We start from the raw sequence: 57,671 nt of genomic DNA, 5'->3' as shown, positions 1-57,671 counted from the left end.
CTGCGGCAGGTCGTGGGCCTGACCCATGGCGTAGTCGTTGGGGTCGTGGGCCGGGGTGACCTTGACAAAGCCGGAGCCAAAGTTGGCGTCGACATGCCAATCCTCAAAGATGGGGATCTCGCGGTCGACGATGGGGAGCTTGACGGTCTTACCCACAAAGGCGGCCTTCTCGGGGTCCTTCGGGGAGACGGCCACGCCCGTGTCGCCGAGCATGGTCTCGGGGCGCGTAGTGGCGACGACGATGTAGTCCTGGCCGTTGACCGGCTCGGTCAGCGGGTAGCGCAGATGCCACAGGTGACCCTTCTCGTCCTTATACTCGGCCTCGTCGTCCGAGATGGCGGTGGTGCAGTTGGGGCACCAGTTGACGATGCGCTTGCCGCGGTAGATCAGGCCGTCGTGGTACCAGTCGCAGAACACCTTGCGCACGGCCTGGGCGTAGTCCTCGTCCATGGTAAAGCGCTCGTTATCAAAGTCGACGGAGCAGCCCATACGCTTGATCTGCTCGACGATGATGCCGCCGTACTCGTGGGTCCAATCCCAGCAGGCGTCGACAAACTTATCGCGGCCGATCTCCAGGCGGCTGATGCCCTCGCTCTTGAGCTTCTTGTCGACCTTGGTCTGCGTGGCGATACCGGCGTGGTCGGTACCGAGCACCCAGCGGGTGGACCTGCCGCGCATGCGGGCCATGCGGATGATGGCATCCTGGATGGAATCGTCGGTGGCGTGACCCATGTGGAGCTTGCCGGTCACGTTGGGAGGCGGAATGGTGACAGTGCAGTCGCCCACGCCCTCACGGCGCTTGTAGTAGCCGCCGTCGAGCCACTTCTGCAGGATCGCCGGCTCGTTGGTCGACGGATCGTAGTTTTTGGGCATCTCTTCCATATATCTCTCCCGTCCCACCGGGGAGGAATGTAGGCCCGCCAGGGTCTGCATTCCTCCCCTTAGGTATCAATTACTTCAGTCTGATATGACTTCGCTGAGGCTTAAACAAACACACAGAATAACACAGGTAGTTGGGGTTATTGCGTATATATAAAATAGCCTCCGACCGCGGGTGGTCGGAGGCTATTCAAATTCACATTTGCGAAACCTACCATTTAGGGACAGGTTTATTTTGGTCGGTTTTATATGGGCAAACGTCATTCTCCCTGATAAAACCTGCCAAAATAAACCTGTCCCTTTTTGGCAGGTTTACCCGTAGATGCGCTGGGGCTGTTCGGTGCCCTTTACGGAGGCTTCGGTCACGATGACCTTGGCGACTCCTTCCTCGCTCGGCAGGTCGAACATCGTCTGCTGCAGCACGTCCTCGCAGATGGAGCGCAGGCCGCGGGCGCCGGTCTTGCGGGCAAGCGCCATGCGGGCAATCTCGTGCAGGGCGGCGTCCTCAAACTCAAGTTCAACGTCCTCGAGCTGGAACATCTTGCGGTACTGACGCACAACGGCGTTCTTTGGCTCGGTCAGGATCGATACCAGGTCGTCCTCGTCGAGCGCCTGTGTCTGGGTGACGACGGGCGTACGTCCCACAAACTCGGGGATCATACCAAAGGCGTTGAGGTCCTGCGGAAGCACCTGACGCAGCAGGTCGTTCTCGTCGACCGAGGTGGGGCCGGCGATCTCGGAGTTAAAGCCCACGCCCTTGTTGCCCACGCGATCGGCGATGATCTTGTCCAGACCCACAAAGGCACCACCGCAGATAAACAGGATGTTGGTCGTGTCGATCTGCAGCAGCTCCTGCTGGGGATGCTTGCGGCCGCCGGTGGGCGGAACGCTTGCCACCGTGCCCTCAAGGATCTTAAGCAGCGCCTGCTGAACGCCCTCGCCCGAAACGTCGCGGGTGATGGAGAGGTTCTCGGCCTTGCGGGCGATCTTGTCGATCTCGTCCACGTAGATGATGCCGACCTGCGCACGCTCGATATCGCCATCGGCAGCATTGATGAGCTTGAGCAGGATGTTCTCCACGTCCTCGCCCACGTAACCGGCCTCGGTGAGTGCGGTGGCGTCGGCGATGGCAAACGGCACCTCGAGGATGCGCGCGAGCGTCTGGGCGAGCAAGGTCTTACCGGTACCGGTGGGACCGAGCAGCAAGATGTTAGACTTGGCGAGCTCCACCTCGTCCATATCGTCGTCGAGCCGCGAACCCGCACCCGAGGCCTCGTCAAAGGCCGAAAGCGCGGCGCCGCCCTCGATCACGCGACGGTAGTGGTTGTACACGGCAACCGACATGGCGCGCTTGGCGTCTTCCTGACCCATGACATAGGCCGAAAGCTCGTCATAGATCTCGTGCGGGGTCGGCACGTGCGTGATGACCTGACGTACGTCGTCCTCGAGCTCAAAGCCCTCGGACTCGGGATCCATGGCAGGCTGCCCGGCAGCCTGACCGTGGTCGTTGAGGAAGCCCGGCAGCTTGCCGTTGCAGGCGGCATCCATAAAGTCCGAAGCCAGCGACTCCTCCAAGATCTCGGAGCAGGCGGCAACGCACTCGTCGCAGATAAAGATGTTGGTGGGGCCCTTTACAAGGCGGCGCACCTGACCCTGCTCTTTTCCGCAGAAGGAGCAGCGGATGGGGTTGCCGTTCTCGTCAAAGTTGTCCTGCATGTTACCGGCCATCCTAGGCGTCCTTCGCGGCAAGATCGCGCGAGGTAACGATACGGTCGATCAGGCCATAGTCGAGGGCCTCGGCAGCGGTCAGGTAGTTGTCGCGCTCGGTATCGGCCTGGACCTTCTCGATCGGCTGGCCCGAGGCGTCGGACAAGATCTGGTTGAGCTCGCGACGGGTCTTCTTGATCTCCTCGGCCACGATCTCGATCTCGGTCTGCTGACCCTGGGCACCGCCACTGGGCTGGTGAATCATGACCTTGGAGTGCGGCAGGCAGAAGCGCTTGCCCTTGGCGCCGGCCGAAAGCAGCACGGCGGCCATAGACGCGGCCATACCGACGCAAATGGTGGAGACCTGCGGCTTGATAAAGTTCATAGTGTCCAGAATCGCCAGGCCGGAGTAGACCTCGCCACCGGGCGAATTGATGTAGAGCGAGATATCCTTCTCGGCATCCTGGCTCTCAAGATGCAGCAGCTGGGCAACGACCAGGTTGGCGCTGACGGAGTTGATCTCCTCGCCCAAGAAGATGATGCGGTCGTTGAGCAGGCGCGAATAGATATCGTAGCTGCGCTCGCCGCGCGGCGTCTGCTCGATAACGTATGGCACGAGGGCGGAATCGAACTTAGCGATCATACGCATCTCCATTTCTCTCTTGCGGACCAAATTGGTTCTAGATAAACGTACGGTGCCCGCATGCTATGCATTGGCTGGCACCGTACGAAGCAACCGAATAACCGGTTTATAACTTTACCCCATCACGGGCGCCTGCATGCGCTCGCGGGAAAGGTGGCGAGAATTACTCGGCGTCCTTGGCGGTCTCGTCGACCTCGGTCACCTTGGCGTTCTCGACCAGGTGGTCGACGGCCTTGGAGCGACGGATGGACTCGCGGACGGCAGGCATGCGTCCATCGGCGATGAACTCGGCCTTGGAAGCCTCGACGTCCTTGACGCCGGCCTTCTCGAACTCGGCGTTGACGTCGTCCTCGGTGACCTCGATCTTGAGCTCACGGGCGAGGGCGTCGAGCGCCAGGGACTCGCGGGCAACGTCGTTGGCCTGCTTGTGCAGGTCGCCGATGAACTGCTCCATGGTCAGGCCGGAAGCGGGCAGCCAGGTGTCCAGCGTCATGCCGCGGGCAGCGAGGTTGGACAGGAAGTTCTGGCCAAGCTCCTCAAAGACAGACTGCTCGTAGTCGGCGTCCATCTCCTCGAGCTGCAGGCGCTCGGCGAGAGCGGCGACGCAACGGTTCTCCTTCTCGGCCGGAAGGCGGGAAGCCTTGTCCTGCTCGATCTCGAGCTTGATGGCGTCGCGCATAGCGTCGATGCTGTCGAAGCCAAAGTCGGACTTGACGAGCTCGTCGGTGAGCTCGGGGGTGTTGCGGACCTTGATGCCCTTGACGGTGACCTCGACGGTGTGGGTCTCGGCGTCCTCGCCATCCTCGACCTCGTCGGTCCAGGTGACGGTCTTGACGTCGTCGACGTTAGCACCGATCAGAGCCTCGTTGAACTCCTTGGGGTTGCTGTCGCTACCGGCGATGAGCATGCGGCCCTCGGCAGCGAAGTTGTCGGCGTTCTCGACGGCCTTGAGGTCGACGGTAACGTAGTCCTCGGCCTCGACGGCACGATCCTCGACGTCCTCGAAGGTGGCACGGTAGTTGAGGAGCATCTCGACCTGGTTGTTGATCTCGGACTCGGTGACCTCCGCGGGAGGCATCTCGATCTCGACGGCGTCGTAGGAGGAGAGCTCGGCGGCAGGACGCAGAGAGAACTCGACGGTGTAGGTGTAGTCCTCGTGATCCTTGGCGAGGTCGAGCTCCTTGTAGTCACCGTTCTTGGTGGGGACGATGTCCAGCTCGTTGAGGACGGCGGGCTCGTTGGCGGCGATCAGATCGTTGGTGGCCTGAGCGAGGGTGGCCTCGGCGCCAAGAGCAGCGTCGATGACCGGACGGGGAGCCTTGCCGGCACGGAAGCCCGGGAAGCGGTACTTCTTGGCGGTGTCCTTGTAGGCCTTCTTGATCGCGGCGTCGACGTCGGCGGCCGGAATGGTGACCGTAGCGGTGAGCTTGGCGTCCTTGACGTCAGAAGCGGTGATGTTCAACACGTTCCTCCTCATACTGCCCAGCTTATCTGAGGTGCTGGTACCTTTATGCAACAAAGTGTCGCGACGGCCGAGGCCGACGCAGGTGCGTTGGTGCGGGCGAAAGGACTCGAACCTTCACGGGAATCCCACCAGAACCTAAATCTGGCGCGTCTACCAATTCCGCCACGCCCGCATGAGCGCACAGACTAGGAATGATAGCAGATACGAACGGCAAGCGCACGCACACCTTTTTAGGCCCACGACCTCACCACGAGTTACAGCGGAACAGGGTAGCTAATTTGGGACGGGGCTTTTTTAGCTACCCCCACAAGCGGGGTAGCTAAAAAAGCCCCGTCCCAAATTAGCTACCCCCATCGGCTATCTCCCGCAGCCCACAATTCGGTTGAAAAGTGGGCTGCAGTTTCCTCGGGCTTGCCACAGAGCGGCGGCTGCCGCGCCTCGCCTACTCCCCCAGCAGGGCCTTCTCGGGCGTGATCGGCAGCGAGCGAACCTGGTGGCCGGTGGCGTGCGCCACGGCCGAGGCAACGGCGGCGAGCGGTGTGTTGATGACGACCTCGCCGATCGACTTGGCGCCAAACGGGCCCGTCGGCTCGTAGCTCGGCTCAAAGGCCACGCGAATGCTGCCGATATCCAGGCGCGTGGGCAGCTTGTAGCTCATAAAGTTACCGGTGCGCAGGCGGCCGCGGTCGTCGTGCTCGACAATCTCGTAGAGCGCGTGACCGATGCCCTGGGCAATGCCGCCCTCGGCCTGGACGCGCGCGAGCGCCTCGTTGATCACGGTGCCGCAGTCCACAGCCGCCGCATAGTCCACCACAGTCACCTTGCCGGTGGCCTTGTCGACCTCGACCTCGGCAATGCCGGCCATAAACGGCGGAGGCGAAACGGGCAGGCAGGCAGAAGCATGCGAGGTGAGTGCGTCGCCGCCCGCGATGTTCTTTACGCACAGGTTGGCAAAGTCGCGCAGCGTGAGGTAGCGGCCGCACTCGCGAGCGGCGCGCTCGTCAGACAGACGCACGTACTGGCCGTCGAAGACCACGTCGGCGGCGTCCACGTCCCACATCTGGGCGGCCTTGGCGCAGATCTTCTCGCGCAGCTCGGTCGCGGCATTCTTGGCTGCCAGGCCCGTCACGTACGTGCCCGAGCTCGCGTACGAGCCGGCATCGAACGGCGAGACGTCGGTGTCCACGCCGCGCACCACGATAAGCGAGCTCTCCACGCCCAGCTCCTCGGCGGCAATCTGCGCCAGGATCGTGTCGACACCCATGCCGTTATCGGTGGCGCCGGTGCCGATGGTAATGAAGCCGTCCTCTTCCAGGCGCATGTCGATGCCGCCGATATCCACGTTGGAGATGCCCGAGCCCTGCATGGTGAGCGCGCAGCCCAGAGCACGCACGCGGTCGCCCAGGTCCACGGCCAGCGGCTTGTCGCGCCAGCCGATCATGTCCATCGCACGCAGCAGGCAGCGGTCGAGCGCGCAGGCGTTGAGCTTTTCGTTGTAATACTGCGGCATAATCTCGCCCTCGCGCACGATGTTCTTAAGGCGCAGGTCGGCGGGATCCATGTGCAGCATATCGGCGAGCTCGTTGACGGCGCTCTCCACGGCAAACTGGCCCTGGGTGGCGCCGTAGCCGCGATACGCACCGCCGCGGTTGGTGTTGGTGTAGACGGCGTCCCACCTAAAGCGGCTCGCCTTCACGTGGTTGTAGATGGGCAGGCTCTTGTGACCCGAGAGGCCGATTGTCGTGGTGGCATGCTCGCCATACGCGCCGGCGTTGGACAACGTGTGCAGGTCGATGGCCGTGATGGTGCCGTCTTTCATGGCGCCCAGCTTGACGGTCATCTGCATCTGGTGACGCGAGTTGCCCGCAGTGATGGTCTCCTCGCGGGTGTAGCAGCAATAGCTCGGACGGCCGGTCTGCTGCGTCACGAACGCCACGAAGATCTCGCAGCAGCCCGTCTGCTTGGAGCCAAAGCCGCCGCCGATGCGCGGCTTAATAACCTGCACCTGCGACTGCGGAATGTCGAGCGACTGCGCGACCATGCGGCGCACATGGAAGGGCACCTGCGTGGAGGTGGTCACCGAGATGCGGCCGAACGCGTCGGTCGTCGCGAAGGCACGGAAGGTCTCCATGGGCGCGGTCTGCGTGGCCTGGCTGGTGTAGGTGCGCTCAAAGACGATGTCGCTCTGGGCGAAGGCCTCGTCCAGGTCGCCAAAATCGCTGGTACCGCTGCACACCAGGTTGCGAGCAACGTCGCCGCCCTGCGGGAACATAAAGGTCACGTCGCCCTCGGGGTGGACCACGATGTCGTTATCGAGCGCCTGGGTAAAGTCGAGCAGGGGCTCGAGCACCTCGTAGTCGACCTTGATGAGCTTGAGTGCCTTGTCGGCGGCCTCCTCGGTCTCGGCGGCGACGATCGCCACCTCCTCGTTTTGGTAGCGCACCAGGTTCTCGAGGATCAGGCGGTCGTAGGGGCTCGGCTGCGGATAGCTCTGGCCGGCGATGGTAAAGCGGCGCTTGGGCACGTCCTCGTAGGTGTAGACGCCCACGACGCCGGACACCTTCAGGGCGCGCGACGTATCGATGGAGCGGATCTTGGCACGGGCATACGGGCTGCGCTTGAGCTTGACGATAAGGGCGCCGGCGGGCACCAGGTCTCCTGTGTAGACGGGACGCCCCTCGAGCAGGGCCTTCGAGTCCTTCTTGGGCTGCTTATGGGTGATCTGCTTGTACGAGACGCCATCGCAGCTGGTGTCGTTGACCGGAAGCTCGGGCATCTCAAAGCCCACCTGCACGCCGGACTCGTTAAGGAAGCGGACGATGGCGCGCAGCTGGCTCTCGTAGCCGCTGCAACGGCAGAGGTTGCCGGCCAGCTGGCGCGACAACTCCTCGCGCGTGGCGACGAGGCTCGGGTCCTCCTTGGCGGCGCGGGCAAGCGCCAGCACGTTCATGATAAGACCGGGGGCGCAAAAACCGCACTGCTCGGCACCTTCGGCAGCCATTGCGTGGGCGAGCGCCTCGGACTCGGCCTTGAGGCCCTCGAGCGTGGTGACGGAGCGGCCCTCGACGCGCGCAGCGGGAACCGAGCAGCTCAGCACCGGGTCGCCATCGAGCCACACCGTGCACAGGCCGCAGTTAGTAGTCTCGCAGGCGCAGCGCACCGACGCGCAGCCCTGCTCGCGCAGCAGCGCAAAGAGCATGGTGTCGGGGGCAATCTGAACCTTGACCTTGCGGCCGTTGAGCGTAAAGGAAAGATCGATGAGTTTGGCAGCCATTAGCGCACCTCGCTAGAATCGACGCCGGGCACGCGGCGGCAGGAATACTCGTCCGTGGCAAACTTAGGCACTTGCACGCCCTCGAGCTCGCGGGCAAGCGAGGCCGAAAGCTCGATGCCGGCGGCGCGGCGCACGGCCTGCACGGCAAGCGGCGCCGAGATACGACGACGGTACTCGGCTGAGCCCCACAGGTTGGTGCCGTAGCTCAGTGCGCGTACGGACGTGGCCAGGGCGCGCAGCTCGTCCTCGGAAGGCTGCTCGCTCACCAGGCCGCACGCCTCGCCCTGCAGCAGGGTCGCGCGCAGCGGGCGGGCGCCCACGGTGACATGCCAGCTGTTGTCCCACCAGGCGGCGGTGACGTTTAAGGAGGGGAAGTCGGTCGCGGCCTTGCGCACGGCCTCGTAGCTTGCACGGTAATCGTGCTTAACGACCACCACGTGCTCAATCACGTCGCGCACGTAACCCATATCCACGAACTCGGCGAGCGGCACGCGGCCGGCACCCGTCAGCTCAACGTACGAATCGAGCGCCAAAAAGGCCGAGAGCACGTCCGAGAAACCAAAGCGACCGTAGATGCTGCCGCCCACCGTGGCGGTGTTGCGCAGCTGCACGCCCACGATATCGTGGACGGCGAACTCAAAGACATGGTTGACAAGCGCGTTGAGCTCGGCATGGCGCTCGAGCTGGCGCAGGGTGCACATGGCACCGATGCGAAACTCGGTCTCGGTCTCCTCGATCTGATCGAGTCCGCAGGCCGAAAGGTCAATCGCCGTCGCCACGCGACGTGAACCCAGGCGCATCCAGATGCCGCCGCCCACAATCTTGTTGTTGCGGTTCTTCTGTAAGAGCTCATAGGCTTCGGCCGCGTTTCCAACGCGAACGTAGGTACCGAACTTGAGCACGTTCTCCCCCATCTCTTCACTTGTCCAGTACCTCTAAGTGTACCAAACGAGGGCGCACAGCCCTCGCCACCATAGAAAAAGGCTCCCAGCCGGATGGCTGGGAGCCTCATCACATGCTATGTCAAGCGAAGATTTAGCAGACGCCCTGGGCGAGCATGGCGTCGGCGACCTTCAGGAAGCCGGCGATGTTGGCGCCCATGACAAAGTTGCCCTCCTGGCCGTACTCCTTGGCGGTGTCGTCCACGTTGTGGAACATGCCGCGCATGAGCTGCTCGAGCTTGCCGTCGACCTCCTCGAAGGTCCAGGACAGGTGCTCGGCGTTCTGGCTCATCTCCAGGCCGGACACGAGCACGCCGCCGGCGTTGGCAGCCTTACCGGGCATAAAGGCGACGCCGTTCTCCTGGAAGTAAGTCGTGGCCTCGATGGTCGTGGGCATGTTCGCGCCCTCGCCGACCACCTTGCAGCCGTTGGCGACGAGCGCCTGGGCGTCCTCGAGCAGCAGCGTGTTCTCGCGAGCGCAGGGCAGCGCGATGTCGCAGGGCAGCTGCCACACGCCGCGGCCGTCGCCCTCGTGCCACACGGCGTTGGGCTTCTCGTCAACATACATGGCGAGCGTGACGCCCTTGTCGTGGCCGGAGCGTTTCTTGTTGTAGACGTGCTCGAGCACGGTGTAGTCGATGCCGTCGGGATCCTCGACCCAGCCGTGGGTATCGGAGCAGGCGAGCACCTTGCCGCCGAGCTGAGCGACCTTCTGGACCGCGTAGATAGCGACGTTACCGGAGCCGTGAACGACAACGTTCTTGCCCTCGAAGGAGTCGCCGCGGCTCTTGAGGTACTCGTCCACAAAGTAGACCAGACCGTAACCGGTGGCCTCGGTACGGGCGAGCGAGCCGCCAAAGGAGAGGCCCTTGCCGGTAAGGACGCCGGTCCACTCGTTGGTCAGGCGCTTGTACTGACCGAACATGTAGGCAACCTCGCGGCCGCCAACGCCCAGGTCGCCGGCGGGAACGTCGGTGTTGGGGCCAATGTGGCGATAGAGTTCGGTCATGAAGGACTGGCAGAAGTGCATGATCTCGTTGTTGGACTTGCCCTTGGGGTCAAAGTCGGAGCCGCCCTTGCCGCCGCCCATGGGAAGGGTGGTCAGGCTGTTCTTGAGGATCTGCTCCAGACCCAGGAACTTGAGCATACCCAGGGTGACCGTCGGGTTAAAGCGCAGGCCGCCCTTGTAGGGTCCAATGGCAGAGTTGAACTCGACGCGGTAACCGCGGTTGACCTGAACCTTGCCCTGATCGTCGACCCAGGGAACACGGAACATGACGATACGCTCGGGCTCGACGAGGCGCTCCAGCAGGGCGGCCTCCTCGTACTCGGGATGGGCGTCGAGCGCCGGCTGGATGGTGCCGAGGATCTCGGTCGCGGCCTGGATGAACTCAGGCTGCTCGGGATAGCGGGCCTTGAGCTCTTCGAGAACTTTCTGCGTGTAGCTCATGCTTCCTCCAATGATGGGAAACGAAAATGTCGGTCACGGCACCCTATGCGCCGCGAACTTTATCGTGTATGGATAATATCGCACTGTTGCAGCAAAGTTTCGCATAAGCCGACGAGCAGATGTTTCATTTTGATTACGATGCAGGTAGAAGCGTTTTTGAGCACCCGACGTAGAAATCGCGTGTTTCGAAGCTGTTTCGTCCACATGTTCCAAACCACCACATTGGGGACACATGATGCGCCCGGGCACACCGGCGGCAAGACAGACGACACGGCCGACCCGCACAAAAACAAAACAGCGCCTTTGCGGCAAGCAGCAAGACCGCGAGCGCAAAAGCGCTGGTAGCGTGTGGCGGGAACGTATGTGAATCGAACACATCCAAGACGTTTTGCACGCCTCGCAACGGTTTTGAGGACCGCGGAGCCCACCGGAGCCCATCCGTTCCCAAGTGCGGCGGTATTTTACCAAACCGACCAGCCAGTCTAGCGTAGGGACCTCAGGCCGCCGGCTTCCTTGTCGAGCACCGTAAAGCGCACGGCATCCAGGTGCTCCAAGATGCTGATGGCACGTTTGCGCGACACACCCAGCGCCTCGCGCAGCACGCTCGTGGTGGCAGCGCCGCCGGCTGCCTCAATGGCGGCGGCGACAAGCTCGCGCGCATGGGCTTCCGACATGGCAGACAGGGCAACGTCGCGCTCGACCTTAACGATCGAGCGGTTGAGCGAAAGCTCGCGCAGGGCGCGCGTCATGGTGTCGCGGTCGAGCTGCAGTCGCTCACCCACCTCGGGCAGCGTCGGCGCATCGAGGCCGGCCCCGTCGAGCAGCGCCGCAATGCGCTCACACGCCTCGCGCACCACACGCGCCGCGGCAGCAGCGGAGTGCGGGTCGAACACCTCGGTGCCCTCGGCGGCGCACACGCCACGCGAGCAGCCCTCGGCAATCAGAGCCGCGGCAACGCCTTCATCGGCGGCAGGCCACGCAGCCTGGACAACGGCGCCGGGCGTAAAGCCCGTCTCCTTGGGAGCCGCCGCGTGCATGGCAGACAGGGTCGCCGCCAGCGTACCCATCGCGGCATCGAGCACGGCGCCATTCGCATACAACGTGCCGCCCGAGCCGGCAAGCTCGCAAACAACACCTCGCGCCACCAACTCGCCCAGCGCGGCATCAACCTCACCGGCAACAAGATCGAGCGCCTCGGCAACATCAGCCGCCGCAACCGGCAGTGCTTGCAGCGCCAGCCACGCGTCTACGCCAGCAACGGCATCGCCGGCTTCAAGCGCCGCAAACAGCGCACGCTCGCCGGCCGAAAGCTCGCGCGAGCGACGGCAGCGCGAAAGCAGCACACGCCCGCCGCCGATGAGCATAACGGGCGAATACGACAGCACCACGGCATGGTCTCCGGCGCGCAGCGGCAATGGCTCCTCCAGGCGCACCTGCACGGTACGGGTCTCGCCCACCGCCATGGGGGCCTCGCCCTCCAAAAGCATGACGCGGCCGACGATCTCGGCCGTGCCGGCCATCACGTGCACGCGCGCGCCCGACTCGAGCACGCGCGGCTTGGCGCCCTCGCGGCCCAGGTAGGTAAACGTCATCATAAAGCGCAACGTCTGACCAAAGCGACCCTCCACGCCCAGCATCTCACCACGGTCAAGCGCCGCGACACCGTCACCGACCAGGTTGAGCGCCACGCGTTGCCCAGGCAGCGCGCGCAGCGTATCGCCATGCACCTGAATCCCGCGCACACGACAGACCGTACGCGACGGCAAAGCCATCAGCTCGTCGCCCACCGCAACTGGCGCATCGTGCAGCGTTCCCGTAACGACGGTGCCGACACCCTTGATCGTAAAGCAGCGGTCAATCGGCAGGCGAGACGAGGCATCGCTCCGATCGGAACGGTCGCGGCAAGCATCCCAGCAGGCACTTACCTGCTCGTCGACCACCGCAAGCAGCCCGTCGATCCCCTCGCCCGTCTTGGACGACACGGGCACAATCGGCGCGCCCGCAAACACGGTACCCGACAAAAAGTCATCGACATCGAGCTCGGCAAGCTCGGTCATCTCGGCATCGGCCAGGTCGCACATCGTCAGCGCGACCACCATATGCGTAACGCCCAGCAGCTCCAGCACATGCACGTGCTCGCGGGTCTGCGGCATCACGCCCTCGACGGCCGAAACCACCAGCACGGCCACGTCGATACCCGTGGCGCCCTGCACCATGGCGCGCAAGTAGTGGGCATGTCCAGGCACGTCGACCAGGCCGACAATCTTGCCACTCGGCAGCGCCAGCTCGCCAAAGCCAAGCTCAACGGTCATACCTCGACGACGCTCAACCTCCAGACGGTCGGGATTCTTGCCGGTCAGTGCCTCGATCAATGCCGACTTACCGTGGTCGACGTGGCCCGCCGTGCCAACGATAACGGGACACTCCACCAGCGCCTGGACCTCACTCATCGAGCAATCGCCTTCTCAACGCATGCGGCAAGCGTCGACGCCGCCGTCTCGATATCGCGGTCGCCCACGAGCGTACGAACGTCAAACAAAATGCGATCGTGCGAGGTTCGCGTGACGACCGGCGTGTCGAAGTCCTGGACAAGCGAGCGCTTGAGCGCATCGACCGTCAGGCGCGCGTCAACAAGACGCACGGCAACGCACATCGTGGGCAACTCCATGGTAGGCAGCGAGCCGCCACCGGGGGTCGACGATTCCTCGACGATCTCCACCTGAACGGCGCACGGGCAACCGGCCTTATCGAGCCCGGCGACCATACGATCGCGCAGCTTGCGGGCACGTCGCTCCAAATGGGCCTGCGGCAGCGTAAGCATGCTGAGCACCGGAATATCGCGATGGGCAACATCGGCGCCGTCCATGTAGATACGCAGCGTGGCCTCGAGCGCCGTAAGCGCCAACTTGCCCGGACGCAGAGCGCGCATGAGCGGATGTGCGCCGCAGGCCTGGACCAGATCGCGACGGCCCATGATGATGCCCGCCTGCGCCGCGCCCAGCAGCTTATCGCCCGAGCACGACACGATATCGAGCCCCGCCGCGACCGAAGCCGGTGTGGGTTCCTCGCCACCGCGCACCAGGATGTCATCGGGCAGGAGCGCGCCCGAACCCTGGTCCTCATAGAACAGCAGGCCATGCTTGTGAGCAAGCGCCGCAAGCTCCCGAGAGCTCACCTCCTCGTGAAAGCCCTCGATGCGATAGTTGGAAGGATGGACCTTGAGAATCATGGCCGTATCGGGCGTGATGGCTTGCTCATAATCTGCTAGGTGCGTGCGGTTGGTGGCGCCGACCTCGACGAGCTTGGCGCCCGAAGACGCCATGACATCGGGGATGCGAAAGCTGCCGCCGATCTCGACAAGCTCGCCGCGGCTAACGACGACCTCCTTGCCTGCGGCATGGGTCGCCAGCACCAGCAGCACCGCGGCGGCGTTGTTGTTGACCACAAGCGCGTCCTCGGCACCGGTGAGCGAGCGGATCAGATGCGCGGCGTGTTCCTTGCGCGACCCGCGCGAGCAGGTGTCCACGCTGTACTCGAGCGTACTGTACCCGCGCGCAACCTCGGCCACGGCCTTTGCCGCCGACTCCGCGAGCGGGGCGCGGCCCAAGTTGGTATGGATGACCACGCCCGTGGCGTTGACGGCAGGGCGCAGGCTCGGCAGCGCGGAGCGGTGCGCACGCCACCCGATCGCCGAGGCCAGGTCGCGCTTAGAGCGCGGGGCGGCACCGGCGCGAATGGCGGCGCGTTCCTCGTCGAGCTCGGCCGTGACGGCGGCATGCACCACCGCGTCGCAGGTCTCCCCCGCCGCCTTCACTACCGGCCACTCGGCGAGCAGCTCGTTGACGGAGGGAATGGCGCGCAGGCGGGCGCGAACCTCATCGGACATGTTCTGGCTATCGCTCATGTGCGGCCTTTCAAACCCAAAGGTGAATCAATCGTTCGAACGTCAAACTATCAGCCGATTCGATCGGCTGAGTCAATCAATCGCTATTATCCTCGCACGGCGACGCCCCGCGGGAGGTCCAACGTCAAACAGACGGTACCCTACGCCTCAGACTTCTTGGCGTAGATAAACCAGTAGCCGATCGCGACCAGAACCGCACCGCCCACGATGTTGCCCAGCGTGGCGGCGGACAGGTTAAACGCAATGCCCGCGGCGTTGAGCGCATCGGCGCCGGCGACGTCGGCACCATAGCCGCACGCGTGCATCACGGCACCCATGGGCAAAAAGTACATATTGGCAACGCAGTGCTCAAAACCGCAGGCCACAAAGGCGGCGATGGGCAGCAGAATGCCCACGACCTTATCGACCACGGTCTTGCCGGCGGTACCGATCCACACGGCCAGGCACACAAAGATGTTACACAGGATGCCGCGGAAGAAGATCGTCAGCCAGTCGATCGTCACCTTGCCGGCGGCGACACTCACCATGGAATTGGCGACCGCCTCGCCGTTGAGCTTGTAAATGCCGGCCATGTACACCAAAAAGACGATGAACAAGGCACCGGCAAAGTTGCCAAGCCACACGACGAGCCATGCCTTGAGCATCTGGACCAGGGTGATCTTTTTGCTCTTGAGCGCGCAGACCATAAGCGAATTACCGGTGAACAACTCGGCGCCACACACCAGCACCAGCACCAGGCCCAGGCAAAAGCACAGGCCGCCCACGACGCGCTGGGCACCCCAGCCCAGCGTGCTGTCGCTCAAAAACACCGTAAAGAACAGACCGCCGAAGGCGATAAACGCACCGGCGAACATTGCCAACAGAAAGGCCTTATCGACCGGCAGGTTAGCCTTGGTCACGCCGGCGGCCTCGGTCTTGGCCTCGATCGCGGCGGGCGCCAGGCAATCGGGAGCAGGGTACTCCACCTTGAAATCTGCCATGTCAATCACTTCTTTCCTAATCACCAGGGACAAGCGCTGCTACAGCTCCTGTCCCAAGCGGACAAAGTGGGAAAAGTCGTTGGCGGCCACGGCGTCGTACACGGCGTCAACGGCGTCAAAGACTTCCGGGGACATGGGGTTGTAGAACTCCGTGTCGCCCGGCTGAATCCCTATGAAGAAGATATCATCGCACGATTGCTCGATTTCTTCGATCAGAATCGACAAAGGGAGCGAATGCGCGGTGAACATCGACTTGCGGGCCACGTCGCGTTTGTCGAGCAGGCGGATGGTGCCACCTGCTGAGCATGCAGGCCAAAGTCGTCGTCAAACACCGAGATGCCGGCCTTGGCCGACCCGCGAAAACCGCGTTCGTCGAGCAGCGCATCGCAGGCCTCGAGTAGCGACGGCACGTGCCAACCATAATCTGCCAGATAATAGCCGGCGTTTCCTGGCCGAGCAATCTCAACCTGAAGCGCAGGTGCAAGTTGCGGTGAAATACGGACTACATGGGCCATAAAAGCCGGAAAACAGTCCGTATTTCACCGCAACTTAGGAGGGGATGTGGGGTTCCCAGCATGTATATGGAAATGCTCTGCTTCCAAAAGGAAGCAGAGCCATTCATCAATCTTATGGAGCGGGCGACGGGAAGTCCAAGGGTTTGCTTCGCAAACCCTTGTTTCGCTGCGGGCCATTGGCCCTTGCGTGCTGCGCTGGAAAATGCTCACGCATTTTCTCAGCTTCGCACCCTGCCGGGTTCGATTCCCGTCGCCCGGCACGCTTATGAAAACGGCTCTGGCACCAAATGGAGCCAAAGCCGTTAAAACTATCCTATGGAGCGGGCGACGGGAATCGAACCCGCGTCATCAGCTTGGAAGGCTGGGGTTCTACCATTGAACTACGCCCGCAAGATATGGTCGGGACGACAGGATTTGAACCTGCGACATCCTGCTCCCAAAGCAGGCGCGCTACCAAACTGCGCCACGTCCCGAAGGTGTTGAGCAGCTAAGGTCTAAACCTTGCGTGTCCCAAAGCGAAGGAAATTATAGGAGAGACTTCCCGCCTGTGCAAGCGACGATACCCTAGCTCCTCGAATGTGCGACAAACTGGCTATGAACCAGACCGATCACAAACGCCACCACAGCGACCGGCGCCCACGCAGCGCCGATATCTGCCAGCGGCAGCGCATCAAACGGCAGCCACGCGCCCGCAAAGAACGCGTCGCGGACCGAGGTGATCACGCTCTGCACCGCGACGACGCCGCCGACCCAAACCCACACCCGCGGATGCGCGTCGCAAAAGCCGTGCACCAGGCCCATAAGCACCAGCACGATGGCAACGGGATACAAGGCGTTGAGCATGGGCACCGAGAACATGAGGATCGCGTCGAGGCCCACGTTGGAGAGCACGCAAGAAAACGCCGCGAACACAAAGGCGAGAACCGCGAAGGGACGGCGCATAGCCTCCTCGGAAGCCTCCGCTCCCCCTTCGACCACATACGTCTCGCAGAAGTAGCGCGAGCAGCAGCTGATGAGGCCGATGCACACGTTCATGCAGGCGAGGAAAAAGATCGCAAAGACCACGATCGTGCCGGCAAGACCAAAGTGCATGGAGGCAGAGCGGGCAAGGATGGCGGCACCGTTGGTGGCATCGGGCATAACCGTGCCGAGCTGCATGCCGGCAAGCGCCAGGCCGCAGTAGATGATGGCCATGAGCACGCCGGCGATCACACCAGAACGCGAGATCTCGAAGGCCACGCGCTTGTCATCGGTCACGCCCAGCTCGTGGATGGTCTCGGCGATGATAATGCCAAAGGCGAGCGACGCAAGCAGGTCCATGGTCTGGTAGCCGGTCAAAAAGCCCTGCACGGCAGCGCCTGCATCGTAGGGAGTCTGAGGCGCGGCAGCGGGACCCAACGGCGAGACCACGGCGGCACCCACGACCAGCACGATGAGCGCAATGAGCGCGGGGCCCGTAATGCGGCCGAGCACGCGCGTGATAACGCCCGGACGCAGCGTGAGCACAAACGCGACGACAAAGAAGCCAACGGCAAACACCAGACGTGCCGTGCCGAGCGAGACGCCCTCCGGCAGCAGCGGCACCAGCATCTCGAAGGCCGTGGAGCTCGTGCGCGGAATAGCCAGGCACGGGCCGATGGCTAGATACACCGCCGCAACGAAGAATTCGCCAAACTTAGGATGCACACGCCCGGCCAGCTCGCGCGCCGTTCCGGCAAGCGCCACGGCGATAAAGCCCATGACGGGCAGGCCGATGGCGGCAATCAGAAAGCCGAGCATGGCGAGCGGCGTGGCAGAGCCTGCCTGGAGCGCCAACAGCGGCGGAATAATGAGGTTGCCGGCGCCAAAGAGCATCGAGAACAGGGCGATGCCGACGGTAACGACATGGTCGGAGCGCAGGCCGCGCGGGGCGGATGAGGCCATGGGACCACCTTTCGGGTCGAAACAAAAACGGGACGGGCAAAAGACCCGTCCCGCAAGTATAAACGTTTGAGCAGGTCAGATGATGCAAAGCATCAATCTGGTTGCCTCTTTAGATCCGCTACGCGTCAGAGCGACGGCGACGCAGCAGCTCGAGCCCCAGTGCGACAAGCGCAACAGCACCCGCGGCCACAGCGACAGCCAACGGCGTGCGATCGCCCGTATCGGCGAGCTGCTGAGCACTCGACTTGGAAGACTCCTTCTTACCGGAGTTTTCCGCGCCCGATGCCTTTGCCTTATCGACTGCGGAGTCATCCGGGCTACCGGGTTTTGTCGGATCCTTTGAATCCGGCTGGTCGGAATCGGGCGTTCCGGGCTTTTCCGGCTCCGGCTTACTCGGGTTGTCAGGCTCGGGCTTGTCCGGCTGGTCCGGGTCGGGCTTGCCCGGATCGGGAACCACCGGGTCCGGGTCGACAGGCTCCTGCTTCTTCTTCACCGTCAGCGTACCGGGCTCAACCATGACATCGAAGTTCGGGTCGGTGACCGTCGCCTCGATCTGGTACTCGCCCGCCGGGGAACTCTCATCGGCGACGCAGGAGTACTCGACCTTCACGCCCGAGGTATTGGCCGAACTCTTTAGGCTCGAGGTAAACGCGGGGTTCGCCTCTCCCTCGAAGCGTTCAGCATCGTCGACCTTTACCTTAAGCTTCGCCGGCGCAATCTTGAAGTTGCGCGAGGCGGCGCCGATATACCCGTTGCTTCGCAGCGTGGCAACGGCGCGATACGTGCCCGCATCGGTCGGGGCCTCACTCGACGAATAGTGTGTGCCGCCCGTCCCGTAATACCTGATCCTCAAGTCACCTTCGCAGGCCTTGGGAACCCCCGTGACCTCGGGCGCCTGGGCGTCACCACTATAAACGAAGTCGCCGCCTGCAAATGCGAGCTCGACCCGCTTCGCCTGAACGACCAGAACGAAGTGCGCGGTCGCGGTCTTGCCATGAGCATCCTTGCACGTGACGTCAAAGGTAGACACTCCGGCCTTGGACGAGGTGCCCGAGAGCGTCAGACCGCCCGCCGTGCGGATGAGCTTAAATCCGTCTGGGAGCTTAGCGTCGTCCCACGTGTACTCATACGGAGCTTCGCCACCCGCGGCACCCAAAATCGTCGCGCGATACGTGTTATGCGCACGTGCGACCGGCAGCAGACCGCCGTTGAACACGAGGGCATCCCGGGGCACAACGGAAACGACGGCGCGATCGCTGTCCACCTGTGTCTCGGTACGAAGATATCGCTGAGTGACGCGGCAGGAATACTCGCCGGCGCAATCCTCATCGAGGCCCTCGATGAGGAGCGTCTCCTCCGTCTCGCCCTCAAGCGCCACAGCCTCGCCGCCCACCATGTGGAACCACTGATAGGAAAGCTCAATCTCGGCAGCAGAACCCGTGGACGAGGACGCGTGGTCGAGGACGCCCTTGCCCGCCTCGGCAGCAACCGAGAGCACAACAGCATCGTCTTCGTGGGCACTCGCATCCTGTGGCTGCGCAATCACCTTCGGAGCGTCCGCTTTCGCGAACTCGAACGTAATCTCGTGCGACGCGGTGACGCCACTCAGCGTGACCTCGTACGCTCCGCCCTCATAGTCGGAGATATCAAGATCGATGGCCTTGTCCGAGTCGGCTTCCGTGACCGTCACCCGCTCGAGGTAGTAGCCCTCGTCAGGCGTCGCCGAGAGCGTCACGTCGCCGCCGGCATCAACGGTGACGGAAGCGTTGTTGACCGAACCGTTGACCGCCTTCGCCGTCACCTCAAAGCGCTCGGGCTTGTCCGGGTTATCGGGCTCGGGGTTATCAGGGTCGGGATTATCGGGATCAGGCTTGGGGCCCGGATCAGGCTGATCGGGATCCGGGTTGTCCGGGTCAGGGTTATCTGGATTGTCCGGCTCAGGGTTATCCGGGTCAGGGTTATCCGGGTCAGGGTTATCTGGATTGTCCGGCTCAGGGTTATCCGGGTCCGGATTGTCCGGGTCCGGAATCACCGGGCCGGGATCGACGGGCTCCTGCTTCTTTTTAACCGTCAGCGTTCCGGGCACGACCTCGACATCGAAGTTCGGGTCGGTGACCGTCGCGCCGATCTGGTACTTGCCCGCCGGTGAGTTTTCGTCGGCATCGCAGGAGTACTCGACCTTCACACCCGAAGTGTCAACCGCACTCTCCAGGCTCGAGGAAAACGCTGGGTTCGCCTCTCCCTCGAAGCGCTCGGCGTCGTCAACCCTCACCTTGAGCTTTGCCGGTGCGATCTCGAACTGGCAGGCAGCGGCACCGATGTAGCCGTGGCTGCGCAGCATGGCGACAGCGCGATACGTACCGGCATCGGTCGGGGCCTCACTCGAGGAATATTGCGTACTTCCACATCCGTAGTACCAGACCTTAAGGTCGCCCTTGCAAACCTTAGGAGCACCGAAAACTTCGGGGGTCTGCGGCATGCCGCTATAGGTAAAGTCGCTATCCGCAAACGCGAGCTTTACGCGCTTTGCCTGAACAACGATCGCAAAGTGGGCAGTCACGGCCTCGCCACGTGCATCCGTGCACGTGATGTCGAAGGTGGAAACGCCCGTCTTGGACGGAACGCCAGAGAGCGTCAGGCCGCTCGAAGTACGGGAGAGCTTGAGCCCGTCGGGGAGCTTCGCCTCATCCCATGCGTACTCGTACGGAGCCTTGCCGCCCGCGGCCCCGGCAATCGTTGCGAGGTACGTGCTGTGGGCGCTCGCTGCCGGCAGCAGGTCGCCGTTAAATACAAGGGTGTCCCACGGCACGATGGAGACGGAGGCACAATCACTGTCCGTCTGCTTCTCAGTACCAAGGTAGCGCTGAGTGACGCGGCAGAAATACTCGCCGGCCTGCTCGTCATCGAGGTCCGCGAGTGAGAGCGTCTCCCCCGTCTCGCCCTCGAGCGCCACGGCCTTGCCATTCACCATGCGGAACCACTGGTAGGAAAGCTCGACCTCGGCAGCGCAACCCGTGGACGAGGCAGCGTGGTCAGCGACGTTTTTGCCTGCCTCGGCCGCAACCGAGAGCACAGCCGAATCGCCTTCATGGACGCTCACGTCCTGCGGCTGCGCGACCACACGCGGAGCGTCCGCCTTCGCGAACTCGAACGTGACCTCCTGCGATGCGGTGACATCGCTCAACGTGACCTCGTACGCCCCGCCCTTGTAATCAGAAATGTCGAGGTCAACGGTCGCATCCGAGCCTGCCTGCGCGACCGTCGCGCACTCGAGGTAGCAGCCCTCGTCGGGCGTTGCCGAGAGGATCGCTTCCCCGCCCTCAACAACCGAAACCGAAGCATTGTCGACCGAACCGTTGACCGCCTTCGCCGTCACCTTGTAGTGCTCGGGCTTCTTCTTGACCGTCAGCGTGCCGGGGTCGACCGCGACATCAAAGTTCGGATCGGCGACCGCCGCGTCGATCTGGTATTCACCCGCCGGCGATTTCTCATTCGCCGAGCAGAAGTACGTAACCTTTACGTCCGACGTGTCGCAACGACTCACCAAGCTGGAGGTAAACTCGGGGTTCTTCTGACCCTCAAAGCGCTCAGCATCGTCGACCTTCACCAGCAGCTGAGCCGGCGCAACAGTAACCGTCAGTTCAACGTCTTCGGCGGCAAGATAGTTACGCGAGGCAGCGGCACGGGCGACAACACGCGCCGTACCGGCGGCCTTCACCGTCGCACAACGCCCCTTAATCGAAACCGAGCTCGCATCGTCATCGGAATCAACCAGCTCAAAGCTCACGGGAGTCTGGGCAACGTTGTTAAACACAATGGGGTCTCCACCGTAAACACCCGAATAGATCGTCGTTCCCGTAATGACCTGGCTTGCCTTTGCAATCGAGAACTCGGCGGACTTTTTACCCTGATAGTTGGTGTCAGTCACCGTAACCGTGACGCGGTAGTTGCCACTGTCGCACGGCTCCAGCGCCGTCGGACCATAGGACGTTCCACCTATACCGCGATAGGCAACGGAATAGGCAGACGCATCAAGGCCGGCAACCGCAACCGCCGCACCGTGTCGTGCGCCATCGTATGTCACATCAGACGTCTCGATCGAAATATCGACCGGGGCCTTCTCGATCGTAAAGTCACAGGAGGCATTACCGACATATCCGTTGGCTTCGAGCGTCGCCACCGCACGATACGTGCCGGCATCCACCGGCGCCTGATACGACGAGTAATGTGTGTCGTCCGTGCCAACATACGTTAGTTCGACATCGTCCTCGCAACCCTCGGGCACGCCCGAAAGCTCCGGGGCCTGCGCCGTCGCATTGTAGGTAAAGGTCTGGCCCTCAAATGCAAGTGGGGCTTTCTTCGCCTTCACGAGCAGCACAAAATGCGCTACGCGCTTATTACCCAGGTCATCGGTACACCTAATCTTGAAGCTATGCACACCCGTAGCCGCAGGCACGCCCGAGAGCACCAAGGCGCCCGATCCGTCATCTGCCAGCGTCAGCTGCATGCCCTCAGGAACCGCAACATCACCCAAGTTATACGCATACGGCGCCTTGCCGCCCGTAGCGCCGGTAATCTCTGCACGGTACTCATCGTGAGCGGTCGACACCGGCAGCACACGCCCGTTAAACACAAGTGCTTCTCGGGGCACGATGGATACCTTCGCATGTTCGGTATCCGTCTTTGTCACCGTGCCCAGGTAGCTCTGCGTAATGCGGCAGAAGTACTCGCCCTCGCCGTCGCTGTCGAGCTGGGCGATCGAAAGCGTCTCCCCCGTCTGGCCCTTTAGCGGCTCTACCTTGCCACCATCGTCAGACATGCGATACCACTGGTAGCTCAGCTTGACGTCTGCAGCGGATCCAGATGACACGGCCGCATGGACGCGAACGTTGCGCCCCGCCTCGGCGGCGACCGAAAGCTCAACCGGATCGCCCTCGTAAGCACTCGCATCCTGCGGCTGCGCAAGGACCTGTGGAGCCGCTGCCTTTGCGAATTCAAACGTGACCTTTTGCGGAGCACTCACGCCACTCAGTGTGACCTCGTACGCCCCACCCTTATAGTCAGAAATATCAAGGTCATAGGCATTGCCGGCCGAACCTTCATCACCCGCTTCTTCGGCAACAGTCACGCGCGTCAGATAGCAGCCCTCATCGGGCGTCGCCGAAAGCGTCGCCTTGCCATCCGTAGCGACCAAAGCAGACTCCGGATCAACCGATCCGTTGACCGCTCGGGCCGTCACCTTGTACTTAGGCGCCTCCGCAAAGCGCGCCTCGACGGTCATGTTGTCCTCGGGGACAAACGTCCAGGTAGCATCCGTGCTCAGCGGCTCATCGCCCAACGACCCGTCGTCATTGCGCGCATACCACCCATCAAACACATAGCCCGCATCGGGAACGGCAGTCAGGGTCGTGGACTCACCGTTCTCGACTTCGTTGGTCACGGCATAGCCCAGAGATTCGTCCTCGGAGGAACCCTCGACGTGTCCGCCCTGACGCGAATCCACCGCCGTAACCGTCATCGACGCCCGCTCATAAACGGCCGTAAAAGTACGGTTGCCAAACACTACGCGGTTGATCACCGGTGTGGCGCCCACAGGCATGCCGTTCTCGTCGACCCAGTATTTAAACTTCCAACCCTCGTGCGGCACGGTAAACATAATCGCCGCGGAATGGTAGGAGCCGCCGGTACCAAGCGCAACCATGCTAAAGCCCGCGCCCTTGGGATACGTGGCGACTTGAACATCGCAGCCCGTCTCATAGAACACGGCCGTAAGCTGCCTATTCTCCTTTGCGGTACCGATATAGAACGCGCTGTAGCTCACCGTGACACCCGCATCATCGACCCAATGTGAGAAGTGGTACTTCTTCCACGGGATCGCGAACGCCATAAACATGTCGCCCCTGTCGTACGACCTGCTGCCGGCAGGAATACCGTCGACCAGAAGGGCCGTACCGCGGAAGATGGACGAGCCGGTGACGGTAATAGTCACCTGTCCATCGGATTCGAACTGCGCGTAGTACGTTATGTCTTGTGTGGCGGTCACATCGAGGGTCGTCGCGGTCTCGACAATCGAGGTACCCGCCTTATCGGTGCTCCAGCCCACAAAGCGATAGCCCATACCGGCAACAGCGGTCAGTTCCACCTGATCGCCCGCGGCAAAGCTACCGCTACCCGTAACACGGCAGTCCCTGTTCGAAGCCTTGTCCTTCACCACGACCTCACCCGTAACGGTCACCTCGTACGGATCGGCAAACACGGCCTGAAGCTCCAACGTATCGTCCTCGAGCCCCTCGACCATATCCTTGTCGAGCTTAACCCAACAATGGGCGTCGCAGCTCAGCAGCGACTTGCTGCCCTCGGCATCCAGGACATACCAGCCGACAAAACGTTTGATTCCCATAGGCGTAGCGTTGAGTTCGACCGTATCACCGAATTGATAGGAGCCCTCGCCGCTCAGGGTACCAACGCTATCGTCACTCGCGCTCAAAACGACCTGATAGGACTTAGGAGCAAAGGTCGCCGTGTAGGCGGCGTCGTCCGTGACCTTAACGGTATAGTCGGCGTTCTCGCTGACCGTCTCGCCCCTGTCGTCCGTCCAACCAGCAAACGAATACCCGGTGTTTGCAGTCGCGCGAAGCGTTGCGCGGTCGCCGGACTCATAGCCACCAAAGCCGCTCACGGCTCCGCCCTCGCCAGGCGAAGCAACGGTATGCACGACATACGAACCCGACGCAAAGAGGGCATAGAGCGACGTATCCTCACGCACGGTAAATCGATAAGTTTTCTTGGAGCTCACGCACGTGCCGTTACGGAGCCAGCCCACAAAAGCCGTATCCTCGGCGGCGACCGCACGCACGGTTGCGACCTGTCCGGCGGCATACGTCCCCGCGCCCTCGACCGTGCCCATACTCTCCTCGCACGAGACGTCCACCGTACATTGCTTTGCCGAGAACACGGCCTGGAGCGTCGTGTCAGACGTCGGCACCACGTGATAGGTTCTGTCACGGCTTACCACGGCTCCCGAGGCATCGGCCCAATACTCAAACGCATAGCCCGAAAGCGCATGCGCGGTCAGCGTGGCGGCATGCCCCGCCTCAACGGTACCTGTGCCCTCGACCCAGCCGGCGACGCTCGATTCGACCAGCGAACCGGTGCCGGAATCGACTACCGCCGTGACGTCGACTTCATAGCTTTTTGCCATAAAGCGAGCGATGTGCACATGGCTGCGCTCCTGGTGGCAGGTGAACTCCGCATCGGCAGACTCAAACGTGCCGTCGGCCGTATACCAACCAGTAAAGACGTAACCGGGGTTGGGCGTCGCCTTCAGGGCAACCTCAGCGCCGCGGTCGGCAAGGACGCGGCTCGCCTTGACGGTGCCACCTTCCGCAGGATCGGCGAGGGGTACGCAAACGGTATCGACAGGCACAAAGGCCGCGGTAATAACGCAGTGCCCGGTTTTACCGCGAGCCTTCGCAACCAACGAGGTCTCATGCTTAAGGCTCTTCAGGCGGCCATTGACGTACCAACCCCAGAACAAAAAGCCAGGATGGGCCTTGGCCGTCAGATGAAGGGTCTCACCTAATTTGAACTTATCAGTCGTGGGCTTCACCACAGTCCCGTTGCACGTCACGGTACCGCCGAGCCACGAATCAGCCGTGACCATGACCTCGGGTTTTGAGTCGGTAAAGATCGCGGTATAGGTGTCGCTCTTGGTAACCTTAACGACCAGCTCGGCGGTGTCGTACTCCTTACCGGAGTCATCCTTCCAATGGTCAAAGCGGTAGCCGTCATTGGCCTTTGCCTTGAGCATCACCGTGTCGCCATATCCGCAGGTAACCGAAGATGCCCCCGGGTGCCCCTCAATCTCAACCGCACCGCGCTCCATAAAGGTCTTCTTGGCCTTCGCCGTCACGGTATAGGTATTTTCCTCAAACACCGCGCGCACGGTGCATTCCACGTCCTCGGGATAGAACTCGAGGTAGCTGGGGTCGGTGCCCAAAAGCAGGTCCGTCTTGGCGTCGTACCAGCCCTTAAAGGTAAATTGTTTGCTCGCCTCGGCCGTGAGCTCTATGCTCAGCATGGCAGGCTCGCCCTTCATGCAGTAGCCCTCGCCGTGCACTAAATATTTGCCCGCCATGGCCGCGGCCGGCTCAACGACCACGTCTACCTTGCAGGCACGCGTAAACTTCGCCTGGACCACGCAGTCGGTAATGGGCTCAAAGGTATAGGAACGCTCGCTCGACACCAGCGTCGACGTAGTATCCGAGCCACCATTGCTCAGATACCAACCGTCAAAGATATAACCCTCGGATGGGGTGGCCTCCGCGGTCACGCGCTGCCCTTCGGGAACCTCGAGCACCATGCCGGCAGTCTCGCCGCGCTTCAGTGTAACGGTGCCGCCCTCGAGCGGGTCGGCCTCGGCACGCACGATATGCGCATCCCTGCCGTCCATTACAGCCTCGATCCGGGCATTCCCGTTAACGCGGTATTCGCAAACTTCCTGCTTGTTGGCAATCGTGATGCCCTGCGCATCGGTTTCGCGCCACTCCACAAACCGATACGTTTTTTCCGGATTGTCGGGGCGCACCTTGGGCCGCATCGTAAACGTGAGAATGTCCCCATCCTTCGCGCGAACCTTGCCATCCACGACCGGCACGCCATCGCACAGCACCTCGGCGCTATCGAAGGGGTCGGTATTCACCAGGATTGTCTTATCCGCCTTGCGGAAGCGTGCAACCAGATGGCGGTCGACCTCGGCCTTGAAGATATACGTACGCTCGGGCGAGACCTCGATGCCGTCCTCAAACCATCCCACAAAGGCATAGTCGGGACCCTCGCTCGCGGTGACCATAGCCTGATCGCCACGCGTAATGCTCTGCTTTACGGGGCTTGCGGTGCAGCCTGTCGAAAAATCGGCCTGAATGCCATCGGCTTCGGCAACCGCCGTAATCTCAACTTTTTTCTCGAAAACGGCCGTCATTTTTACGACCTCGGGCGTCAGGTCCGTGATCGTCATCGTCTTGAGAGGTGATGTCGAGACCTCGACACCGTTCTCTTTCCAACACACGAAGCGATAGCCGGGATTGGCGACAGCCTCCAGCGTGGCGACCGTCCCCTCATAGTGGATACCGCCTCCGGTAACGACGCCGCCCACCTCGGGCTGCGCGGTGGCAATTATTTCGATCTTATGGTCGCCATGAGGCTTGGGCTTCTTGTGGTCGTCGATGATGTCCTTAATCTCCTTGAGCACCTTCGTGCCGACGGCGGCAACATCCTCAATGTTGTCGGCCATACCGATCTCGATCACCGCATCGGCCGCGATGGGGTCGACGATCTCGCCCAGCCCATACATGGTAGCGAGGACGGCCGCAGCCGTAATCGCGGCGATGAGCGCAGCCTTAAGCGCTGCGAGTGACTCGTCGGGGTCAGTCGCAGCGCGGAAATGCGCGGTGTACTGCACATCTCCCTCGAGCACAAACGTGTAGGACGGACCATCGTCGCCGGTAAAGACAACGTTGCCGAGGGCATCGGTCGCGTAGTCAAACACATAGCCAGGCATTGGCACCGCCACGACCGTTACGCGCGACCCGATACCGTACAGACCGGTAGAGAGGAACTGTCCGAGCGGCTGCCCGTTCTCATCGACCCCGTCCACACCCAGCACAACGCTCGCCTGCGGAGCGCAGTAGCGCGGAGTGATCTCGATCCTAGCGTCAGTCTTGTCCTCGGACACAATCGCGTCCGCCTTGTCCACCGTATAGGTAAAGTCAAGCTGATCGCTCACGGCGTACGCATCATCGCCCTCGCCCAGATACCAGCCCAGGAACAGCGCGTTATCCGTGACAGCGGAAACCTCAACCGTCTCGCCGGCATTGCGATAGCAGTTTTGAGCGGTAACGCTCAGGTGCGCAAAGTCCTGCGACGAGTCGGTCGCCTGCGCATCGTTGACGTACACCGCATAGTCCTTGAGCTTAAAGCGAGCCTCCAGGGACAGGTCCTTATCTGGCGTAAACGTGTAGACCGGCTCCTTGGAGATGTACTTGCCGGACTCGGTGTCATACCAGCCCTTAAACGTGATGTTGTCGTTGAGCATCCCCAAAGTACCGGCATCGAGCGCGACTTCGGCACCTGCGTCGATCGTCATCGTGCCGGAAACATCGGGAAGCTCAACGCCATCCATCAGCTTGTGTTCGCCCTTATCAATCGTTTGGGCATAGGAGATCTGGAACGATGTCGGCGTGGGTTTCTTAAGCTGTAGCGTGCCCTTGGTTTGGGTTTCGAAATGCGAATAGCCGTCGTCATACACGAGCTTTACGGGCTGTCCGTCCATCGACTCATCGAAGACATCACCATCGCAGGGGGTGGCCGTAAGGTACTCGCCGAGCTCTTTCTGTATGAGGGCCTCGTAGTCCCAAATCGATACCGAATGCGGGTAATCGAGCTCGACGTTCATGCCCTCGAGCGAAATGGTCTCCCCCGTCTCATAGGTCATGTTGTTGGGGTCGCATGAAATCTCAACGTTCTCGAGCACCTTGCCCACCGGGACGGGCAGGCAGCCGTTGCACATCTCCCAAACAGCTTTGGGATGCCCGTTAGCATACTTCGGAATCATCTTGGCGGGGACCATGACGGTCATGTTGTATTTGGGGAACGTGTCGGTGTTAATGAGCACCGCATTGTTGCACCCAAAGAACACGGTCTCGAGATTGGTACTGCCAAACGCCTTTTTCGGCAACTCCTCGATCTTGGAGTTATATGGCAGTGTCAGCCCGCCGCTCAAGTCGGTGCCGTAGAAGCAGGTGTGACCAAGCGTTTCGACCGTTGTGTTGCTCTCGAGCCCCGTGGTAGCAAGGTTCGAGCAGAACCTAAACGCGCAAACGCCAATCGATGTAATGGAGGTATTCTTGTCCAGGCCGGTATCGGTCAGAGCTCTGCAGCCTTCGTAGGCTCTGTCGGGAATCGATGTGAGGCCGACAACCTTGTCGAGCCCCGTGGACACCAGCCCACTCTCGGCAAACGCAGCGTCGCCCATAGAGCCAATGGCGGCAACCTCGTTGATGTTCAAACTCGTAAGCGACTTGCAGCCATAGAATGCCTCTTTCCCGATGGTACCGATGGTCATGCCGGAAAGGCTGATATCGGTGAGATTCGGGCAGTTATAGAAGGCGTGCAGTCCGATTTTGGAAATGGAACTGTTCTTAAAGCGCACTGAACACAGATTGGTAGAGTCGGCGCAGAGCTGTGCGTCGACTTCATCAACCCCGTAATCGACAATCAAATTCGTTACCATTCGACCGTCGACGGAGTTCTCGCGCGGGTTGTTTTCATCGATTTCTACCGTAAGATTTCCGTTTGCGTCGCACGGATACAGGTAGTAGTTCGGCATGAACTTGGCATACTCGTAGGCCGCCTGCTGCAGGTTGCCCTTGCTGTACGCGACAAGGCGCGTGTAGCCATCGTCGTACACGAGCTGTATAGGTTCTCCGTCCATCGACTCGTCGAAGACATCACCATCACAGGGGGTCGCCGTAAGGTATTCGCCGAGTTCGTCCTTTATGAGCGCTTCGTAGTCGCTATCCATCGTCGAATGAGGATATTGAAACGTGACGCTCATGCCCTCGAGCGAAATGGTGTCACCCTGCTGATAGGCCATCTTGTCGGGATCACGCGAGACCTTAATCTTTTGAAGCATCTTGCCCACGGGGACGGGCAGGCAGCCATTGCAACTCTCCCAAACTTCGTTGGGGCGACCGCTTGCGTATTGCGAAACCATCTTGGCAGGGACCATGACGGTCATGTTTTGCTTGGGGAACGTGGTGGAATTAATGAGCACCACATGGTCGCATCCAAAGTACACAGTTTCAAGCTTAGAGCCATAGAACGCACGGCTCGGCAGTTCCTCGATCTTGGAATAAAGGGGCAGCGTCAGCCCGCCGCTCATATTGGTCCCGGAGAAACAGCCTTCGCGAAGCGTCTTGATCGTCGTATTGTTCTCGAGCCCCGTCGTCGCAAGGCGAGAGCAGTTTTTGAACGCATTAACGCCGATTGATGTGATAGATGTGTTCCCTCCCAGACCGGTATCGGTCAGAGCGCTGCAGCCATTATAAGCGTTCTCAGGAATCGAACTGAGACCAACGACCTTGTCGAGCCCCGTAGACCGCAGCCCGCTCCAGGCAAACGCGGCATCGTCCATAGAGCCGATGGTAGCAACGTCATTAATGTTCAGACTCGTAAGCGATCCGCACCCAGAAAACGCTTCTGTTCCGATGCCCCCAATGGTCATACCGGAAAAGCTGATATTGGCGAGATTCGAGCAGCCAGAAAAGGCGTGTAATCCAATTGAAGAAATAGAGCTGTTCTCAAAACGTACCGAGCGCAGATTGGAGGAGTACTCACAAATATATCCGGGGACCCCATCCACTCCGTAATCAACGATCAGGTTGGTCACCAATTGACCATCGACAGAGTTCTCATTCGGGTCGTTTTCATCAATCTCTACCGTAACGCTTCCGCCAGCATCACACGGATACACATAGCCGTTCGGCATAAGCTTGGCATACTCATAGACCGTTGGGTCCTCATACACGAGGGGATCGACTTCGCTGTCATCGGACGAGGGTTCCGCCGTTGCAGGCGAGGTCTTTGCTGCATCGGAGTTGGTCGCGGAGCTCGAAAGATCTTGGGCCAGGCTCGACGTGGAAGTGCTGGTATCCGAGCTGGACGATTCGTCCAGAGCGTTATTCGTTTGGTCGGAAGTTGTGGATGAGCCGCCCTCGCCCAAAGACGACGCGTTATCGACCGCATCGGCATCAGCGTCAGAGCCCGAGTCGGTCTCTTGGGCCTCGTTTTCGACGGCGACCGCCCCAGCATCATCGGCATAGGCTGTGCTGGGCGCAAGGGGTATCGAGGTCACGACCATCGCGACCGAAAGATAGACGACCAAAAACCTATAGAGGGCAGCAGTGATCCTGTTCATAGGAACCTTCCCGCAATTCGCAAAGATACCGAGGACCCAGTGCGGGCCATCATCTCACAATACCCTGTATAAGCGACAATGCGGGAAGGTTGCGCAAACGGTTTATCTAAGGGCACAGAAGGTTGGTCTAATCGCAGCTCAAATCGCGGAGCGCGTCAATCGCGGTGTCGACTTCCCTGTCCGTGTTGAAATACCCAAACGAGAAACGAACGACACCCTGACGCTCAGTCCCGAGCGCGCGGTGCATGAGCGGGGCACAATGGGCGCCGGGGCGCGTCGCAATCCCCCAGCCTTGCATGAGCGCGTCCGAGATCTGGGCAGAGTCGATATCGCCCACGTTAAGCGAAACGATCGCCGAGCGCATCGGCTGGTCAAAGGCGCCGTAGAGCGCAATGCCGGGGATTTCGCGCACGCCGGCAAGGAAGCGCTCTGCAAGCGAGCGCTCATGCGCCGCAATCGCCTCGACCCCACCCTGGGCCTCGATAAAGTCGAGGCCGGCAGAAAGGCCCGCGATACCGTGACCGTTGAGCGTGCCCGCCTCAAGGCGCGTGGGCCACTCAAGCGGCTGCAGCGCATCGAAGCTGTGAACGCCCGTGCCGCCCATGGCCCACGGTGCCACGTCAATGCCTTCCGCCACGGCTAGGCCGCCGGTCCCCTGCGGACCCATAAGCCCCTTGTGACCGGTAAAACACACAACGTCGAGCCCCATGGCGTGCATATCGATATGCGCCGTGCCGGCAGACTGCGAGGCATCGACGATCACCAACGCACCTGCCGCATGGGCCATGGCCGCTACGCGCGCAATGTCGACCGCGTTGCCGGTCACATTGGAGGTGTGCGTCACCACCACAGCACGCGTGTCCGGCGTCACCAACCGCTCGAGCTCGTCGTAGTCGAGCACGCCGTTCGCGTCGCAGCCCGCATGCTCAACCGCCACACCCTGTACCGCCGACAGGCGATTGAGCGGGCGTAACACCGAGTTGTGCTCGAGCACCGTCGTGACCACACGGTCGCCGGGGCGCACCACGCCACAGATGGCGGTGTTGAGCGCAGCCGTGGAGTTGGGCGTAAAGCACACATGGTCCGCTCTCGGGCAACCCAAAAGGCGCGCGAGCTTGGCACGGCAACCGTGAATCGTACGAGCCGCATCGAGAGCACCCGACGTGGCGCCGCGCCCGGCATTGCCGAGCGAGCACATCGCCTGCGTCACGGCATCGATGACCGCCTGCGGCTTATGCATGGTCGTCGCCGCGTTATCCAGATAGATCATCGCACGACCTCCCACATGTCAATCACCGTAAAGCCCTCGGTGGGAACACCGGCTGCGGCAAGCTCGGCGCGCAGCAGCTCCTCATCGGCAGGCAACGCCTTCCACGCCAAGCCGCAGCCGGCAGCGACCTCCCCGGGCACGGGAATCGTGCGCCCGGGAAGGCCGCGCTCGATGCATAGGGTCTCGCACCCCATGGCGGCCGCCGTGGTGGGAAACGTGATGACAAGCGCCGGGCGCTTTTCTCTCATGGCAATCCCGCCCAAACGCTACGGGCGCACGACGCGCACGGCCTGCTCCATCTTCTCCACGATCACGTACATGTTGGTGACCTCGCCCACCGCAAGCTGGTCTTTAATGCCAAAGTGGTCCAGGCAGGTACCGCAAGTGAGAATCTCGACGCCCTGCTCGGCCAGGCCCTTCAGGTCATCGAGCACCGGCGAGCCCTCGACGGTGAGCTTGGCGCCGCCGTTGTAGAACAGCATGGTCGCGGGCAGCTCCTCCTGCTGCGTCACGGCAAAGATAAACGCCTTCATGAGCTTGTGGCCCAGCTCGTCGTCGCCACTGCCCATGCAGTCGGTGTAGACGGAAATGACGAGTTTGCCCTTGCCGGCGCTGGCATCACAGAAGGAAGCGCCATCCTGCTCGGGGTCCGCAACGGCCACGGCACCGGCGGTCGCCACGGTCACGTGCCACTCGGCGTCAGAAACCTTCTCGACCGAGGCCGTGCAGCCCTTCTCCTGCGCCATCTTGGAGATGTTCTTGACGGCGGTCTCGTTATCGACCGAGGTCACGACAACGCCCTCGCCATCGAGTTGCTTGAGCGCCTTAAGCGTCTTGACGACGGGCAGCGGGCAGGCATCGCCCATGGCGTTGACTTCAATCTTGGTAGACATAGCCTTTCCTTTCGAAAGAACCGTTCTAGAGAACGGTAAACAGTTACATAAACGTGCGGGCTAGCGGACAACGAGGACGGCAGAACCACCTGGCACCGGCTCGCACACGCGGCCGACGACGGAGGCAACGCGCCCCTCGGCATGCAGACGGCGCGCAAGCTCATCCACATCGGCAGCAGGTGCCGCGATAAGCAGGCCGCCCGAGGTCTGCGGATCGTACAGCGCGTCGAGCATCCCCGGCTCCAGACCATCGTCGACTGCCACGCGCGGGCCAAAGAAGTCCTGGTTGCGGTAGGCGCCGGCAGGGATAATGCCAAGGCGTGCCATGTCGAGCACCTGGTCAAAGAGCGGCACCGCCCCCGACACAAGCTCAATCTGCACGCCCGAGCCCTCGGCCATCTCGCACGCATGTCCGATCAGGCCAAAGCCCGTGATGTCGGTGCAGCCATGAAGCTCGAGGTCCTCGGCCAGACGAATCGGAGCCTCGTTGAGGGTCCGCATCGAGTCAAACATGGCTGCGGCCTCGTCCTGTTCGATGAGCTCGCCCTTAATGGCCGTAGTGATGATGCCCGAGCCGATCGCCTTGGTCAGCAGCAGAACATCGCCCACGCGTGCGCCGCTGTTGGCGAGCATACGGTCAAGCGCGACAAAGCCACTCACGGACAGGCCGTACTTGGGCTCGTCGTCGTTGATGGTGTGGCCGCCCGCGATGGCACAGCAGGCCTCGACGCACTTGTCGGCGCCACCCGCCAGAATCTGGCCGGCAACCTCAACGCCCAGGCAACTGGGTATGCAAAGCAGGTTCATGGCATGGCTCGGCCGTCCACCCATGGCGTATATGTCCGACAGCGAGTTTGCCGCGGCGATCTGGCCAAACAGGAACGGGTCGTCGACCATCGGTGGGAAGAAGTCGATGGACTGCACGAGGCCCAAGTTATCGCCAACGCGGAAGACGCTCGCATCGTCGGAGGTATCGAACCCCACGAGCAGGTTGTCGTTATGCACATTGGGTAAGTCGCCCAGGACCTGGGCGAGGGCTCCAGGAGCCAACTTAGCGGCTCAACCGCTCGCGGCAGTCATCTGCGTGAGCTTCATGAGATCGTCAGCCATCGATACCTCCTCTCATCGGTCAATCAGTTCCTCCCAGTATACGCATGACGGCGCCGAGAGCGGGCAATTTATCGCACCGGCCCCCTACGCGAGCGCCTGGGCTCGAATGGCCGCGCCGATGGCACCGGCAAAGCGGGCCTGGGGCGAGGTAGTGACCGGCGAGCCCACCAATGCGCCAAGACGCTCGATGACATAGGCGTTTTCGCACAGACCACCGGTCAGATAGTACGGGGCGCCCGCGGCTTGCGAGGCCATGGTCGCCACACGCGACACGACGCTCTCGATCACACCGCGGGCAATGTTCTCGCGCGGCTCGCCGCGGCCGATCAGGCTAATGACCTCGCTCTCGGCAAACACCGTGCACATGCTGCTGATCTTGGTGGGCTCGCCGGAACGCGCCAGGTCGGCAGCCACGTCATAGCCAGCCGCTGCCAGTGCCTCGCGCAGCCGCTCGGAAGCATCGACCGAGGAGAACCCGGTTGGCTGCACGCAGGTCCACGTCACCGAATCCACCCCATCGACCACAGCGGCCTTAGCCGCCGTAGAAGCCCTCGAGCTCCTCCTTGAGCAGGCGGCACTCCTCGTACCAGCCTTCACGCTCGTAGGCGCGGTCGCGACCCTGAGGAAGATGCAGAATGTGCGTGCGCTTAAGCTCCCCCAGCAGCTCGTACATCTTCTTCTTGCCGTCGCAGGCGGTCTCGCCGATGATCATGTCGCTAAAGTACGTAAACGGGCACTTTTGCGAGTAGGCAAAGCCGTACGTCGACTTGATGAGCGGGCAGAGGTTTGACGGCAGCACCTTCTCGGCCTCGGGAATCACCTCGTCGGACGTACCGCACAGAGCCACGCTTGCAGCCCCCGCGGCATCGTCGTACGACAGCATCGTGTGCCGTCGTTTAATAAATTGATTGCTTGATTGATAAGAGTTTGTCATCCCTCATTCGGCGAACGGCAAAAACAAAGCCGCCGAGGCTTATATCCCCGACGGCATTACCCGGCGCTATCGACAAACCAAATGGATCCTACTGGCATCAAAATGCATGCGCAGCGTCTCGCCTGCTTGTGGCAGCTCGTCGACAGGCATGCCCACCTTGTTGACCTTCCACTGCAGACGCGTTGGCGCATCGACGCGCGGTACGTCCAGCAGCACCAGCCGCTCAAAGCGCGAATCGCTCACACGGGCCACGTGCAAATCATAGCTATTGCGGCCCCGCTCGGCACGGTTGTCAACATGGAAGTAACTTGCGCGAATGCCCAGGTACACCACATTATCGGGAACCTCGCGACCCACGTTAAAGGTCATGCCCCAGTCGAGCGCCTCAACTTCCTCGGGCCCGATCTTTCGTGCGCGGCTTGTGTTCTTACACCCCGTCAGACGCAGTGCCGCCAGCGTCTGCGGACGGCGGACCACGTCCTCGACGGAGCCGATCTCCTCCACATGCCCGTTATGCATCACGCAGATGCGCTGGCAGAGGCGGCACGCTTCGTCGATGTCGTGGCTCACGTAGAGCACGGTGCGGTTACAGACGTCAAACAGGTCGAGCATGTTCTGCTCGAGGGCGCTCTTAAGATAAGAATCGAGCGCGCTCATGGGCTCGTCGAACATAAAAACGCCCGGATGCGCCGCCACCATGCGGGCGAGCGCCACGCGTTGCTGCTGACCGCCCGAGAGGCGTGCGGGATAGCGGTCGGCAAAATCGGCCAGACCGAAAATGCCCAGATAGCGCTCGGCAAGTTGCTTGCGCGCCACGGCGTCGCCTGCGTCCTTTACGCCGGCACATACGTTATCGGCCACCGTCATGTTGGGAAACAGCTGATAGTTTTGGAACAGCAGGGCACATTTTCGCTCCTGAGGCGACAGGTTGATGCCCGCCGCCGAGTCAAAAAAGGTCACACCGTTGACGACGATCTTGCCCTCGTCGGGCGTCTCCACGCCGGCAATGCAGCGCAACGTACAGCTCTTGCCGCAGCCCGAGGCGCCCAGCAGCGCCACACGCTCCTCGCCGGCCTCAAGCTGCATGTCGAGTGTAAACCCGGGATAGTGCTTTTTGATGTCCAGAACGAGCGACATGGCCTATCGACCTCCCTGCAAAGCGGCGTCATCGCGCATGAGCTCGACCAGCGCCTCGCGATCGATACGCAAGGCATCGCCGCCCGCCGGGTCGAGTGAATCGCCCCGTCCGGCGAGATCTTTGGCCTGCTTGCGCTCCGCACGGGAAAGGCCCCGCTCGCGATACTTTTGCGAATGAGCGGTGTACATATTGATGAACAGGATGACTAGGAAACAAAACACGATTACGACGATGACCCAAAAGAGCGCCACCGACGTGTTGCCGCCCATCCATTCAAAGTAAATGGCGATGGGAATGGTCTGCGTAATACCGGCGTAGTTGCCCGCAAAGAACAGGGTGCAGCCAAACTCACCCATTGCGCGGGCAAAGGCGAGCACCGTGCCGGCGGCGATGGAGGGCCAGCCGAGCGGCATCATGAGCTTGGTAAAGATGCGACGCTCGGACCATCCCAGCGTGCGCGCCGCATCGAGCATCTGCGTGTCGAGGCTCTCGAAGGCACCGAGTGCCGTACGATAGACGAGCGGGAACGACACCACCACGGCAGATATCACCGCCGCCGGCCACGTAAAGACGATCGAGATGCCGTGCGCGATAAGCCACTGGCCCACCCCGGTCGAGCGGCCAAACAGCATGAGGAGCAGAAAGCCGCAGACCGTGGGCGGCAGCACCATAGGAATCGTAAAAACCGAATCGAGCAGGCCCTTGATGCGACTCGAGGTACCCATAGTCTTCCACGCGGCGAACAGCCCCAGCGCAAAGGAGATCAGCAGGGCAAGGCCGCTCGTTTTTATGGACACCCAAAACGGGCGATAGTCGATGTCGCCCAAGAAGGCTGCGGCGCGCTCCGCCAGCGACGGCGGCACCGTCGTCGACACGTCCGCATACCGCACGAGGGCGGCGTTATCGCTCCACAGGACGCCGTCACCCAAATCTAGCTCGGCATTCGCGGCGTCGGCGGCATTCACTACCGTGTAGTAATCGCCGTTGCCGCCCTTCACCTTAAACTGATAGCGGTAATCGCTCTGCACCAGCGCGTTATCCGAGGTAAAGACCCATTCGAGATTAGAGTCCTCCAGCAACGCACCACCCATGGAGTGCGACTTGTCGAGCCCCACGAGCATCTTCTTGAGCGCCTTTTGGTCATCTGCCTTTGAGATATCGAGCCCCGCGTCTTTGGCGGCATGGGCGTCGAGCCAGACCACGATGCTCTCAGGCGTCGTCACCGTCACGAGGGTCGTCTTCTTGTAGATAGGAAAACGGTAGCCCTCGGGCTGACCCGCAAACGAACGGGCCGTGCCCTTGGCATTGCGCTCAAACGCGTTGAGGCCAAACCCGACGCCATCGATAAGCGCGGAATCTTCGGTCGCCTGGCAGCCATCGGCGGTGGTGAAGAGTGCCTCGGCCCGAGCAACCCCGGGCGGTGCGGTCAGCACGCACAGAACCGCAGCCAGCACGGCGAGCAGGCGAATCGTTTTCCTTGGCACGGGCGACTCCTCAAACACAGGGCAACGGCGCGCGGACACGCCGGTTCAATCAAAAGGGCGGGCGATCGCGAGAACGCCCGCCCTCAAGCATATCGTTATGCAGCGATGTTGCGAACTACGCGGAAAGCTCAAAGCCGTACTTAGCCCAAATCTTCTGGGCTTTCTTGTTGGTCAGGCAGAAGTCGATGAACGCCTTGGCCTCGTCGGCGTGCTCGGAGCTATCGGCGACAGCGCCAGGATACACGATGGTCTTGTGCGAGTCCTCGGGGCACACGAAGGCCTCCTCGATGCCGTCGTAGCGGAAGATATCGGAGCTGTAGACAAAACCGGCCACGCAGTCGCCCGTAGAGACGTAAGACGCAGCGGTGCCGACCTTGTCGGCCAGAGCCACCTTGTCGGCGAGATCGGGTGTATACTCGCCGTCGTCGCCCTCGGTGCCGGTGTAGAGGCCCACGGAGGCCAGGGCCTGGTTGGCGTACTTGCCGGCGGGAACGGTCTTGGCGTCGCCGATGGCGATCTTGCCGTCCAGGTTCGCGACGTCGGCGATGGCCTCGACCCTGGTGTCGGAGCCCTCGGCGCGAATGATCACGAGGTCGTTGACGAACATGTCCTCACGCGTGTCGGCGTCGACGAGCTCGGCGGTCTCAGCGTCATCCATGGTGCCCTTGGAAGCGGTGATGAGTACGTCGACGGCGGCACCGGCGCGCATATGCTCGACAAGGTCGCCAGACGCCTTAAACTGCGTGTCGGCAAACGTGGTGCCGGTCTGGTCGGTATAGAGCTTCTGAACCTCGGGCAGGGCCTTCTCGAGCGAGTTGGCAGCAAAGACTTGCAGCTCAACAGCCTTCTTGGAAGATGCCTTAGCAGAACCGGCATCGGAGCCAGTCGGCCCAGACGTCTTGCTGCCGGAACAGCCGGCAAGCCCAAGGCCGGCAGCGGCGACAGCGGAAAGTGAAACGAACCCTCGGCGAGAAACCGTATCGAACATGTTCAACCCTTTCGAACGCTACGCCCGGGCACCCCGCCGCAAGCTTTATTCTGTTACTAGATTATACTTTTGCGCGAATAGTGTTTGTGATAAATATTTCTCGTCTAATAATTTTCCTTTACCGATAACCACGAGACGGCCCGCACTGTCGCTGCATAAAAAAGGCGGAGCAGCCCGTAAGGTCACTCCGCCGCAGGTAATGCGCTTATTTGGCGTGCCCGCCCCCCGCCGTCATTTGAGCTGCGTGCTCCAGCTGGTCGCTCACAGCCTCCCAGCTTTCGCGGGCCGCTTTCGTTGATCCCGGAAAGTTGATGACAAGCGTATGCCCACGCTGCATGCACACGGCGCGCGAAAGCATAGCGCGGCGCGTCTTGGTCATGGAGTACGCACGGATTGCCTCTGCAATACCCGGTACATCGCGGTCGCAGACGGCACGCGTCGCCTCGGGCGTCACGTCACGCATCGAAAGGCCCGTGCCGCCGCAGGTGAGCACGACATTGGCGTGGCACTCATCGGCCGCTTCCACAATGGCATCACCGATCTCGCTGACGTCGTCGCGCACGACCACATGCGAGGCGACCGTCCAGCCCTGTGCCGCGATGAGTTCCTCGAGCGCAGCACCCGCCTCGTCCTGGGCAAGATCGCGCGTATCCGAGCACGTCACAATCGAAATCTTCAACTCCATAGCGTTCCTCCTATAGCACCGCGCCCTCAGGCAAGTCGACACGCACGACATCCACGACGTCGCCCGCCTTGAGGTCACACGGGCCTTCGTCAATACGCAGCAGGCAGTTGGCCCGCTGCATCGTGCCGAGCAGCGCCGAATTCTGCGTCTTGGCCTCGGTCACCAACAGCTCACCGGTCTCGGGGTCGCGCAAAACCGTGGCACGATCGAAGAAGCGGCGATGCTGTCGCTTCTTCACGCCGTGTGTGAGCTTCGCCTGCTGCACGGGACGCACGCCCTCGGCAAAGCCGCGCATCTTGCGGATCGCCGGGCGGGCGAGCATCTCAAAGCCCACATACGCCGCCGCGGGATTGCCCGAAAGTCCCAAATATGGCTTGCCCCCCAGCAGACCAAACGTGATGGCCTTGCCGGGACGCATCGAGATGCGGTCGAACAGCACCTCGCCCTCGCGCCGAACGAGCGCCGTCACATAGTCGTAATCACCCGCAGAGGCGCCACCACTCGTAATGACAAAATCGCACTCCTGCGCAGCGTGATGCACCAGCTCGGCAATCGCCTGCTCATCATCGGGCGCAATGCCGTAGAACACGGGCTCGGCTCCTGCATCGAGCGCCTCGGCCATCAACGCCGACGAGTTGGAGTCGCGAATCTGCCCGCGCGCCGGCACGTTACTCGGTGCGACCAGTTCCGTCCCCAGCGAGATAATGCCCACGCGCGGCGCGGCATGCACCTTCACGCTCGCATACCCGGCGCTCGCCAGCAAGCCGGCGCCCGCCGAAGCCACAACCTCTCCAGCGTACATCACGACGTCGCCAGTATGCGCTTCCTCAGCAGCCGATCGAACGTTCTCCCCCACCTTGGCCGGCGCCGAGAATCTCACACGCGAACCCTCGTTGCCGTCACCGTCGAGCACATCGACGATCTCGTACTTCACCACGGCATCGGCACCTTCGGGTACCGGCGCGCCCGTCATGATACGAACCGTGTCGCCCGCGCCGATTGCGCCCTCAAAGACATGGCCCGCCGCCTCGTGCCCCACGACAGAAAGCGTCACGGGCGCATCGGTGGACGCTTTGGCGAGGTCGACGGCGCGCACGGCATATCCGTCCATAGCGCTGTTGGCAAACGGCGAAATGTCGATATCGGCCACCGCGTCCTCGGCCAAGGGGAGACCGGCGGCTTGCCACACGGGAATCTCGACGAGATCGGTCGGAGCAACGTGCGACAGAACAATCGACTGCGCGTCCTCCAGCGGAATGAGTTTCTCTGCCATATGCACCTCTTAATGCCACAGCGCACAACGGGGGCGCCAATTCTTTATGCTTGTCTCAGTATAATCCCCTGCCGCACGGCGGCGAAACGACCCACGTTCTCGAATACATCTGTCGGCCGCAAGCCGCGAAACAGAACCGAAACCAACCTGCCGGTTTGTCACGTTTGGCACGTTCTATAATGCTCGTGTTGCAACCTAAAAGAGGAACGTATGGCTTTTACCGACAAACCCGAAAGCGCAAACGAGGCGCAGGATCATTCCCAGCCGCTCGACGACGGCGGCTTTTTCTCCCTGAACGACGTCATCATGGCAGGCAGGCAACAGCTCACCCGCTCCGAGCATCTCTTGGCTGCCGACACGCGCCGCAATGCCCACAACCTACTCGCGAGCGCTAAGTTGCTCGTGCTCGTCGTCATCGTCTCGCTCGCCATGGGCGTTGCCGCTTGGGCGTTTTTGGCCTCGTTGAATATCGCGACCGACTATCGCGAGCACCATACGTGGATTTACGCGCTGCTTCCCGTTGTGGGCGTTGCCACCGCATGGGCGTACAAAAACCACGGTCTTGCCGCCAAACGCGGTAACAACCTGGTCATCGACTCCGCTCTGGGCACACGCCTCATCCATAAGCGCATGGCCGTCCTCACCTTCGTCTGCTCCACGCTCACGCACCTAACGGGCGGATCGGCCGGTCGCGAGGGAGCCGCGGTGCAGATTGGCGGCACCATCGCCAGCAACATCTCAAGCCTCGCCCACCTCAAAAAGCATGACCACCACGACCTCATGCTCGCCGGCATCTCGTCGGCCTTTGGCGCCGTATTCGGTTCGCCCCTTGCCGGAGCTTTCTTTGGCATGGAGATGTGCTTTATCGGCAAGATCGACTACACCGCAGGGATCTACTGCCTGGTCGCCTCGTTTACCGGCTACTTTACATCACTCGCCCTGGGTACCGAGTACGAAGCGAATGCCATCGCCAGCGTTCCCGCCATGACGCCCAAAACGGTCGTTATCGTTGTTATCAGCGCCATTATCTTCGGTCTGACGGCACGCCTCTTTGCCTGGTCGGTTCGAACCGTCAAGAGCCTGTACGGTCGCTTTATCACCAATTACCTCGTTCGCGCACTTATAGGCGCACTCGTGGTTTTGGCTGTCTATGCCCTCCTCGACGCCTGGGACTACGCCGGCCTTTCCACGTGGCTTTCGGGCGCCGGGTTTGCCGGCAACACCACCCTCGCCGACGCCGTCATCAAGCTCATCGTAACGGCACTCACCCTGGGTGCCGGTTTCCAAGGCGGCGAGGTCACGCCCCTGTTTGGCATCGGTGCGGCACTCGGTGGCTGGATCGGTTGCCTTACCGGGCTCGACCCCAGTTTTCTGGCGGCTCTCGGCATGCTCGGCGTGTTCTGTGCCGGCCTTAACGTGCCCATCACCACCTGCATGATGGCCATCGACCTGTTCCACGGCACGGCCGCCGGGTTCTTTGTCATCGTGGCCTTTATCAGCTATCTCGCCGGCGGACACCGCGGCGTGTACCCTGCCCAGCGCATCATCTCACCCAAGCGCCGTTCGCTTATAGTGGATGAGGGCGGTACGGTAGCGGATGCTATCGAGCGCCACAACGACCTGATAGAGTAGACGTAAGTATTCGCCGTGCAGCCACAATCGGGGGGCAATTCGACCCGAGCGCGACCGCACCGTCACGCCATACGCCGGGAGTCGCCCATGCACGCAACTGATTTTGGTCGCACGCTCATCATCGCCAACCCAGCCGCCCAATCGGGTGCGGCGCGCGAAGTTGCCGAGCGCCTGCAACGCTTTTTGGACATGGCTGCACGCGCATCCCAGTTTGACCTGGTATTGACCGAGCGTATGGGGCACGCCAAGGAGCTGGCCGCACAGGCTCAGGGCTATCGCACCGTTATCGCCCTTGGCGGCGACGGCGTGATCCACGAGGTCGTCAACGGGCTTATGGCACAAAAGGAGGACCCCCGCCCCGCTCTTGCCATCCTACCCGTGGGTTCCGGCAACGATTTTGCCCAAACGCTCGGTATAGAAGATTTCTCCGGCAAGGATTTTGGCGCGCTGCTCACCTGCGAGCTGCAGCGTCAGGACATCGGTCGCATTCGCTCATGGAACCCCGCAAGCGGTAGCGGCGAGGCTTGCGTTGAGTACTACGACCAGACGCTCTCCGTCGGTATTGACGCCGCCATCGGCCTGGGCACCACCGAGCTGCGCAAAAAGACGGGCCTCACCGGCGCTCCGCTCTACACCCTCTCGGGACTTGAACAGTTTGGCCTGCGCTATCGCAACTACCCCATGACAGTCAGCTTTGACGGCGCGCCCGCCGAGCGCGTGAGGGCGATCATCATGGCGATTCAGCTGGGCCCCACGTATGGCTCGGGCTATCGCATCTGTCCCGACGCCGACCCGTGCGACGGCATGCTCGACGTTTGCTACGCCTGCGGCCCCGTTCCGCGCGCGGTCGCGCTTCCCATGTTCCTTTCGGCCAAGGACGGCCACCATACCAAGTTGCCGCCGGTTTGCATGCGTCGCTGCCGCCATGCCGAGCTCACCTTTGAGGAGCCCGACTACCCCATCCAGGCCGACGGCGAACCTGTTATCGCCTCGCGCATCGAAGTCGACATCCTACCCGGCGCCCTCCAAGTCTGGCGTCCAACCCGCTAACCACCCCTAAGTTGCGGTGAAATAGGGACTGTTTATGCAGGTAAAGCCGCAAAACAGCCCCTATTTCACCGCAACTTATCGAGAAGATCACTCCTCCCCGCCCGGCTTGCGGCGGTTGGCCTTTTTAATGGCGTTGAAGTGCTTGTCATTAAGTCCGCGCTGGCGAGAGCGCTGAGGCACCTTGGTCTTTACGCGTCGACGCGGTGAACGCCCGCGACGCTCAAGCTCAGCGTGTAGCTTACGCAAACAGCAGCTACGATTTTGGAACTGACTGCGACTCTCGCGCGCCGTCACGGTAATCCCCGTAGGGATATGTTTCATGCGCACCGCCGAGTCCGTCGTGTTCACGCCTTGCCCGCCCGGACCCGTCGCGCGAAACACCTGCACCTCGCAATCGCGCGCCAGCTCCTCGACCGACATCTCGGCATAGCGCGCATACTCACGCCATCCCATCTTGTTCTCATCCATATCAACACCTCCCCTCATACAAAAAATGTGACAAAGGGACACCCCCTTTGTCACATCGCATACCAATCGCTTGTGTTGCGCGCTTAGGCGAAGGTGATCTCGCCGTTCTCACAGTCCATATCGGCGATACGGGCCAGGCTCTCAACACGGAAGCCGCGCTCGCGGAGCTTATCGCCACCGCCTTGGAAGCCCTTCTCCACCGCAATGCCAATGCCGGACACCTCGGCACCCGCAGCCTCGCAGATCTTGATAAGACCCTCGAGCGCGCATCCGTTGGCCAGGAAGTCGTCGATAATCAGGACCTTGTCGCCCTCGGACAGGAAGCGCTTGCCAACGATGACCGGGTACTCCTTCTGCTTGGTAAAGGAGTAGATGGTCGTGGCATACTGCTCGCCGTCGAGGTTGATGGACTGCGCCTTCTTGGCAAAGACCACCGGCACGCCGCCAAAATGCTGGGCTGCGATGCAGGCCATGCCAATGCCCGAAGCCTCGATCGTAAGGATCTTGTTAATCTCGACATCCTCGAACAGACGGGCCCACTCGGCGCCCATGTGGTCAAACAGCTCAACGTCGCACTGGTGGTTGAGGAAAGCATCAACCTTAAGGACATTACCGGCCTTTACGATGCCGTCATGGCGAATACGGTCCTCAAGCTCCTGCATGGCGCAACCCCTTCTCGCGGCAACGATACCGCGCGATTAATAAACATTGCTCGATAGTCTACCACGGACCGACCCCCGCCCGCCCCACAAGCCGCATCGCACCACAAAGCCGCATCGCCGCACAAGCCGCAAGCAGATACACCGAGCTTACCAGCTGAATGCGATCGAGGCCCACGCCCAGCTCCTTTTGCATCACGGGCAGCGCCACGGTCACGACGGTCGAATCCAGACACACCATAAACGTCATGATGAGCACCGTAAACAGAATCGCCCATTTGTTCTTGCCATGGGTGTCCCCCTCAAGAGCGATGTGTTCGCGGCGCAGCTGCTCTGCGGTTTTCTCCATATCCATCCTTTCGAGTGGCGCAACACAAAAAACGGGGCCCCAATCGCCTGCAAACAGTCGCGATTGGGGCCCCGCCTACGGTATCGGAGCTAAAGGTCGCCGAAGCTTTCTGCCGGCATCGGCGCCTTGCACGAACGCTAGCCTAGCACTGCTCGAGCGCCTGCTCAAGGTCGGCAATCATATCGGCCGTATCCTCGAGACCGCACGACAGGCGCACCATGTCGGCGGAGATACCACAGGCGATAAGCTCCTCATCGTTCATCTGGCGGTGCGTGGCGTTAGCGGGATGCAGGCAGCAAGTGCGGGCGTCGGCCACATGCGTGGCGATCTGAGCGAGCTTGAGGCTCTTCATAAAGGTCTCGGCCGCCGCGCGACCACCGTTAAAGCCAAAGCTCACAACGCCGCAGGTGCCGTTGGGCATGTACTTCTGAGCCAGGTCATAGTACTTGTCGCCCTCCAGACCCGGATAGCTCACGAAGCGCACCTTGGGATGGCTCTGCAGGAACTTGGCAACAGCCAGGCCGTTCTCGCAATGACGCGGCATGCGCACATGCAGGCTCTCGAGCGAGCTGTTCAGGAAAAACGCCGCCTGCGGGTTCTGCATGGGGCCGAGGTCGCGCATGAGCTGAGCGGTTGCCTTGGTAATGAAGGCGCCCTCGCGACCGAACTTCTCGGCATAGGTCACGCCGTGGTAGCTCTCATCGGGCGTGGTGAGACCCGGGAACTTGTCCGCATGGGCCATCCAGTCAAACTGGCCGTGGTCGACGATCACGCCGCCCAGGTAGGCCGCATGGCCATCCATGTACTTGGTGGTGGAGTGCGTAACGATATCGGCTCCCCACTCAAAGGGACGGCACATCACGGGCGTCGGGAAGGTGTTGTCGACCATCAGCGGCACGCCGTGGTCATGCGCGGCCTTGGCAAAGCGCTCAATATCGAGCACGGCAAGGGCGGGGTTGGCGATCGTCTCGCCAAAGACGAGCTTGGTATTGGGCTTAAAGGCTGCCTCGAGCTCCTCATCGGTGCAATCGGGGGCAACGAACGTGCAGGTAACGCCCATACGACCCATGGTATGGGCAAGCAGGTTGTAGGTACCGCCGTAGATGGCCGAGCTTGCGACCACATGATCGCCGGCGCCGGCCACGTTAAAGATCGCGAGGAAGTTCGCAGCCATGCCCGAGCTCGTGAGCATCGCAGCGGTGCCGCCCTCCATCTCGCAGATCTTGGCGGCAACCAGATCGCACGTAGGGTTCTGCAGACGGCTGTAGAAATAGCCAGACTCCTCCAGGTCAAACAGCTTGCCCATGTGCTCGGACGTGTCGTACTTCCACGTGGTGGACTGGTAGATGGGCACCTGGCGCGGCTCCGCATCTCCCGGGTGATAGCCGCCCTGAACACATGTAGTACCGATGGTCTGCTCGCTCATATCTAGCTCCCTTGCCTGGGTTACATTTTTATCCGGTTCACGATACCGCTACCCCGCACCCCTCTCAACCCATCCCCAAGGTAGGTTATGAGACAAATCAACCGGGGGCATTTATCGCAGATCTTGGCATTTATTCGATAGATAAAAATGAGGCATACATGAGGCTTTCGATGAACAAATGCATCGGCAAGGGTACCATAGGCGAGTACACCGTTACCGAGGAGACAACGATGAAGCAAATCGATACTGCCCAGCTCGACATCACCGCCTGTCAGGCTCAGGCTGCCGAATACCACGCCCGTGGCTTTAACTGCGCACAGGCCGTCGCCTGCACGCTCGCACCCGCCGTCGGGCTCGACCCCCAGACCGCCTTTATCCTCACCGAGGGCTTTGGCGCCGGCATGGGCGGCATGACCGAGACCTGCGGCGCTATCTCGGGCGCCGTGGCCATCATGGGCTTTGTAATGAGCGACGGCATGGATAACCCCAAGACCAAGGGCCAGACTTACAAGCTGTCGCGCGAAATCGCCAAGCGTTTTAAAACGAAAAACACGACGACCGTCTGCGGCACGCTCAAGGGCATCGGATCGGACAATGGTCCGCTCCGCAGCTGCCCCGGCTGCATCGACGACGCCATCGAGATCGCCTGCGATGTGCTAAAGCAGCTCGCCGAGTAAACGGCGGCAACAGAAAACGACGGCCGGCGTGCTTGGGATTCATCCAAAAGCACGCCGGCCGTCGCCGTTAGAACTCGGCAAATTTGGGAGCGCCGACCTCAATCTCCTCGCGCCCCGCCATAAGCTCGCGCATCTTAGCGCAAAACGGCTCCTGCTCCCCCGCCTTAAACACCAAATGGATCGTCACGGCATCCGCGTAATCGGTATCCGAAACCTTGGCACCCGAATCCTGCGCCAAACGAAGCACCTGCTCATACTGCGGATAGGCCACGTGCACGTCAACAGGCACGACGCTCGTCATCTCAACGACCTGCCCTGCCTCCTGAGCAGCTGCCACCGCCGCCTGCGTCGCCGCGGTATAGGCGCGCACCAAGCCACCGGGCCCCAACAGCGTGCCGCCAAAATAGCGCGTCACCACGCAGCAAACATTTTTGAGCCCAGCGCCGCGCAACACCTCGAGCGTCGGCATGCCGCTCGTGCGGCTCGGCTCACCGTCATCACTCTGACGCTCGCGTCCATCGACCAAAATCCACGCGGGAACATTGTGTCGAGCGTCGTAATGACGCTTGCGAACCATCTCGATGAAGGCATTCGCCTCATCCTCGGATTCAATATGGACCAGCTGGGCAATAAACCGGCTCTTGCGATCCACAAACTCGCCAGAAGCCTCAATATTCGATCGCAGAGTAAAGTAGCTGTCCAACAAAGCCCCTCAACAAAACTAAGCGCGGCAACAAACAGCCTCAATAATACGGCAAAGACAGCACCGTTGTCCTCGCCAACAAGAGCGAAAACGCCAATGATGTCGTCACCAACAGCGAGAACCCGTCAGCGCGAGCAAGGTGCCTTGAAAGACGAGATTGCAACAGAAATGAGGCTGCCGATGACCAGGCAAAAACAGCGAGATGCCAAGAACGGAACCGCCGATGATTCCGTCAACGAAAGCGAGAACCCGTCAGCGCGAGCAAGGTGCCTTGAAAGACGAGGGCATTGACCTTATGGTCATGCCCGAAGGCTTGAAAGGCAGATTGTCGCGCTGACGGGTTCGCAGCGTCAACAAAGTGCCGAGTGGGCCTATAAGCCGGGTTCTGTCGTGAACGGTCATTTATCTTGTCTGCACGTTACCGTGCAGCTCCACGCACGCTACCCGAACGCGGACCGGGCCGGCCCATAGCGTTCCTATTCGCGCTTGCTCCGGATGGGGCTTGCCAAGCCGCCGTGTTGCCACGACGCTGGTGGTCTCTTACACCACCGTTTCAGCTTTTCCCTTTACGCCTTGCGGCGCAGGTGGGAGTCTTCTTTTCTGCGGCGCTTTCCGTCGGATCACTCCGCCCGGCCGTTAGCCGGCATCCCGCCCTCTGGAGCCCGGACTTTCCTCACGCGTGCCGCAAGCAGCACATCGCGCGACCGTCTGGCCCACTCAGCAGTGCAAGAGTGTAACACACCGTTGCCGCAGGCAAAGGCACAACACAAGCGTTCGACACGATATACCAAGAACCATGCCATGCAGTACAATAGGGTTGTCGATGGGCAACGTCGCCAGTCGAGACGCGACCGCGCTCCGCACCCCTCCGTCTACTCGGTGCGTTCCCGCCTCCTCCCCGAGGCGGGATGTCGGCATTTTCATGCACCGACAACCCAATAGCCTGTGAACAGCCCGGACAGCATTGCGCACGAGTAGCATTGCGCACCTCACCGGCAAACGCAAAAAGGGACCCGTCCATTGCGGACGGATCCCTTAAAGCAAGTGATCGTCAAACCGATTTACTCGGCGTCGGTCTCCTCGTCCTTCTTCTCGGAAGGCAGCGGGGTAACCTCGATCTCGACGCCCAGAGTCTCAGCAGCGGACTTCATCGACAGGGAGATACGACGACGGTCGAGGTCGATCTCCATGACCTTGACCTGAACCTTGTCGCCCACGTGGGTGACCTGAGAAGGCTGGTCGACGTGCTTGTTGGCCATCTCGGAGATGTGCACCAGGCCCTCGATGCCCTCGCCCAGATCGACGAAAGCGCCAAACGGGACAAGCTTGGTCACCGTGCCCTCGACGATAGCGCCGACGGGGTACTTCTTGACCAGTGCGCGCCACGGATCCTCGGTGGTCTGCTTGAGACCCAGGGAGATGCGCTCGCGGTTGAGATCGACGTCGAGAACCTCGACCTCGACCTCCTGGCCGACCTTGACAACCTCGGAAGGATGGTTGACGTGGTTCCAGGAGAGCTCGGAGATGTGGATGAGACCGTCGATACCGCCGAGGTCGACGAAGGCGCCGAAGTCGACGATGGAGGAAACGGTGCCCTGGAGACGCATGCCAGACTTGAGCTTGGACAGGATCTCGGAACGCTCGGCCTTACGGGACTCCTCAAGCACGACGCGACGGGAGAGAACGACGTTGTTGCGGTTGCGGTCCATCTCGATGACGCGGGCCTCGATGCGGGTGCCCATGTAGGAGGTGAGGTCCTTGACGCGACGGAGGTCGACGAGGGAAGCGGGCAGGAAGCCACGCAGGCCGATGTCGAGGATCAGGCCGCCCTTGACAACCTCGATAACCTCGCCCTCGACGTTCTCGCCGGAGTTGAACTTCTCCTCGATGCGGTTCCAAGCACGCTCGTACTCGGCACGCTTCTTGGAAAGGACCAGACGACCGTCCTTGTCCTCCTTCTGGAGAACCAGGGCCTCGATGGAATCACCGAGTGCAACGATGTCTGCAGGGTTAGCGTCCTTGCGGATGGACAGCTCGCGGACCGGGATAACGCCCTCGGACTTGAATCCGATGTCAACGAGCACCTCGTCATGCTCGATCTTAACGACAGTACCGTTAACGAGATCGCCCTCATCAAAGTCGGTAATCGTACCGTCGATGAGGTTGTTCATCTCCTCCTCGTTGACATCGTCAAGAGAGAAAATGGACGAGTTCTGAATCTCACTCAAAGGTGGACCCCTTTCGAACTACGGGGCCCCGATTGCTAGGACCTACAGAAGGGTGCGACAAGCACACAACGTTTAGGAACACTCGGGAGCCGACAGATACTAATGTGACGCTTATGCAATCACGTTCGTATAGGTTACGTGGAAATCACTTCGATTTCAAGCGTGAACTGCGATTTTTTACTCGTATGGAGACTTTTTCGCAATCTTGTGAACGACCGTCTCCATAAGTTGACGATAAGCAGTTGAGTATACGGCTTTGGGGTAAAGTATCCGGAGCCCACGTTCTAAACGATTTTTCGAGAAAGGTGCCCGCGTGCTCAAAGCAGTCGTTTTCGATATGGACGAGACGCTTCTCAGCATCAATCTCAACGCGTTTATCCTTCGCTATTTTAAGGATGTCTCGTCAATGCTCGCGGATATCGGACGATGCAGCCGCGGTGGTACGATGGCACGCCTCGGCACCATCCTGGTCGACCTCAACGCCAATCGCCGAAGCGGCACGGACAATCGCACCAATCTTGAGTTTTACCGCACCGAGGTCGAGCGCAGGTGCGGCATCTGCCTCTCGGACCCACTCATCTATGAGGCTTTTACCTACTATGAACGCGAAGTTCTCCCGTACAAGAATGACGATGCCATCAATGCCCACGCCATGCCGGGTGCGCACGCCGCGCTTCAAGCCGTACAGGACGCGGGGCTGCGCTGTGCGCTCTTCACCAACCCCAGCTTTCCCCAAGGGGCCATCGAGTGCCGCATGGGCTGGGGCGAGCTGACAGACGCGCCCTTCGAGCTCGTAACGCACATGGGCAACGCCACGCGCTGCAAGCCCGATGCCACATATTATCTAGGGCAGCTGCAGGTCATGGGGCTCGAGCCACATGAGGTTCTCATGGTGGGCAACGACCCCAAGCGCGATTTCCCCAGCCCCGCCTGCGGCATTCAAACCGCCTATGTGGGCCAAGGAAAGCCCGGCCGAGCCACCTGGCGTGGAACCATGGAAGACTTCGCCCGCGACTTTAACGCCGTAGTAGAAGCCTTCTACGAGCACCAAATAGCCGACGAACTAAGCTAGTCCCCAAATCAGGAATGGGGCGCACGTTTGCCCCACGCTTCGTTACGTGGGCAACGGCTTGAGGGCAAGATGCGATGCCCCAGTGTCCTAGGCCGTGATCATTTTGACGCGTTCGCCGATTTTGGAGTCGCGCCTGTCGGAAATAACAGTAAAGCCCTCCAGGTCGCACACCTTTACATTTGAAAACACGTGGAACTTGGAGCTATCGGCGAGTACGCAACTCGCTTGGGAATTCTGCATCACGATACGTTTTTTGATAGCCTCGGGATAACCTGGCGTCATGATGCCGCGGTCCTCGTCCACCGCATTGACACCTATAAACGCCCGGTCAAAGTACAGCTCGCGCAGCGCGCTCTCAACCATAGGACCGGTGAGCGAGCAGGTAACGGGGTTGAAGTCGCCGCCAATTACCACCACCTTAGCACCAAGCTCGCCCGTAAACCGACATGCATAGCCGTTGGTGGTGTAGATAGTCACCGGCTTGTCGACGAGCAGGCTCAGGAGCGCCGTCGCGGTGGTACCGGAGTCGACAGCGAGATGAGACCGTCACGCCCGAAGACCCCGCTTTCGCCGCCGAGGAGCGCGCGGCGCACGCGGCCCATGAGGAGCGGCTCGAGCATATCGAGGGGCTCCTTCCCAAGAAGGGAAACGACCCTGCGGGACGACACGGCGAAAACCATCGTTGATTCCGGCAAGAGACGCCGTTTCTCTGGTAGCTTCATCTTCAACCAAGACCGACAATGCCGGCCAGGCACTCAACCCAAAAGGAGACAGCATGCCCAACGAGCTCAGCTATGAGGTCAGCCTCGAGCGCAGCAACCAGATCCGCGCCGACCTGCCGCAGCACCCCGAGAAGTACACCATGCTCACCGGCGACCGCCCCACCGGCCGCCTGCACCTCGGCCACTACTTCGGCACGCTCAAGAGCCGTGTCGAGCTGCAGGACATGGGCGTCCACACCAACGTGCTCATCGCCGACTACCAGGTCATCACCGACCGCGACAGCACCGACAACATCTAGGACAACGTCTACAACATGGTCATCGACTACCTGGCCTGCGGCCTGGACCCCGACAAGACGATGATCTACACGCACTCCGCCGTGCCCGCGGCAAACCAGCTCATGCTGCCGTTCTTGTCGCTCGTCTCCGAGGCCCTGCTGCAGCGCAACCCCATCGTCAAGGCCGAGATGGAGGCCAGCGGCCATGAGCTCACCGGCCTTTTGCTCACCTACCCCGTGCACCAGGCGTGCGACATCTTGTTCTGCAAGGGCAACGTCGTGCCGGTCGGGCGCGACCAGCTGCTGCACATCGAGCTCACCCGCACCATCGCACGCAAGTTCAACAACCGCTACGGCAAGGTGTTCCCCGAGGTCGACGCGCTGCTGTCCGATACGCCGCTGCTGCCCGGCCTTGACGGGCGCAAGATGAGCAAGTCCTACGGCAACGCCATCAACATCTCCATGACCGCCGAGGAGACGGCCAAGCGCATCAAGAAGAGCCAGACCGACGGCGAGCGCATGATCACGTTCGACCCCGAAGCCCGTCACGGTGTGTCCGGCCTGCTCTCCACCGCCGCCATCTGCACCGGCCGCTCCGAGGTCGAGATCGCCGAGGAGATCGGCATGGGCGGCGCAGGCGCGCTCAAGAAGTACGTCACCGAGAGCGTGAACGAGCACTTTGCCCCCATCCGCGCCCGCCGCGAGGAACTGGTCCAGGATATGGACTACGTCAAGGACGTCCTACGCGAGGGCAATCGCCGTGCCAACGAGGTCGCCGAGGCGACGCTCGCCGAGGTACGCGAAGCCATGGGAATGGTGTACTAAGCCATCCGGCTCGCGGAAACGCGCCGCGACACGCGAATGGGCCATCTTCACGTGTCCACGCCTTCGACATAGCCAAGGTCTTACGAGGTGGGCGATAATAAGCCCGCCTCGTTTTTTACGTTGTATGGGGGATTGCATGTACCGACTTGTTGCCAGCGATATGGATGAGACGTTTCTCGACGCCGACCACGCCATCCCGGCGTCCAATCTCCGAGCACTCAAACGCATGAGGGAGCTCGGTGTGCTGTTCGTCCCTTCGAGCGGGCGATGGTATTCCTCTATCATGGACAACTTCTCGGGGGAGGCCCGCGAGCTGATCGAAGACGGCTATGTGCTCTCCTATAACGGCGGCTTCATCAACCGCGTGGGAGACCCCACCCCGCTCACCACCTGCGGCCTTTCCAACGAATGCGCGAACGCGATCTATGCAAAGGGGCTCGAACTCGGACTCTGCATGCACGTCAACGTCGCCGACGGCCACGTGTTCGTGAATGACGCACCCACACGGGAGCGCGACTATCTGGAATCGATCACCGGGGTCACTCATTTTCGCGGATCTGACCATCCCGACCTCTCATTCCTTGAAGGCCGTGGCATCGTGAAGATCCTGTACGTCGACTGGGACTTCGATGAGCTGCAGGAATTGGGCCGCAAGCTCGCGCCGATGGCCGAGCGACTCGGCGTTGACATCACCTTCTCCTCCAAGCGCTACCTCGAACTCATGCCCGCAGGCGTTGACAAAGGGACGGGGCTCACGCGCCTTGCCGATATGCTGGGAATTCCGATGTCCGAGGTCATCGCCGTTGGTGATTCCGCAAACGACCTCTCCATGATCAAGGCGGCGGGACTGGGCGTCGGCGTGGCGAATGTCACCGACGACGTGCGGCCGTATTGCGATGTCGTCCTTGAAACGGCTGGGACTGAGGGTGCGTTCTCCGAACTCATCGAGCGATTCCTTGAACCCCAACGACCACATGTCACTGTGTCTTTCTATTTGTAACCCTTGATTAACTTATGGAGAGGCTGTGTGCTCGTCGGTCTACGACTTGGGTCTCAGAGAATTAGCTATAGGTAACTTAATGAAGGCACAGGCGAATTAAAGACCTTCGACACGAACGTTGCGCCTTCCCTCCCCTCGCGCAACACCTCTTTGGAAAGGCGCCCCGCGCATGTGGGGCGCCTTTCTTGACTACAATGGCGATATCGATTGAAAGTGAGGGCGGCATGGCAGACCGGGACACCGACGGATTCTTCAACCGCGTATACGACATGGTACGCCAGGTGCCCTGCGGCATGGTTGCCACATATGGTCAGATCGCCAAGCTCGTTGGTGAGCCCCGTCGAGCCCGATACGTGGGATACGCCCTGCACGTCAATCCGGAACCCGGCACCATCCCCTGTCATCGCATCGTATTCGCCGACGGACGCCTCGCGGAGGGGTTCGCCTTCGGTGGGCCCGAGGCGCAGCGCACACTGCTCGAGGACGAAGGCGTTGCCTTCCTCGCCAACGGACATGTCGACCTGCAGGCCTCTCGCTGGCCAGCGGGCCTGGTATGACAAGGGGCGCCGACAGCGCCCCTTCCCGTTTTGGATCCTTGGCAGGCAACCCAATCAAACGGTCGCCTCGAGTGCGTCCCCCGCGCGGTCGAGTGTGCTTCTGACCTTGGCACCCTGTTTGAACCACGTGCGCAGGTCCTCGAGCGTGCTGCCCGCTTGCATACACCTTGATTTTGCGACCACCCCTCGTGGTCACCGTGCAGCGGTCGCCGCTCTCGCTGTTCTCGTGCGCCGTGATCTTCTTGAGGTAATCGCGGCGAAACGCCACGACGCGGGCGTTGCTGATCTCGATGAACCAATCGTCATCGACAAGCGAAGTACCCGTGGCACCTCGGCTTGCCATCTCCTCGGAGAAGGAGAAACCGAGCGCGCGCTCCTGCCTGCCGATCTCGAGGATGCCGCGGGCCGGCATGCCGAGCATGAGCAGGGGCAGGAACCCCCCTATGAACAGGAACAGGAACGGGATGAGCACGAGCAGGCGCGCACCCTCGTCGGTGAAGACCGCCATGAAGGCGAGGACGAGCGAGAAGACGAGGGCCATGCCGTTGAAAACAATCGTCAACGGCTTGATGGCAGACCAACACAGGCCCGCCTTGGTCATGGGACCGTCGACGGCGTCCGAGACTTCGATGCCCTCTTCCTCCAGACGGGCGAGGAGGTTGAGCGAGCACACCCCCTCGAGGCTTATCGAGCAGAACTTCCGGTCGCCCTCGAACAGGTCGATCCTCATCATCTGCGCGTGAAGCGTTGCACGGGTGATGTTGCCAAACGTCGTCTCCTTGCGGATGCCGAAGGCGTTACGCGAGAGAATGCGCCCACCGTCCACGTCGATACGCGGGATGCTCAGCAAGGCCCAGATAGCCATACCCGCGAGCGCCATGGCATGACCGAACCACACAAGTTCGTGGTCCCACTCGCCCAGCGAGACGCCCTGCCAGACGTAGACACCCAGCATGAGCAGTTCGAACGCGACGGCGCAGCAGGCGATGATCGTGCGGATGGCTGCGGGCATGCGCACCGTGAAGCAATCGAGGCTGTCCGTTGCCTCGCTGCGCTCGCGCGCGCCGCGGCGGGCGACCCATGCAGTGAGCGGGCCGACGATGAACACGGTCATACCGACGCGCAGAATGGATTCGAGCAGATTACTCATAGGGGCCACCGCCTCGAGCTCTGGAGATTAACTGCAGGAAACGCTGCCAGAACGATGGGATGCGCACAACGTAAGGAGCCGCGTATCGGCAAGCGGCGGCATCGCAATCGCCCGACGAACAGATGATGATCGGCGCCGGGCCAGACGAATTAAACAAAAGGGTGGTCGACGGCGCCCTCGCAGGCGCACCGTCGACCACCCTTCACGTCGCAGCGACCCTACGAGCCGTCCGAAACGAAACGCACTCCGCCAGAGCGCTACCCAATCTTGCGGATGCTCGGGATCGCCCAGGTGATGCCTGCTAGGATCACCATTGCAGCACCGATGAGCACGAAGCACGCGCTTACGCCGATGGCGTCCGCGAACAAGGTCGATGCGACGAGCCCCACGGGCATAGCCCAGCTGCAGACCGCTCCGTACAGACCGAAGACGCGGCCCATGCACTCGGGATCGACGCGCTCCTGCATGAGCGCCATCTGCGGCGCGCTGTACAGCGGACTCGAGACCCCCATCGCGAACGTAAGCCCCAGAAACACAACGAGCGCGGAAGGGGGCACGAGGCCGCCCGCGAGCGTGCCCGCTCCGAAGAGGCCGATGGCCAGCGTGCACGAAAGAGCGCGGTTCTTAAGGCCACCCGTCGCCCCGATCCAGCCGCTCGCCGCGATCATGCCGACCGAGAACGCGATCTCCGCGATAGCCGACTGCGTAGTGGTGCCCCCAAAATGGTCGAACACCATGAGCGGGAACAGCGCGGATATGGGCGAGAACAGGACCGAGAAGGCGAAGCCGATCCAGAGCATGGCGAACAGACCGTGATGGCGTTTGAGCTCGCGGTACCCGTTGGCCGTCTCCAATAGGAAGGCCCGCACCGCGCGGTGCGACGCCTCGGCGTTCTCCTCGGGCGTATGGCGCTCGGGCGCCGGCGTCTTGATGCCGGAGGTCGCCACCGCGATGCTCGCGAGCACCGCCCCGGCGACATCGAGCGCGATCATGAAAGTCAGACCAAACGCCGGGTAGACCGCAGCGGCGATGGCGTTGCCGATGATATAGCTACCCGACTGCATGAACTGCAGCATGCCCGCCAGCTTGCCGAGCACCTCGGGCGGGGCGATGAGCGGTGTGAGCGCGTTGAAGGCGGGCGTATGGAGCGTGCTGCCCAGCGCACGGACGAACAGCACCGCCGCCACAACGGCGACAGAAAGGTCGCCCCGAAGCGAGCCGAAGACAAGCGTGAGGCTCACGGCCGCGATGAAGAGATCGGCGCCGATCATGAGACGCTTGATGGACGTGCGGTCCACGATGGTGCCCGCGAAGGCGCCGAGGAGCGCCATGGGCAAGAAGGCCGCCAGGCTCACGAACGACAGGGCGCTCGCGGAGCCGGTGGTGAGGGTGACGTGCCAGATGAGACCCATCTGCAGAATGGAGCTCGTGAGCACGGAGAAGAACTCGCCGATCCAGACGATGGCGAGCGAGCGCTTCCAAGAAGCGCAGGGATTCGGTTGTGTCATGGAATAATCCTTTGATGCGATCGGTGGTATGCAGCGAAGTACCGGTCGCTCACGCGACCGTGGCTAGAGCCAAATCCTCATGGAAGCAAGCATGGTGCAGCTCCCCTTTCCAAATCTAGAGGTAAACCTTCAGCCGTGAGTGAATCTATTATAGGGACTTGCGAGCCAAGATGCAACAGGAAGACCTCTACGGAGCGTAGATGCCGGGCGCCCCGAACCACTTATGCCATGAGAGACGGCATCCGATTCTCCTTGACTTGGTCTCAATGTGATATCACAATGCAATCAGCAGTCGCACGGACTGCTCGGGGACTCGCCTCCTCCCCATCGCAATCTGGAGCGCGGCGCCGGGGACGTCATGCAAACGCCGGCGCAGTCATGAAAGGAACTCACAATGAGCGTGGAAAAGCAACTCAAGGCCAAGTCGGGCTACGGCATGCTCGTCGCCGTGGCGGTGGCGCTCATCGTCATCATCGGCCTCTTTATCTGGAGCACCATCGGGCTCGCGAGCACGCCCGACGGCGTCGACGCGCCCGCAGTCTACGGATGGGGGCTCGGCCTCAGCATCCTCGCGTTTTGCCTGTGGTTCATCCCACTCAACGGATTCTTCTCGCTGCAGCCCGGCCAGGCGCGCGTGTGCATCCTGTTCGGCAAGTACGTGGGCACCGTCCGCGACGAGGGCTTCTTCTGGGCCAACCCGTTCTTTAGCAAGAGCATGGGCGGATCGGCCGGGATCGGCGAGATGATCGAGCTCGAGATGAGCGATTCCAAGGCCGCCAAGGCCGCGGCGCAGAAGGCCGCCAAGGGCAACCCCACCACTATCTCCACCCGCGTGCGCACCCTGAATGGCGAGCGCCTGAAGGTCAACGACAAAATGGGCAACCCCATCGAGATCGCAACCGTCGTGGTGTGGCACGTCGCCGATACCGCCAAGG

At 61.5% G+C, this 57,671-nt stretch carries 39 protein-coding genes, 4 tRNA genes, 1 other RNA gene and 1 pseudogene (2 of these 45 running past the window's edge); 8 read left to right on the top strand and 37 right to left on the bottom strand.

Annotated features, from left to right (window positions below):
- The 28 genes from ACTQ1S_RS04380 to ACTQ1S_RS04245 all read right to left on the bottom strand — a co-directional run.
- A protein-coding gene (locus ACTQ1S_RS04380; RefSeq protein ID WP_427719738.1) for a valine--tRNA ligase crosses the window boundary here: on the bottom strand, positions 1-882 show its beginning. 1,815 nt of this gene lie to the left of the window's left edge; 882 of the gene's 2,697 nt are visible here — the first part of the coding sequence; its start codon is at positions 880-882; its stop codon lies beyond the left edge, outside the window.
- A gap of 309 nt (positions 883-1,191) precedes the next feature.
- On the bottom strand, positions 1,192-2,607 hold the full coding sequence (clpX, locus tag ACTQ1S_RS04375) for an ATP-dependent Clp protease ATP-binding subunit ClpX (protein WP_441547151.1): 1,416 nt from the start codon (positions 2,605-2,607) through the stop codon (positions 1,192-1,194).
- 1 nt (position 2,608) lies between these two features.
- The gene (locus ACTQ1S_RS04370; RefSeq protein ID WP_022095182.1) at positions 2,609-3,229 is read right to left on the bottom strand and encodes an ATP-dependent Clp protease proteolytic subunit; all 621 of its coding nucleotides are present in this window, start codon (positions 3,227-3,229) and stop codon (positions 2,609-2,611) included.
- Positions 3,230-3,392: 163 nt separating this feature from the next.
- On the bottom strand, positions 3,393-4,694 hold the full coding sequence (tig, locus tag ACTQ1S_RS04365; RefSeq protein WP_441547150.1) for a trigger factor: 1,302 nt from the start codon (positions 4,692-4,694) through the stop codon (positions 3,393-3,395).
- An 88-nt stretch (positions 4,695-4,782) separates the two neighbouring features.
- Positions 4,783-4,866 (bottom strand) — tRNA-Leu (locus tag ACTQ1S_RS04360).
- A gap of 270 nt (positions 4,867-5,136) precedes the next feature.
- Positions 5,137-7,968 carry a molybdopterin-dependent oxidoreductase gene (locus ACTQ1S_RS04355; protein WP_441547149.1) on the bottom strand — a complete coding sequence of 944 codons (2,832 nt, stop codon included), beginning with the start codon at positions 7,966-7,968 and terminating at the stop codon, positions 5,137-5,139.
- Positions 7,968-8,870, bottom strand: coding sequence for an FAD binding domain-containing protein (locus ACTQ1S_RS04350; RefSeq protein ID WP_441547148.1), 903 nt, complete (start codon positions 8,868-8,870; stop codon positions 7,968-7,970). Before ACTQ1S_RS04350 ends, ACTQ1S_RS04355 begins: the two co-directional genes overlap by 1 nt.
- A gap of 133 nt (positions 8,871-9,003) precedes the next feature.
- On the bottom strand, positions 9,004-10,359 hold the full coding sequence (gene gdhA / locus ACTQ1S_RS04345; protein WP_154515369.1) for an NADP-specific glutamate dehydrogenase: 1,356 nt from the start codon (positions 10,357-10,359) through the stop codon (positions 9,004-9,006).
- 349 nt (positions 10,360-10,708) lie between these two features.
- Positions 10,709-10,805, bottom strand: a tRNA-Sec gene (locus tag ACTQ1S_RS04340).
- A 36-nt stretch (positions 10,806-10,841) separates the two neighbouring features.
- Complete coding sequence (gene selB / locus ACTQ1S_RS04335; RefSeq protein ID WP_441547147.1) at positions 10,842-12,809, bottom strand: selenocysteine-specific translation elongation factor; 1,968 nt, start codon at positions 12,807-12,809, stop codon at positions 10,842-10,844.
- Positions 12,806-14,263 carry an L-seryl-tRNA(Sec) selenium transferase gene (selA, locus tag ACTQ1S_RS04330; protein ID WP_441547146.1) on the bottom strand — a complete coding sequence of 486 codons (1,458 nt, stop codon included), beginning with the start codon at positions 14,261-14,263 and terminating at the stop codon, positions 12,806-12,808. The genes selB and selA overlap by 4 nt, the downstream gene beginning before the upstream one ends.
- A gap of 140 nt (positions 14,264-14,403) precedes the next feature.
- Entirely contained in the window at positions 14,404-15,243 is an 840-nt protein-coding gene (locus tag ACTQ1S_RS04325; protein WP_441547145.1) for a formate/nitrite transporter family protein, read from the bottom strand.
- 39 nt (positions 15,244-15,282) lie between these two features.
- The gene (locus ACTQ1S_RS04320) at positions 15,283-15,525 is read right to left on the bottom strand and encodes a hypothetical protein (protein ID WP_441547173.1); all 243 of its coding nucleotides are present in this window, start codon (positions 15,523-15,525) and stop codon (positions 15,283-15,285) included.
- 549 nt (positions 15,526-16,074) lie between these two features.
- Positions 16,075-16,148: transfer RNA gene (locus tag ACTQ1S_RS04315), tRNA-Gly, on the bottom strand.
- A 6-nt stretch (positions 16,149-16,154) separates the two neighbouring features.
- A tRNA-Pro gene (locus tag ACTQ1S_RS04310) sits at positions 16,155-16,231 on the bottom strand.
- Positions 16,232-16,322: 91 nt separating this feature from the next.
- A complete protein-coding gene (gene brnQ / locus ACTQ1S_RS04305) occupies positions 16,323-17,681 on the bottom strand; it encodes a branched-chain amino acid transport system II carrier protein (RefSeq protein ID WP_441547144.1) in 1,359 nt (452 codons plus the stop codon).
- A 118-nt stretch (positions 17,682-17,799) separates the two neighbouring features.
- Positions 17,800-30,657, bottom strand: coding sequence for an InlB B-repeat-containing protein (locus ACTQ1S_RS04300; protein WP_441547143.1), 12,858 nt, complete (start codon positions 30,655-30,657; stop codon positions 17,800-17,802).
- Positions 30,658-30,784: 127 nt separating this feature from the next.
- Positions 30,785-31,927, bottom strand: coding sequence for an aminotransferase class V-fold PLP-dependent enzyme (locus tag ACTQ1S_RS04295; protein WP_441053907.1), 1,143 nt, complete (start codon positions 31,925-31,927; stop codon positions 30,785-30,787).
- Positions 31,924-32,175 (bottom strand): DUF3343 domain-containing protein, encoded by a 252-nt coding sequence (locus ACTQ1S_RS04290; protein ID WP_427795782.1) that lies wholly within the window; start codon positions 32,173-32,175, stop codon positions 31,924-31,926. Before ACTQ1S_RS04290 ends, ACTQ1S_RS04295 begins: the two co-directional genes overlap by 4 nt.
- A gap of 18 nt (positions 32,176-32,193) precedes the next feature.
- The gene (gene yedF / locus ACTQ1S_RS04285; RefSeq protein ID WP_441547142.1) at positions 32,194-32,820 is read right to left on the bottom strand and encodes a sulfurtransferase-like selenium metabolism protein YedF; all 627 of its coding nucleotides are present in this window, start codon (positions 32,818-32,820) and stop codon (positions 32,194-32,196) included.
- 60 nt (positions 32,821-32,880) lie between these two features.
- Positions 32,881-33,930: a selenide, water dikinase SelD gene (gene selD / locus ACTQ1S_RS04280; RefSeq protein ID WP_441053911.1), complete on the bottom strand. Its 1,050-nt coding sequence runs from the start codon at positions 33,928-33,930 to the stop codon at positions 32,881-32,883.
- 84 nt (positions 33,931-34,014) lie between these two features.
- Positions 34,015-34,455, bottom strand: coding sequence for a BadF/BadG/BcrA/BcrD ATPase family protein (locus ACTQ1S_RS04275; protein WP_441053913.1), 441 nt, complete (start codon positions 34,453-34,455; stop codon positions 34,015-34,017).
- A gap of 7 nt (positions 34,456-34,462) precedes the next feature.
- Positions 34,463-34,813 (bottom strand): 2-hydroxyacyl-CoA dehydratase, encoded by a 351-nt coding sequence (locus ACTQ1S_RS04270; protein WP_441053915.1) that lies wholly within the window; start codon positions 34,811-34,813, stop codon positions 34,463-34,465.
- 117 nt (positions 34,814-34,930) lie between these two features.
- Entirely contained in the window at positions 34,931-36,001 is a 1,071-nt protein-coding gene (locus ACTQ1S_RS04265; protein ID WP_441053917.1) for a sulfate/molybdate ABC transporter ATP-binding protein, read from the bottom strand.
- Between the two features lie 3 nt (positions 36,002-36,004).
- Entirely contained in the window at positions 36,005-37,486 is a 1,482-nt protein-coding gene (gene modB / locus ACTQ1S_RS04260) for a molybdate ABC transporter permease subunit (RefSeq protein ID WP_441053919.1), read from the bottom strand.
- Between the two features lie 115 nt (positions 37,487-37,601).
- Complete coding sequence (modA, locus tag ACTQ1S_RS04255; protein ID WP_441053921.1) at positions 37,602-38,474, bottom strand: molybdate ABC transporter substrate-binding protein; 873 nt, start codon at positions 38,472-38,474, stop codon at positions 37,602-37,604.
- Positions 38,475-38,679: 205 nt separating this feature from the next.
- Positions 38,680-39,159, bottom strand: a complete 480-nt coding sequence (locus ACTQ1S_RS04250) for a MogA/MoaB family molybdenum cofactor biosynthesis protein (protein ID WP_427794485.1) — start codon at positions 39,157-39,159, stop codon at positions 38,680-38,682.
- A gap of 10 nt (positions 39,160-39,169) precedes the next feature.
- A complete protein-coding gene (locus tag ACTQ1S_RS04245) occupies positions 39,170-40,432 on the bottom strand; it encodes a molybdopterin molybdotransferase MoeA (RefSeq protein ID WP_441053925.1) in 1,263 nt (420 codons plus the stop codon).
- A gap of 210 nt (positions 40,433-40,642) precedes the next feature.
- Between ACTQ1S_RS04245 and ACTQ1S_RS04240 the strand changes: the two genes are divergently transcribed.
- Both ACTQ1S_RS04240 and ACTQ1S_RS04235 read left to right on the top strand, forming a co-directional pair.
- A complete protein-coding gene (locus ACTQ1S_RS04240; RefSeq protein WP_441053927.1) occupies positions 40,643-42,064 on the top strand; it encodes a chloride channel protein in 1,422 nt (473 codons plus the stop codon).
- 87 nt (positions 42,065-42,151) lie between these two features.
- Positions 42,152-43,114: a diacylglycerol/lipid kinase family protein gene (locus ACTQ1S_RS04235; RefSeq protein WP_441053929.1), complete on the top strand. Its 963-nt coding sequence runs from the start codon at positions 42,152-42,154 to the stop codon at positions 43,112-43,114.
- 87 nt (positions 43,115-43,201) lie between these two features.
- Here the strand turns inward: ACTQ1S_RS04235 and ACTQ1S_RS04230 are convergent, their stop codons facing one another.
- The 4 genes from ACTQ1S_RS04230 to ACTQ1S_RS04215 all read right to left on the bottom strand — a co-directional run bounded on the left by ACTQ1S_RS04230 (position 43,202) and on the right by ACTQ1S_RS04215 (position 46,016).
- A complete protein-coding gene (locus ACTQ1S_RS04230) occupies positions 43,202-43,582 on the bottom strand; it encodes a peptide chain release factor family protein (RefSeq protein WP_441547141.1) in 381 nt (126 codons plus the stop codon).
- A gap of 83 nt (positions 43,583-43,665) precedes the next feature.
- Positions 43,666-44,244: a xanthine phosphoribosyltransferase gene (locus ACTQ1S_RS04225; RefSeq protein ID WP_427727567.1), complete on the bottom strand. Its 579-nt coding sequence runs from the start codon at positions 44,242-44,244 to the stop codon at positions 43,666-43,668.
- 58 nt (positions 44,245-44,302) lie between these two features.
- On the bottom strand, positions 44,303-44,590 hold the full coding sequence (locus ACTQ1S_RS04220) for a hypothetical protein (RefSeq protein ID WP_441053933.1): 288 nt from the start codon (positions 44,588-44,590) through the stop codon (positions 44,303-44,305).
- A gap of 142 nt (positions 44,591-44,732) precedes the next feature.
- The gene (locus tag ACTQ1S_RS04215) at positions 44,733-46,016 is read right to left on the bottom strand and encodes an O-acetylhomoserine aminocarboxypropyltransferase/cysteine synthase family protein (RefSeq protein WP_441053935.1); all 1,284 of its coding nucleotides are present in this window, start codon (positions 46,014-46,016) and stop codon (positions 44,733-44,735) included.
- A gap of 158 nt (positions 46,017-46,174) precedes the next feature.
- Between ACTQ1S_RS04215 and ACTQ1S_RS04210 the strand changes: the two genes are divergently transcribed.
- Complete coding sequence (locus tag ACTQ1S_RS04210) at positions 46,175-46,693, top strand: C-GCAxxG-C-C family protein (protein WP_195838525.1); 519 nt, start codon at positions 46,175-46,177, stop codon at positions 46,691-46,693.
- A gap of 67 nt (positions 46,694-46,760) precedes the next feature.
- Here the strand turns inward: ACTQ1S_RS04210 and ACTQ1S_RS04205 are convergent, their stop codons facing one another.
- The 3 genes from ACTQ1S_RS04205 to rpsA all read right to left on the bottom strand — a co-directional run bounded on the left by ACTQ1S_RS04205 (position 46,761) and on the right by rpsA (position 49,624).
- The gene (locus tag ACTQ1S_RS04205) at positions 46,761-47,399 is read right to left on the bottom strand and encodes a YigZ family protein (RefSeq protein ID WP_195838524.1); all 639 of its coding nucleotides are present in this window, start codon (positions 47,397-47,399) and stop codon (positions 46,761-46,763) included.
- A 355-nt stretch (positions 47,400-47,754) separates the two neighbouring features.
- Positions 47,755-48,116: RNase P RNA component class A (gene rnpB, locus ACTQ1S_RS04200), an RNA gene on the bottom strand.
- Between the two features lie 341 nt (positions 48,117-48,457).
- On the bottom strand, positions 48,458-49,624 hold the full coding sequence (rpsA, locus tag ACTQ1S_RS04195) for a 30S ribosomal protein S1 (protein ID WP_154515317.1): 1,167 nt from the start codon (positions 49,622-49,624) through the stop codon (positions 48,458-48,460).
- Positions 49,625-49,937: 313 nt separating this feature from the next.
- Between rpsA and ACTQ1S_RS04190 the strand changes: the two genes are divergently transcribed.
- Positions 49,938-50,696: an HAD family hydrolase gene (locus tag ACTQ1S_RS04190; protein ID WP_441056167.1), complete on the top strand. Its 759-nt coding sequence runs from the start codon at positions 49,938-49,940 to the stop codon at positions 50,694-50,696.
- Between the two features lie 87 nt (positions 50,697-50,783).
- On the opposite strand, the gene ACTQ1S_RS04185 is transcribed toward ACTQ1S_RS04190, so the two are convergent.
- Positions 50,784-51,173, bottom strand: coding sequence for a hypothetical protein (locus ACTQ1S_RS04185; RefSeq protein ID WP_441547140.1), 390 nt, complete (start codon positions 51,171-51,173; stop codon positions 50,784-50,786).
- Positions 51,174-51,471: 298 nt separating this feature from the next.
- Here ACTQ1S_RS04185 and trpS point away from each other — a divergent pair.
- The 3 genes and pseudogenes from trpS to ACTQ1S_RS04170 all read left to right on the top strand — a co-directional run bounded on the left by trpS (position 51,472) and on the right by ACTQ1S_RS04170 (position 54,078).
- A pseudogene (gene trpS, locus ACTQ1S_RS04180) lies at positions 51,472-52,521 on the top strand (tryptophan--tRNA ligase).
- 136 nt (positions 52,522-52,657) lie between these two features.
- Positions 52,658-53,521 carry an HAD-IIB family hydrolase gene (locus ACTQ1S_RS04175; protein WP_233540280.1) on the top strand — a complete coding sequence of 288 codons (864 nt, stop codon included), beginning with the start codon at positions 52,658-52,660 and terminating at the stop codon, positions 53,519-53,521.
- A 194-nt stretch (positions 53,522-53,715) separates the two neighbouring features.
- Positions 53,716-54,078, top strand: coding sequence for an MGMT family protein (locus ACTQ1S_RS04170; RefSeq protein WP_199407147.1), 363 nt, complete (start codon positions 53,716-53,718; stop codon positions 54,076-54,078).
- Positions 54,079-55,485: 1,407 nt separating this feature from the next.
- On the opposite strand, the gene ACTQ1S_RS04165 is transcribed toward ACTQ1S_RS04170, so the two are convergent.
- Positions 55,486-56,736, bottom strand: coding sequence for an MFS transporter (locus ACTQ1S_RS04165; protein ID WP_117799207.1), 1,251 nt, complete (start codon positions 56,734-56,736; stop codon positions 55,486-55,488).
- A gap of 394 nt (positions 56,737-57,130) precedes the next feature.
- On the opposite strand from ACTQ1S_RS04165, the gene ACTQ1S_RS04160 reads away from it, so the two are divergent.
- Positions 57,131-57,671, top strand: the 5' portion of a protein-coding gene (locus tag ACTQ1S_RS04160) for an SPFH domain-containing protein (protein ID WP_118345662.1). The gene runs 479 nt beyond the window's last position; 541 of the gene's 1,020 nt are visible here — the first part of the coding sequence; it begins with the start codon at positions 57,131-57,133; the stop codon falls past the right edge of the window.

It is taken from the genome of Collinsella sp. LCP21S3_D3, from assembly GCF_052118305.1.
In the GTDB taxonomy this organism is placed as follows: Bacteria; Actinomycetota; Coriobacteriia; order Coriobacteriales; family Coriobacteriaceae; genus Collinsella.
The sequence above is the reverse complement of the archived record's forward strand: the minus strand, read 5'-3'. Positions and strand labels throughout refer to the sequence as shown.

Coding starts and splice junctions, on each gene's coding strand:
- ACTQ1S_RS04170 (WP_199407147.1), top strand. CDS start 53,716: ATGGCGATATCGATTGAAAGTGAGGGCGGCATGGCAGACCGGGACACC.
- ACTQ1S_RS04175 (WP_233540280.1), top strand. CDS start 52,658: ATGTACCGACTTGTTGCCAGCGATATGGATGAGACGTTTCTCGACGCC.
- ACTQ1S_RS04295 (WP_441053907.1), bottom strand. CDS start 31,927: ATGATCTATCTGGATAACGCGGCGACGACCATGCATAAGCCGCAGGCG.
- selB (WP_441547147.1), bottom strand. CDS start 12,809: ATGAGTGAGGTCCAGGCGCTGGTGGAGTGTCCCGTTATCGTTGGCACG.
- ACTQ1S_RS04270 (WP_441053915.1), bottom strand. CDS start 34,813: ATGCTGTCGTACGACGATGCCGCGGGGGCTGCAAGCGTGGCTCTGTGC.
- ACTQ1S_RS04240 (WP_441053927.1), top strand. CDS start 40,643: ATGGCTTTTACCGACAAACCCGAAAGCGCAAACGAGGCGCAGGATCAT.
- ACTQ1S_RS04290 (WP_427795782.1), bottom strand. CDS start 32,175: ATGAGAGAAAAGCGCCCGGCGCTTGTCATCACGTTTCCCACCACGGCG.
- gdhA (WP_154515369.1), bottom strand. CDS start 10,359: ATGAGCTACACGCAGAAAGTTCTCGAAGAGCTCAAGGCCCGCTATCCC.
- ACTQ1S_RS04355 (WP_441547149.1), bottom strand. CDS start 7,968: ATGGCTGCCAAACTCATCGATCTTTCCTTTACGCTCAACGGCCGCAAG.
- ACTQ1S_RS04225 (WP_427727567.1), bottom strand. CDS start 44,244: ATGCAGGAGCTTGAGGACCGTATTCGCCATGACGGCATCGTAAAGGCC.
- ACTQ1S_RS04230 (WP_441547141.1), bottom strand. CDS start 43,582: ATGGATGAGAACAAGATGGGATGGCGTGAGTATGCGCGCTATGCCGAG.
- ACTQ1S_RS04220 (WP_441053933.1), bottom strand. CDS start 44,590: ATGGAGAAAACCGCAGAGCAGCTGCGCCGCGAACACATCGCTCTTGAG.
- ACTQ1S_RS04325 (WP_441547145.1), bottom strand. CDS start 15,243: ATGGCAGATTTCAAGGTGGAGTACCCTGCTCCCGATTGCCTGGCGCCC.
- modA (WP_441053921.1), bottom strand. CDS start 38,474: ATGTTCGATACGGTTTCTCGCCGAGGGTTCGTTTCACTTTCCGCTGTC.
- ACTQ1S_RS04265 (WP_441053917.1), bottom strand. CDS start 36,001: ATGTCGCTCGTTCTGGACATCAAAAAGCACTATCCCGGGTTTACACTC.
- ACTQ1S_RS04245 (WP_441053925.1), bottom strand. CDS start 40,432: ATGGCAGAGAAACTCATTCCGCTGGAGGACGCGCAGTCGATTGTTCTG.
- clpX (WP_441547151.1), bottom strand. CDS start 2,607: ATGGCCGGTAACATGCAGGACAACTTTGACGAGAACGGCAACCCCATC.
- brnQ (WP_441547144.1), bottom strand. CDS start 17,681: ATGGCCTCATCCGCCCCGCGCGGCCTGCGCTCCGACCATGTCGTTACC.
- ACTQ1S_RS04215 (WP_441053935.1), bottom strand. CDS start 46,016: ATGAGCGAGCAGACCATCGGTACTACATGTGTTCAGGGCGGCTATCAC.
- selA (WP_441547146.1), bottom strand. CDS start 14,263: ATGAGCGATAGCCAGAACATGTCCGATGAGGTTCGCGCCCGCCTGCGC.
- ACTQ1S_RS04300 (WP_441547143.1), bottom strand. CDS start 30,657: ATGAACAGGATCACTGCTGCCCTCTATAGGTTTTTGGTCGTCTATCTT.
- ACTQ1S_RS04370 (WP_022095182.1), bottom strand. CDS start 3,229: ATGATCGCTAAGTTCGATTCCGCCCTCGTGCCATACGTTATCGAGCAG.
- ACTQ1S_RS04250 (WP_427794485.1), bottom strand. CDS start 39,159: ATGGAGTTGAAGATTTCGATTGTGACGTGCTCGGATACGCGCGATCTT.
- ACTQ1S_RS04235 (WP_441053929.1), top strand. CDS start 42,152: ATGCACGCAACTGATTTTGGTCGCACGCTCATCATCGCCAACCCAGCC.
- yedF (WP_441547142.1), bottom strand. CDS start 32,820: ATGTCTACCAAGATTGAAGTCAACGCCATGGGCGATGCCTGCCCGCTG.
- ACTQ1S_RS04165 (WP_117799207.1), bottom strand. CDS start 56,736: ATGACACAACCGAATCCCTGCGCTTCTTGGAAGCGCTCGCTCGCCATC.
- ACTQ1S_RS04210 (WP_195838525.1), top strand. CDS start 46,175: ATGAGGCTTTCGATGAACAAATGCATCGGCAAGGGTACCATAGGCGAG.